Raw genomic sequence first — 57,671 nt, forward strand, 5'->3', positions numbered from 1 at the left:
CTGCGGCTCGTCACCGATGAGAGCGAGGACCTCCGGGGAGAGCTCCCCGTCGAGGTCGAGGAGGACGAAACGGTCCGGGTTCTCCGACTGCGCCGAACGCACCAGACCCCACACGGCGGCCTGTACGGGATCGACGTCCGCGTCACCGGCCACAGCCACCGCGCCCCGGGTCACCAGGGCGAGACGGGTGTCGGCGAACCGCTCATCGGCCGCCAGCCACTCCTGCACCAGAGCCAGCGCGCCATGGGCGTCGAGGTCCCGTGCGGCGACCAGGCCGGGTACGGGCGCGCCCGCCTCCACGGCCGTGTGCAGCGCCGCGAGATCCGCGTGGTCCACACCGAGGACGGTCATGGATGCGGTCACGGATGCGGATGCGGCGTCGGTGCGGGTCGCGACCGGCACCCACTCCAGACGGAACAGCGCGTCCCGCATGCCCGGGTCGCCCGCCTGGCGCAACTGGTCGGCGGCGACCGGCCGGACGACGAGCGACTCCACCGTCGCCACCGCCGTACCGCTCGGGTCCGCCAGCTCCAGCGTCACACCGCTGCCGTCGGGCGTCGCCCGCAGCGCGACGCGCAGCGCCGTGGCGCCACCGGCGTGCAGGGTCACTCCCGACCAGGCGAAGGGAAGCCGCGGGCCTGCGGCGTCCGCGCCCGCGCCGGCCGCGAGGTCGCCCAGCGCGATGGCGTGGAGCGCGGCGTCGAGCAGGGCGGGGTGCGCGCCGAAGGTGTCGGTGCCAGGGGTGTCCTCGGGCAGTGCGACCTCGGCGTAGACCGTGTCGCCCGCGCGCCAGGCGGCGGTCATGCCCTGGAAGACGGGACCGTACTCCAGCCCGGCCTCGGCCAGACCGGCGTAGAGACCATCGACGTCAAGGACCTCGGCACCGGCGGGCGGCCACTCGGTGAGGTCCGCGCCACCGGCAGCGGAGGAGGCGGACAGGAAACCGGACGCGTGACGCGTCCACGCCTCGTCCTCAGGCGCGTCTTCCGGCCGCGAGTACACGGCCAGGGCCCGGCGGTCCGAGTCGTCCAACTCACCGACCAGCACGCGCAGCTGAACGCTCCCGCGCTCGGTGAGCACGAGCGGCGCTTCAAGGGTGAGCTCGTCGACGGTGGCGCAGCCGACCTCGTCGCCCGCGCGGACCGCGAGCTCGACGAAGGCTGTACCCGGCAGCAGGACGCTCCCGGCGACGACGTGATCGGCCAGCCACGGGTGGGTACGGAGCGACAGCCTGCCGGTGAGCAGGTAGCCCTCGGGCAGCGCGACCACGGCACCCAGGATGGGGTGATCGGCCGAACCCTGCCCGACGGAGGCCACGTCGCTGCTGGTCGTAGCGGCTTCGAGCCAGTAGGACTGGCGCTGGAAGGGGTAGGTGGGGAGGTCGACACGGCGGGCGCCGGTGCCGGTGAAGAAGGCGGGCCAGTCGACGCGGGCGCCGGTGATGTGGAGACGGCCGAGGGCGGTGACCAGGGCGGCCGGCTCCGGACGGTCCTTACGCAGCGCTGGGACGAACGCGACGTCCTCGGCGTCGGCCAGGCACTCCTGGGCCATCGCGGAGAGAACGCCGTCGGGGCCCAGCTCCAGGAAGGTACGGACGCCTTCGGAATGGAGGGCCTGGATGCCGTCGGCGAAACGAACGGCCTCGCGGACGTGACGCACCCAGTACTCGGGGGACGTCAGATCCGTGGCCAGAGCGCCCGTGACGTTGGAGACGACCGGGATCGCCGGAACACTGTAGGTGAGGGATTCAGCGATCTCGCGGAAACCGGCCAGCATCCCGTCCATCAAGGACGAGTGGAACGCGTGCGAGACGTTCAGGCGACGGGCCTTCTCGAAACGACCGGCGACCTGCGCCACCGCGTGCTCGTCACCCGAGATCACCACGGACGACGGGCCGTTGATCGCCGCAATGTCGACACCCTCGACGAGGACCTCGCGCACCTCATCCTCAGTGGCACGCAGGGAGACCATCGCCCCACCGGCAGGCAGGGCCTGCATCAACGCGGCACGGGCCGCGACCAGCTTGCCCGCATCCTCCAGCGAGAACACACCCGCAACGTGAGCAGCCGCAATCTCACCAATGGAGTGACCCGCGACAAAGTCGGGCCGGACGCCGAAGGACTCGGCGAGACGGAACAGCGCGACCTCGACGGCGAAGAGGGCGGGCTGCGTGTTCTCCGTACGAGCCAGCAGCTCCGCATCGTCGAGAACAGCCGGGTCCAGACCCAGCGCGGCGCACGCGGCGTCGAACGCCTCCGCGAAGACGGGGAAGGCAGCGTGCAGCTCACGGCCCATACCGGCCCGCTGAGCACCCTGACCCGTGAACAGTGCGGCGACCTTGCCGCCCAGCACCCGGCCGAAGAGCGTGTGATCGTCCACCACGACAGCCCGGTGGTCGAACTGCGCCCGCGCCGTCGCCAGCGTGAAAGCGACGTCGACCGGATTGAGGTCGGCACCCGCCTCCCGCACCCGTGCGACCTGCGCCTCCAACGCCTCCGGCGACTTACCGGAGACCACCCACGGCACCACCGGCAGAACGACATCACCAGCGGTCACAGGGGCCGCAATCTCCGGCGCCTGCTCGATGATCACGTGGGCGTTCGTACCGCTGAAGCCGAAGGAGGAGATGCCCGCGCGACGCGGGCGGCCCTCGGCCGCCGCCCATTCCCGGGCCTCGGTGAGGAGTTCGACCGCACCTTCGGTCCACTCCACCTGATCCGTGGGCGTATCGGCGTGCAGCGTCTTCGGGAGCACCCCATGGCGCATCGCCATGAGCATCTTGATGATCCCGCCGACACCTGCGGCGGCCTGGCTGTGGCCGATGTTCGACTTCAGCGAGCCGAGCCACAACGGCTCGTCACCCGCGCGCTCCTGACCGTACGTGGCCAGCAGCGCCTGCGCCTCGATCGGGTCACCCAGCGTGGTGCCCGTGCCATGTGCCTCAACAGCGTCGACATCCGCCGCCGACAGACCAGCCGACGCCAGCGCCTGCCGGATCACCCGCTGCTGCGACGGACCGTTCGGAGCGGTCAGACCATTGCTCGCACCATCCTGGTTGATCGCCGAACCACGCACCACACCCAGCACCCGGTGGCCCTTACGACGGGCATCCGACAGCCGCTCCACGAGCAGCATGCCCACACCCTCGGCCCAACCCGTACCGTCCGCACCCGCACCGAACGCCTTGCAACGACCATCCGCCGCCAAGCCCCGCTGACGCGAGAACTCCACGAACGCACCCGGCGACGACATGACCGTCACACCACCGGCCAGCGCCATGTCGCACTCACCCGCGCGCAGGGCCTGGACGGCCATGTGCAGGGCGACCAGCGACGACGAGCACGCAGTGTCGACAGTGACCGCCGGACCTTCCAGCCCGAACACGTAGGACAGGCGGCCCGACACGACACTGCCGGAGGTACCCGTACCCAGGAAGCCGTCGACCTCCTTCACCGACCCCTCGGAGCCGACACCCTGCGCGTAGTCGTGGTACATCGCACCGGCGAAGACACCGGTCCGGCTGCCGCGCAGGGCGGACGGGTCGATGCCCGCCCGCTCGACGGCCTCCCAGGTGGTCTCCAGCAGCAGACGCTGCTGCGGGTCCATCGCGAGGGCCTCACGCGGCGAGATTCCGAAGAACCCCGGGTCGAACTCGGCCGCCTCGTGCAGGAAACCACCCTCCAGCGTGTACGAAGTCCCCGGGCGCTCGCCCGTCGGGTCGTACAGGGAGTCGAGGTCCCAGCCGCGGTCGACCGGGAAACCGGACACGCCGTCGCGGCCGTCGCGGACGAGGTTCCACAGGTCCTCGGGCGACGTCACGCCGCCGGGGTAGCGGCAGGCCATGCCGACGATCGCGATCGGGTCGTCGCTGGCGGACGCCCGTACCAGCGCGGGCCGAACATCCTGTGCCGCGCCGCCGGCCAGCTCCTCCAGAAGGTGGTCCTTGATCGCGGCGGCCGTCGGGTAGTCGAAGACGAGAGTCACGGGCAGCCGCAGGCCGCTCGCCGTGTTGAGGCGGTTCCGCAGCTCAACGGCGGTCAGGGAGTCGAACCCGAGCTCGGTGAACGCCCGGTCCGGCTCCACGGCCGCGTTCGAAGCGTGACCGAGGACCCCGGCCACCTCCGTACGGACCAGGTCGAGCAGCACACCCGCACGCTCGCCCTCGGGCAGCCCGAGGAGCCGACGACGCAGGGAATCCGCCTGCCGGGCGTCAGCGGTACGACGCACCCGGCCGCGTACGAGCCCGCGCAGCAGCGACGGCACGTCACCGCCACCACGGGCCATGGCCCGCAGATCGAGCGGGGCGGGTACGAGCACGGGTTCGCCCGACGCCACCGAGGCGTCGAAGAGAGCGAGCCCCTGGGCGGGGGTGAGGGCGATGACGCCTTCCTGCGCCATACGGGACGTATGGACGGTGTCCAGCTCGGCGCCCATGCCGTCCGTGTCCTCCCACAGGCCCCAGGCGAGGGATGTGGCGGGGAGACCGGCGGCGACACGCTGCTGAGCGAGAGCGTCGAGGTAGGCGTTGGCGGCCGCGTAGTTGCCCTGACCGGCGTTGCCGAACACACCGGCAGCCGAGGAGAACAGCACGAACGCGGACAGGTCCATGCCGGCGGTCAGCTCGTGCAGGTGACGAGCCGCATCCGCCTTCGGGCCGAAGACCGCGTCCAGGCGGGACGGCGTCAGCGAACCGATCACACCGTCATCGAGAACACCGGCCGTGTGAACCACGGCGGTGACAGGGTGGGCGGCGAGCAGGGCCGCCACGGCGTCACGGTCGGCTACGTCGCAGGCAGCGACGGCCACCTCCGCGCCAAGGGCCACAAGCTCATCCCGCAGCTCGACTGCCCCCGGGGCGTCCAGGCCACGACGGCTGGTCAGCACCAGACCGCGCACACCGTACTCAGCCACCAGGTGACGGGCCACGAGCGCACCGAGCGCACCCGTACCGCCCGTGATCAGAACCTTGCCCTCGACGTCCCACGTGGGCCGCGCTTCGGCAGCGACAGCCGCCCGCGCCAGACGCGGGGCGAAGACCGCACCTCCGCGCACCGCCACCTGCGGCTCGTCACCGACAAGAGCGAGAGCGCCGGCAGACAGCTCCTCGTCGAGGTCCAGGAGAACGAAACGGTCCGGGTTCTCCGACTGCGCCGAACGCACCAAGCCCCAGACGGCGGCCTGCACCGGGTCGAGGTCGGCGTCGCCGACCAGAGCCACCGCACCCCGGGTCACCAGGACGAGCCGCGAGTCGGCGAACCGCTCCCCCGCCAGCCACTCCTGCACCAGACCCAGCGCACCACGAACGTCGGAAGCCACAGCGGCGACCAGCGCCGGAACCTCCACGCTCCGGCCCAACGCCGCCAGATCCTCGTAGTCCCGGCCCAGCACCGCCACCGGAGCCTCCGAGGGCGACGCCGCGACCGGCACCCACTCCACCCGGAACAGCGAATCCCGCAGCACCCGGTCCGGTCCAGCCAGCTGGTCTGCGGCAACCGGCCGCACCACCAGCGACTGCACCGAGGCCACGGCGACACCGGCGGCATCCGCCAGCTCCAGCGCGAAGCCCTCCGCGCCCGGAACCAGCCGCACCCGCAGCCGGGACGCCCCGGCAGCGGCCAGCGACACTCCACGCCACACGAACGGCAGCTCGGGCCGACCCGAACCCGCGCCCATGTTCAGCGCGTTGACATGCAGCGCGGCGTCGAACAGCGCCGGGTGCAGGCCGTACGAAGCGACGTCCGTACCGTCCGGCAACGCGACCTCGGCGTAGACCGTGTCGCCCACGCGCCACGCGGCGGTCACGCCCTGGAAGACGGGACCGTACTCCAGCCCGGCCTCGGCCAGACCGGCGTAGAGACCATCGACATCGACGATCTCGGCACCGGCGGGCGGCCACTCGGTGAGGTCCGCGCCACCGGCAGCGGAGGAGGCGGACAGGAAACCGGACGCGTGACGCGTCCACGTGTCATCGCCTTCGGGACGCGAGTGGACGGCAACGCTCCGACGCCCCTCGGCGTCGGGCTCACCCACCGTGACCCGCAGCTGGACACCGCCCTGCTCGGCAAGCGCCAGCGGCGCCTCCAGCGTCAGTTCGTCGACCGCGGTGCAGCCGACCTCGTCACCCGCGCGGATCGCGAGATCGACGAACGCCGTGCCGGGGAGCAGAACCGTCCCCATGACCACGTGATCGGCGAGCCACGGGTGGCTCTTGAGCGACACCCGGCCGGTGAGGAGGAACTCCTCCGAGTCGGGCGTACCGACGACAGCGCCCAGCAGCGAGTGGCTGACCGGGTCCTGCCCCACAGAGCTGACGTCACCGCCGCTCACTGCCGCTTCGAGCCAGTAGGACTGGCGCTGGAAGGGATAGGTGGGGAGGTCGACACGGCGGGCGCCGGTACCGGAGAAGAAGGCGGACCAGTCGACGCTGGCACCCGTGATGTGCAGACGGCCGAGAGCGGCGACCAGGGCGGCCGGCTCCGGACGGTCCTTACGCAGCGCCGGGACGAACGCCACGTCCTCGGCGTCGGCAAAGCACTCCTGCGCCATCGCCGACAGGACACCGTCCGGGCCCAGCTCCAGGAAGGTACGAACACCCTGGGCGTGGAGGGTCTGGACACCGTCGGCGAAACGGACGGCCTCGCGGACGTGACGGACCCAGTACTCGGGGGAGGTCAGATCCGTGGCCAGTTCACCCGTGACGTTGGAGACGACCGGGATCGCCGGAACGCTGTAGGTGAGGGATTCTGCGATCTCGCGGAAACCGGCCAGCATCCCGTCCATCAAGGACGAATGGAACGCGTGCGAGACGTTCAGACGGCGCGCCTTCTCGAAACGACCGGCAACCTGCTCCACCGCGTGCTCGTCACCGGAAATGACCACAGAGGAAGGGCCGTTGATGGCGGCTATGTCGACGCCATCAACGAGGGCCTCGCGCACCTCGGCCTCGGTGGCGCGCAGGGAGACCATCGCCCCACCGGCCGGAAGCGCCTGCATGAGCGCGGCACGGGCGGCAACGAGCTTCGCCGCGTCCTCCAGCGAGAACACACCCGCAACGTGAGCAGCGGCAATCTCACCAATGGAGTGACCGGCCACGAAGTCGGGCCGGACGCCGAAGGACTCGGCGAGACGGAATAGCGCAACCTCGATGGCGAACAGCGCGGGCTGCGTGTTCTCCGTACGAGCCAGAGCCTCCGCATCGTCAAAGACGGCCGGGTCCAGACCCAGCGCCGCACAAGCAGCGTCGAACGCCTCCGCGAAGACGGGGAAGGCCGCGTGCAGCTCACGCCCCATACCGGCCCGCTGAGCACCCTGACCCGTGAACAGCGCAGCGACCTTGCCGCCCAGCACCCGGCCGGACACGACCCGCTCGCCATCCACCACCACAGCCCGGTGCTCGAACTGCGCCCGCGCCGTCGCCAACGTGAACCCGACATCCACCGGGCTCAGATCGGCAGCAGCACCCACAACCCGGGCGACCTGCGCGTCCAGCGCCTCCGGCGACTTACCCGAGATCACCCACGGCACCACCGGCGGAACGACATCGCCGGAGACCGTTGCGGACTCGACCGTCGGTGCCTGCTCAAGGACTACGTGGGCGTTCGTGCCGCTGAAGCCGAACGACGACACACCCGCACGACGCGGACGACCGGTCGCCGGCCACTCACGAGCATCACCAAGGAGCTCGACAGCACCCTCGGACCAGTCAATGTGCGGCGACGGCTCATCCACGTGCAGCGTCTTCGGCAGCACCCCATGACGCATCGCCATGACCATCTTGATCACACCGCCGACACCTGCGGCGGCCTGGCTGTGGCCGATGTTGGACTTCAGCGAACCGAGCCACAGCGGCTCGTCGCCCGCGCGCTCCTGACCGTAGGTGGCCAGCAGCGCCTGGGCCTCGATCGGGTCGCCCAGCGTGGTGCCCGTGCCATGTGCCTCGACGGCGTCGACATCCGCCGCCGACAGACCGGCCGTGGCCAGCGCCTGGCGGATCACCCGCTGCTGCGACGGACCGTTTGGTGCCGTCAGACCATTGCTCGCACCGTCCTGGTTGATCGCCGAACCCCGGACCACACCCAGCACCCGGTGGCCGTTGCGCCGCGCATCCGACAGCCGCTCCACGAGCAGCATGCCCACGCCCTCGGCCCAGCCCGTACCGTCCGCACCCGCACCGAACGCCTTGCAACGACCATCCGCCGCCAAGCCCCGCTGACGCGAGAAGTCGATAAACGCACCCGGAGTCGACATGACCGTCACACCACCGGCCAGCGCCATGTCGCACTCACCCGCGCGCAGGGCCTGGACGGCCAGGTGCAGCGCCACCAGCGACGACGAACACGCCGTGTCCACCGTCACCGCCGGGCCTTCGAGGCCGAATAGGTACGACACGCGGCCCGAGGCCACGCTGCCCGCCGTACCCGTGCCGACGAAGGCGTCGACGCCTTCGGGCTCCGCACCCGTGAGGCCGGTGGCGTAGTCGTGGTACATCACACCGGCGAAGACACCGGTCCGGCTGCCGCGCAGAGCGGACGGGTCGATCCCGGCCCGCTCGACGGCTTCCCAGGTGGTCTCCAGCAGCAGACGCTGCTGGGGGTCCATCGCGAGCGCCTCGCGCGGGCTGATCCCGAAGAACGCCGGGTCGAACTCGGCCGCCTCGTGCAGGAAACCACCCTCACGGGTGTAGCTCTTGCCCGGCAGGCCCGGCTCGGGGTCGTAGAGGTCCTCCAGGTCCCAGCCGCGGTTGTCCGGGAAGGCGGTGACGCCGTCGCGGTCGTTGATCACGAGGTCCCAGAGGTCCTCGGGCGAGGTCACGCCGCCGGGGTAGCGGCAGGCCATGCCGACGATCGCGATCGGGTCGTCCGCCGCGACCTGGGTGGTGGTGACCACGACATCGTCGTCGCCCGCGCCGAGGACCGTCTCACCGAGGTAGTGGGCGATGGCGGCGGCAGTGGGGTAGTCGAAGACGAGCGTCGCGGGCAGCCGGTGGCCGGTCGCCGTGTTGAGGCGGTTCCGCAGCTCGACGGCGGTCAGGGAGTCGAAGCCGAGCTCCGTGAACGCGCGCTCCGGCTCCACGGCCGCGTTCGAAGCGTGACCCAGAACCCCGGCCACCTCCGTACGAACCAGATCCAGCAGCACACCCGCGCGCTCACCCTCGGGCAGCCCGAGCAGTCGTCGACGCAGGGAATCCGCCTGGCGGGCGTCGACCGTACGGCGCACCGGCACCCGTACCAGACCCCGCAGCATCGACGGCAGGTCGCCGCCGCCACGAGCCATGGCCCGCAGGTCCATCGGAGCGGGTACGAGGACGGGTTCGCCCGACACCACCGCGGCGTCGAACAACGCGAGGCCGGCGTCGTGCGTCAGGGCCACCATGCCGTTGCCGTCCATGCGCGAGGTGTGCGCCGTGTCCAGCGCACCCCCCATGCCGTCGGCGCCCTCCCACAGGCCCCAGGCGAGGGACGTGGCGGGGAGACCGGAAGCGACACGCTGCTGGGCAAGGGCGTCCAGGTAGGCGTTGGCGGCCGCGTAGTTGCCCTGACCCGCGGCGCCGAGGGTCGCGGCGACGGAGGAGAAGAGGACGAACGCGGACAGGTCCATGCCGGCGGTGAGCTCATGCAGGTGACGGGCCGCGTCCGCCTTCGGAGCGAACACCGCGTCCAGACGCTCCTGCGACAGCGAACCGATCACACCGTCATCGAGAACACCGGCCGTGTGAACCACGGCGGTGACAGGGTGGGCGGCGAGCAGGGCCGCCACGGCGTCGCGGTCGGCTACGTCGCACGCGGCGACGGTCACCTCGGCACCGAGAGCGGTCAGTTCGTCACGGAGCTCGACTGCCCCAGGGGCGTCCAGGCCACGACGGCTGGTCAGCACCAGACCGCGTACGCCATGCTCGGCCACCAGGTGGCGGGCGACGAGGGCGCCCAGGGAACCCGTACCACCCGTGATCAGAACCGTGCCCTCAGCATCCCAGACGCCCTGGTCGGCAGTGGTGACCGAAGCGCGGGCGAGGCGCGGCGCGAAGACCGCGCCTCCGCGCACCGCCACCTGCGGCTCGTCACCGACAAGAGCGAGCGCGTCGGCAGACAGCTCCTCGTCGAGGTCGAGGAGGACGAAACGGTCCGGGTTCTCCGACTGCGCCGAACGCACCAAGCCCCAGACAGCGGCCTGCGCCGGGTCGAGGTCGGCGTCGCCAACCAGAGCCACCGCACCCCGGGTCACCAGGACGAGCCGCGAGTCGGCGAACCGCTCGTCGGCCGCCAACCACTCCTGCACCAGACCCAGCGCGCCCTGAGCATCAGAGACGACGGCGGCGACCAGCGCCGGAACCTCCGCACTCAGGCCCAAGGCCGCCAGGTCCTCATGGTCCCGGCCCAGCACCGCCACCGGAACGTCCGAGGCCGGTGCCGCGACCGGCACCCACTCCACCCGGAACAGCGAGTCCCGCAGCGCCCGGTCGGCCGCACGCAGCTGGTCCGTGCCCACCGCACGCACCACCAGGGAGCCGATCGAGGCCACGGCCGCACCCGCGTCGTCGGCCATCTCCAGCGCCACACCGCCACCACCGGCCGTGCCACGCATCCGCACCCGGAGCGCCGTAGCGCCACTGGCGTGCAGGTTCACGTCCGACCAGGCGAACGGAAGCTGCGGACCATCCTGGTCCGCGACGAAACCACCGAGGACGACGGAGTGCAGCGCGGCGTCGAACAGCGCCGGGTGCAGGCCGTACGAAGCGACGTCCGTACCGTCCGGCAGCGCGACCTCGGCGAAGACCTCATCACCCACGCGCCACGCGGCGGTCACGCCCTGGAAGACGGGACCGTACTCCAGCCCGGCCTCGGCCAGACCGGCGTAGAGACCATCGACGTCAAGGACCTCGGCACCGGCAGGCGGCCACTCAGTGAGGTCCGCGCCACCGGCAACGGCGGCAACGGACAGGAAACCGGACGCATGACGCGTCCACGCCTCATCCTCCGACGCGCCCTCCGGCCGCGAGTACACAGCCAGGGCCCGGCGGTCCGAGTCATCCAACTCACCGACCAGCACGCGCAGCTGAACACTCTCGCGCTCGGCGAGCACGAGCGGAACCTCAAGGGTCAGCTCGTCCACGACCGTGCAGCCGACCTCGTCACCCGCACGGATCGCCAGGTCCACGAACGCCGTGCCCGGCAGCACGACGCTGCCGGCCACCGCGTGGTCCGCGAGCCACGGATGCGTACGAAGCGACAGACGGCCCGCGAAGACGGAACCACCCGAGTCGGGCAGCGCCACGACGGCACCGAGCATCGCGTGCCCAGCGGCACCAAGACCGGCGGACTCGACATCGCCCTGACCGGGCCGGCCTTCGAGCCAGTAGGACTGGTGCTGGAAGGCGTACGTCGGCAGGTCGACACGGCGGGCGCCGGTGCCGGAGAAGAAGGCGGACCAGTCGACGCGGGCGCCGGTGATGTGGAGACGGCCGAGGGCGGTGACGAGGGAGGTCGGCTCGGGGCGGTCCTTGCGGAGGGCCGGGATGAAGGCGACGTCTTCGGCGTCGGGCAGGCATTCCTGCGCCATGGCAGAGAGAACGCCGTCGGGGCCCAGCTCCAGGAAGGTACGGACACCCTGGGCGTGGAGGGTCTGGATGCCGTCGGAGAAACGGACGGCCTCGCGGACGTGACGGACCCAGTACTCGGGGGAAGCGAGATCCGTGGCCAGAACGCCCGTGACGTTGGAGACTACCGGGATCGCCGGAACGCTGTAAGCCAGCGACTCGGCGACCGCACGGAACTCGTCCAGCATCCCGTCCATCAGCGACGAGTGGAACGCGTGCGAAACGTTGAGACGACGAGCCTTCTCGAAACGACCGGCCACCTCCTCAACAGCGGCCTCAACACCCGAAATGACCACGGACGACGGGCCGTTGATCGCGGCGATGTCGACACCGTCGACAAGCACGGCACGGACATCGGCCTCGGTGGCACGCAGGGAGACCATCGCACCACCGGCAGGCAGCGCCTGCATCAGGCGGGCACGGGCCGCGACCAGCTTCGCCGCGTCCCCCAGCGAGAACACACCCGCCACATGCGCAGCAGCAATCTCACCAATGGAGTGACCGGCGACGAAGTCCGGCCGGACGCCGAAGGACTCGGCGAGACGGAACAGCGCCACCTCGACCGCGAAGAGGGCAGGCTGCGTGTTCTCCGTACGAGCCAGAGCCTCCGCATCGTCAAAGACGGCCGGGTTCAGGCCCAGTGCGGCGCACGCGGCGTCGAAAGCCTCCGCGAAGACGGGGAAGGCCGCGTAGAGCTCACGGCCCATCCCCGCCCGCTGAGCACCCTGCCCCGTGAACAGTGCGGCAACCTTGCCGCCCAGCACCCGGCCGAAGAGCGTGTGATCGTCCACCACCACAGCACGGTGCTCGAAGTGCGCCCGCGCCGTCGCCAGCGTAAAACCAACATCCACCGGGTTGAGGTCGGCACCCGCCTCCCGCACCCGTGCAACCTGCGCGTCCAACGCCTCCGGCGACTTACCGGAGACGATCCACGGCACCACCGGCAGAACGACATCACCAACGGTCACAGGGGCCGCAATCTCCGGCGCCTGCTCCACGATCACATGCGCGTTCGTGCCACTGAAGCCGAACGACGACACACCCGCACGACGCGGACGACCGGTCGCCGGCCACTCACGAGCATCACCAAGGAGCTCGACAGCACCCTCGGACCAGTCGATGTGCGGCGACGGCTCATCCACATGCAGCGTCTTCGGCAGCACCCCATGACGCATCGCCATGACCATCTTGATGATCCCGCCGACACCGGCCGCCGCCTGCGCGTGACCGATGTTCGACTTCAGCGAACCGAGCCACAGCGGCTCGCCCTCACCACGCTCCTGACCGTAGGTGGCCAGCAGCGCCTGTGCCTCGATCGGGTCACCCAGCGTGGTGCCCGTGCCATGTGCCTCGACGGCGTCGACATCCGCCGCCGACAGACCAGCCACAGCGAGAGCCTGGCGAATCACCCGCTGCTGCGAGGGGCCATTCGGGGCGGTCAGACCATTGCTCGCACCATCCTGGTTGATCGCCGAACCACGCACGACACCGAGGACCTGGTGACCGTTACGACGGGCATCCGACAACCGCTCCACGAGCAGCATGCCCACACCCTCGGCCCAACCAGTCCCATCAGCCTCAGCACCGAACGCCTTGCAACGACCATCCGCCGACAGACCCCGCTGCCGCGAGAAGTCGACGAACGCCGCCGGAGTCGACATCACGGTCACGCCACCGGCGAGCGCCATGTCGCACTCACCCGCCCGCAGCGCCTGGATCGCCATGTGCAGCGCGACCAACGACGACGAACACGCAGTGTCCACCGTCACCGCCGGGCCTTCGAGGCCGAACAGGTACGACACGCGGCCGGACGCGATGCTGCCCGCCGTGCCCGTACCGATGAATCCGTCGATGCCCTCGGGAAGCGCGCCGGTGATGTCGGTGGCGTAGTCGTGGTACATCACGCCCGCGAAGACACCCGTTCGGCTGCCGCGCAGCGCACCCGGGTCGATGCCCGCCCGCTCGACGGTCTCCCAGGTGGTCTCCAGCAGCAGACGCTGCTGCGGGTCCATCGCCATGGCCTCGCGCGGGCTGATCCCGAAGAACGCCGGGTCGAACTCGCCCGCGTCGTGGAGGAATCCGCCCTCGCGCGTGTACGAGGAGCCGGACCGCTCACCCGTCGGGTCGTAGAGGTTCTCCAGATCCCAGCCACGGTTGACCGGGAACTCGGACACCCCGTCACGCCCGTTGACGACCAGGTTCCAGAGGTCCTCGGGCGAGCTCACCCCACCCGGGTAACGGCAGGCCATGCCCACGATCGCGATCGGGTCGTCGGAGGCGACGACGGACGCGGCGGCATCCTGCGCGCCGCCGTCCCCCGTACCGAGGACCGTCTCACCGAGGTATCCGGCGATGGCGGCGGCGGTGGGGTAGTCGAAGACGAGCGTCGCGGGCAGCCGGAGTCCGGTCGCCGTGTTGAGGCGGTTCCGCAGCTCGACGGCGGTCAGCGAGTCGAAGCCGAGCTCCGTGAACGCGCGCTCCGGTTCGATCGCCGCACCCGACGCGTGGCCCAGCACCTCCGCGACCTCGTCGCGCACCAGGTCCGACAGCGCCGCCGGACGCTCGTCGGCCGCGAGGCCGAGGAGCCGCCGGCGGAGGGAGTCCGCCTGCCGGGCGTCGACCGTACGGCGCACCGACACCCGCACCAGACCCCGCAGCATCGACGGCAGGTCGGCGGCCGAGGCGTTCGACCGCAGGGCCGCGAGGTCGAGGGGAGCCGGTACGAGCGCGGGCTCGCCCGAAGCCACGGTGACGTCGAGCAGGGCCAGGCCCTCTCGGGCGCCGAGGGCGCGGACGCCGTCCTTGGTCATGCGCGAGGTGTGAGTGGTGTCCAGGACACCGCCCATGCCGCTCGCCTCCGCCCACAGGCCCCAGGCGAGGGACGTGGCGGGCAGGCCCGCCAGGGTGCGCTGCTGGGCGAGGGCGTCCAGGTAGGCGTTGGCGGCCGCGTAGTTGCCCTGGCCGGTGTTGCCGAACACACCGGCGACGGAGGAGAAGAGGACGAACGCCGACAGGTCCATACCGGCGGTGAGCTCGTGCAGGTGACGGGCCGCATCCGCCTTCGGGGCGAACACCGCGTCCAGGCGGGACGGGGTCAGCGAACCGATCACGCCGTCGTCGAGGATGCCGGCGGTGTGGACGACGGCGGTGACGGGGTGGGCGGCGAGCAAGGCTGCCACGGCGTCACGGTCGGCTACGTCGCACGCGACGACGGCCACCTCCGCGCCAAGGGCCACAAGCTCATCCCGCAGCTCGACGGCGCCCGGGGCGTCCAGGCCACGACGGCTCGTCAGCACCAGACCGCGTACGCCGTGCTCGACCACCAAGTGCCGGGCCACAAGCGCACCGAGCGCACCCGTACCGCCCGTGATCAGAACCGTTCCCTCGGCATCCCAGACGCCCTGGCCGCCGACGGCGACCGAGGCACGGGCGAGGCGCGGCGCGAAGACCGCGCCTCCGCGTACCGCCACCTGCGGCTCGTCACCGACAAGAGCGAGAGCGCCGGCGGACGGCTCCTCGTCGAGGTCCAGAAGAACGAAACGGTCCGGGTTCTCCGACTGCGCCGAACGCACCAGACCCCACACAGCGGCCTGGTCCGGGTCCACAGCCGAGTCCCCGGCGACGACCACCGCGCCACGCGTCATCACGACGAGCCGGGAGTCGGCGAACCGCTCCCCCGTCAGCCACTCCTGCACCAGACCCAGCGCACCCTGAGCATCAGGGACGACAGCGGCGACCAGCGCCGGAACCTCCGTACCCAGGCCCAACGCCGCCAGATCCGCGAAGTCCCGGCCCAGCACCGCCACCGGAACGTCCGTGGCATGCGCCTGAACCGGCACCCACTCCACCCGGAACAGCGAGTCCCGCAGCGCCCGGTCGGCCGCACGCAGCTGGTCCGTGCCCACCGCACGCACCACCAGGGAGCCGATCGAGGCCACGGCCGCACCCGCGTCGTCGGCCATCTCCAGCGCCACACCGCCACCACCGGCCGTGCCACGCATCCGCACCCGGAGCGCCGTAGCGCCACTGGCGTGCAGGTTCACGTCCGACCAGGCGAACGGAAGCTGCGGACCATCCTGGTCCGCGACGAAACCACCGAGGACGATGGAGTGCAGCGCGGCGTCGAGCAGCGCCGGATGGACTCCGAACGTCTCGGCGTCGGCGCCCTCCGGCAACGCGACCTCGGCGAAGACCTCGGCGCCCTTGCGCCAGACGCCCGTGACACCACGGAAGACGGGCCCGTACTGCAAACCGCCGTCGGCGAGTTCGGCGTAGAAGCCCTCCGTGTCCACCGGGGTCGCACCGGCGGGCGGCCACTCGGTGAGGTCCGTACCACCGGCAGCGGCAGCCGCGGACAGGAAACCGGACGCGTGACGCGTCCACAGCTCGTCGTCCTCGGGGCGCGAGTGGACGGCCAGGGCACGCCGGCCCTCGCCATCGGGCTCACCCACGGTGACGCGCAGCTGGACACCGCCGTGCTCGGCGAGTACGAGGGGCGCTTCGAGGGTGAGCTCGTCGACGGTGCCGCAGCCGACCTCGTCGCCCGCGCGAATGGCGAGCTCGACGAAGGCCGTACCCGGCAGCAGGACGCTCCCGGCGACGACGTGATCGGCCAGCCACGGGTGCGTACGCAGCGACAGCCGCCCCGTGAACAGGAACCCTTCCGAATCCGGCAGCGCCACCGCCGCACCGAGCAGCGGGTGACCGGTCACACCGAGCCCGGCGGCGGTGACGTCACCGGGTATGGAACCCGAGGCGCTCAGCCAGAAGTGCTGGTGCTGGAAGGGGTAGGTGGGGAGGTCGGCGAGGCGGGCGCCGGTACCGGAGAAGAAGGCGGACCAGTCGACGCGGGCGCCGGTGATGTGGAGACGGCCGAGAGCGGTGACCAGGGAGGTCGGCTCCGGACGGTCCTTGCGGAGGGCCGGTACGAACGCGACGTCCTCGGCGTCCGGCAGGCACTCCTGCACCATGGCAGAGAGGACGCCGTCCGGGCCCAGCTCCAGGAAGGTACGAACGCCTTCGGAGTGGAGGGTCTGGATACCGTCGGCGAAACGGACCGCCTCACGGACGTGCCGCACCCAGTACTCGGGGGACGTCAGGTCCGTGGCCAGTTCACCCGTGACGTTGGAGACCACCGGGACCGCCGGAACGCTGTAAGCCAGCGACTCGGCAACCACACGGAACTCGTCCAACATCCCGTCCATCAGCGACGAGTGGAACGCGTGCGAAACGTTCAGGCGACGAGCCTTCTCGAAACGCCCGGCCACCTCCTCAACAGCAGCCTCAGCACCCGAGATCACCACAGAGGACGGGCCGTTGACCGCCGCGATGTCGACGCCATCGACGAGGGCTTCGCGCACCTCGGCCTCGGTAGCACGAAGGGAAACCATCGCCCCACCAGCCGGAAGCGCCTGCATGAGGCGCGCGCGGGCCGCGACCAGCTTGCCCGCGTCCTCCAGCGAGAAAACACCCGCAACGTGAGCAGCAGCAATCTCACCAATGGAGTGCCCCGCGACGAAGTCCGGCCGGACACCGAAGGACTCAGCGAGACGGAACAGCGCCACCTCGACCGCGAACAGCGCGGGCTGCGTGTTCTCCGTACGAGCCAGAGCCTCCGCATCATCGAAAACGGCCGGGTTCAGGCCCAGCGCGGCGCAAGCAGCGTCGAACGCCTCCGCGAAGACGGGGAAGGTCGCGTACAGCTCACGCCCCATCCCGGCCCGCTGAGCACCCTGACCCGTGAACAGGGCAGCGACCTTGCCACCCAGCACCCGGCCCTTGACCGTCTGCTCACCCACCACCACAGCCCGGTGCTCGAACTGCGCACGAGCCGTCGCCAGCGTGAAACCGACATCCACCGCATCAAGACCGGCAGCGGCCTCGACCACCTGGGCGACCTGCGCCTCCAGCGCCTCAGCCGTCTTACCCGAGAGCACCCACGGCACCACCGGCAGAACGACATCGCCGGAGACCTCGACGGCCTCCTCCGCCGGAGCCTGCTCCACGATCACATGCGCGTTCGTGCCACTGAACCCGAACGACGACACACCCGCGCGCCGGGGCTGATCGCCCTCCGGCCACTCGCGGGCCTCGGTGAGGAGCTCGACGGCCCCGTCCGCCCAGTCGATGTGCGGCGACGGCTCATCGGCGTGCAGCGTCTTCGGCAGCACGCCGGCCCGCATCGCCATGACCATCTTGATCACACCGCCGACTCCGGCGGCGGCCTGGCTGTGGCCGATGTTGGACTTCAGCGAACCGAGCCACAACGGCTCGCCCTCGCCGCGCTCCTGACCGTACGTGGCCAGCAACGCCTGCGCCTCGATCGGGTCACCCAGGACCGTACCCGTGCCATGCGCCTCGACCGCGTCGACATCCGCCGCCGACAGACCGGCCGTGGCCAGTGCCTGGCGGATCACCCGCTGCTGCGACGGACCGTTCGGCGCCGTCAGACCATTACTCGCACCATCCTGGTTGATCGCCGAACCACGCACGATTCCCAATACCTGGTGACCCTTACGACGGGCATCCGAGAGCCGCTCCACGAGCAGCATGCCGACGCCCTCGGCCCAACCGGTCCCATCCGCACCCGCACCGAACGCCTTGCAACGACCATCCGCCGCCAAGCCCCGCTGCCGCGAGAAGTCGATAAACGCACCCGGAGTCGACATGACCGTCACACCACCGGCCAGTGCCATCTCGCACTCGCCCTGCCGCAGCGCCTGCACCGCGAGGTGCAGGGCCACCAGTGACGACGAGCACGCCGTGTCCACCGTCACCGCCGGACCCTCCAGGCCCAGCGCATACGAGACACGGCCCGAAACCACGGCCGAGGACGTACCCGTACCGAGGAACGCCTCAACATCCTCCGGAACGTTCACCGTCTGCGTGCCGTAGTCGTGATAGCCGACACCCGCGTAAACACCGGTACGGCTGCCACGCAGGACAGTCGGGTCGATCCCGGCCCGCTCGATCGCCTCCCACGTGGTCTCCAGCAGCAGACGCTGCTGCGGGTCCATCGCCAACGCCTCACGCGGGCTGATCCCGAAGAACCCCGGGTCGAAGTCACCGGCCTCGTGCAGGAAACCGCCCTCGCGGGCGTAGATCTTGCCGGGCACACCCGGCTCCGGGTCGTAGAGGCCCTCGATGTCCCAGCCTCGGCCGGTCGGGAACCCGGTCACCCCGTCCCGCCCGTCGAGGACAAGATCCCACAGGCCCTCGGGGGAAGTGATCCCGCCCGGGTAACGGCAGGCCATGCCGACGATCGCGATCGGGTCGTCGTCGAGCGCCCGGACCGGCGCGGCGGAGGCCGCGGCCTGCGCGATGAGGCCACCGGCCAGTTCCTCGCCGACGAACTCCGTCAGCAGTCGCGGCGTCGGGTAGTCGAAAACGAGCGTGGCCGGCAGGCGGAGGCCGGTGGCGGTGTTGAGGCGGTTGCGGAGTTCGACGGCCGTGAGGGAGTCGAAGCCGATCTCCTTGAAGGAGCGCTCGGAGTCGACGGTCTCCGGCCCGGCGTATCCGAGGACCGCCGCCACGTTCGTACGGATCAGTTCCAGCAGGACGCGTTCGCGCTCGGACTCGCGCAGGGCGGCCAGGCGCTGCGTCAGAGCGTCGGCGACCGCGGTGCCGGCCGACGCGACGCGGCGGCGCGGTACGTGCACGAGGCCGCGCAGCAGGTGCGGCACCTCCTCGGCGACCGGGGCGAGCACCGACGGGTCGAAGTGCATGGGGAGGGCGTGGGCGTCCTCGGCGGCGTGGGCCGCGTCGAAGAGGGCCATGCCGTCCTCGGCCTGGAGCAGCGTGACGCCGTCGCGCGCCATGCGCTTGATGTCGACCTCGCTGAGCGTCCCGGTCATGCCGTCCGCCGCGGCCCAGGCGCCCCAGGCCATCGAGACGCCGGGCAGCCCGGCGGCGCGCCGGTTCTGCGCGAGCGCGTCGAGGCAGGCGTTGGCGGCGGCGTAGTTGCCCTGGCCCGGGCTGCCGTACGTGCCGGAGGCGGACGAGAAGAGGACGAACGCGGTCAGGTCCAGGTCCGCGGTCAGCTCGTGCAGGATCAGAGCGGCGTCCGTCTTCGGCCGGAACACGGCGTCGACACGGGCCGGGGTGAGCGCGTCGATGGTGCCGTCGTCGATGACGCCGGCGGTGTGGACGACGCCCTTGAGCGGGTGGGCGGCCGGTACGGACGCGAGCAACCCGGCCAGCGCGCCGCGGTCGGCGATGTCGCAGGCGGCTACGGTCACCTCGGCGCCGAGGCCGGTCAGTTCGTCGCGCAGCTCGGTGGCACCGGGGGCGTCCGGGCCACGGCGGCTGGTCAGCAGCAGGTGCCGCACACCGTGCGTGGTCACGAGGTGCCGGGCCACGAGCGTACCCAGTGCGCCCGTGCCACCGGTGATCAGGACCGTGCCGTCGGTGTCCCAACGGCCCGCAGGCTCGGTCTCGGGCACGGTCGCGCGGGCGATGCGCGGTACGTACACGGCGTCGCCGCGGACCGCTGTCTGCGGCTCGTCGGAGGCGATCGCGGCGACGGGCATGACGCCCGCCGACTCCGCGCCGAGGTCGACGATCGCGACGCGGTCGGGGTTCTCCGTCTGCGCGGAGCGGATCAGGCCCCAGACCGCGGCGTGACCCAGGTCGGCGACGGGTTCGCCGGAGGTGACCGGCATGCCTCCGCGCGTCACGATCACCAGGCGGGAGGCTACGAAGGCGGTTTCGGCCAGCCACTCCTGGACGAGTGCGAGCGCCCAGTGGGCAGCGGCGTGGACGTCGTCGGCGACGGCCGGGGCGGTGGCGAGCACGACGGCCGGGAGGTCGCCGGAGCCGGCGGCACCCGCGAGTGCGGAGAGGTCGGCGAACACGCCGGTCGCCGCGTTCGCGGCGCCCACCAGCTCGTACGGCACGTGGTCGCCGAGCACGGCCCAGGTGAGGTCGCCCGGTGCCTCGGCCGCGAGGGGGTTCCACTCCAGGCGGAACAGCGAGTCGACGTGGGCGGCGGACGTGGCGAGGTCCGCGGTGGTGAGCGTGCGCGGAGTGAGCGCGTCGACGGAGGCGACCGGGGCCCCGACGCCGTCGGCGATCAGGACGGACACGTCGCCCGTCGCGAAGGGGCGCACCCTCACCCGCAGCCGTGCGGCGCCGGAGGCGTGCAGCGTCACACCGCGCAGCACGTGCGCCACGACCGGGCCGCCGGAAGGCGCGGCACCGGTCAGGGCGACCGCCTGGAACGCCGCGTCGAGGACCGCCGGGTGGATGCCGTACGCACCGGTGTCCGCGCCCAGCTCCTCGGCCAGGGCGACCTCGGCGAAGACGTCGTCGCCGTCCCGCCAGACGCCCGTCAGGCCCTGGAACACGGGCCCGTACTCCAGCCCGGAGGCCGCCGCGCGCTCGTACACGCTCGCGACGTCGACCCGCTCGGCCGCGGCCGGCGGCCACGACTCCAGGCCGGTGGCCGCGGCCGGCGCTCCGGCGGCGACGGCGAGGACGCCCGTGGCGTGACGGGTCCACACCTGCTCGTCGGCGTCGTCCTCGGGCCGCGAGTAGACGCTCAGGCGGCGTCGGCCGTCCGCGTCCGGCGCCTCGACGGTGAGCTGCACATGGACGCCGCCGTGCTCGGGCAGGACGAGCGGGGTCTCCAGCGTCAGCTCGTCGAGTACGTCACAGCCGACCTGGTCACCGGCGCGAACGGCCAGCTCGACGAAGGCCGACTCCGCGACGGCCACCGCGCCGAGGACCGTACGGTCCGCCAGCCAAGGGTGCGAGAGCAGCGACAGCCGCCCGGTGAAGAGGAACTCGCCCGAACCCGCCAGCATCACCGAAGCGCCCAGCAGCGGGTGGTTGGCGGACCCGAGACCCAGCCCGGAGACGCCCTTGCCGTGGACCGAGCCCTGCGGCCAGTAGCGCTGGTGCTGGAAGGGGTAGGTGGGGAGGTCGGTGAGGGCGGCGCCGGTGCCGGAGAAGAAGGCGGACCAGTCGACGCGGGCGCCGGTCACGTGCAGACGGCCGAGGGCGGTGACCAGGGAGGTCGGCTCGGGGCGGTCCTTGCGGAGGGCCGGGATGAAGGCGACGTCTTCGGCGTCCGGCAGGCATTCCTGGGCCATCGCGGAGAGGACGCTGTCGGGGCCGAGCTCCAGGAAGGTGCGAACACCCTGGTCGTGGAGGGTCTGGATGCCGTCGGCGAAACGGACGGCCTCACGGACGTGACGCACCCAGTACTCGGGCGACGTCAGATCCGTGGCCAGCTGGCCCGTGACGTTGGAGACGACCGGGACGGAAGGGGCGGCGTACGTAAGGGACTCGGCGACCGTACGGAACTCGGCCAGCATCCCGTCCATCAAGGACGAGTGGAAGGCATGCGAGACGTTGAGACGACGGGCCTTCTCGAAACGACCGGCCATCGCCTCGACAGCGGCCTCAGCACCCGAAATGACCACGGAGGACGGGCCGTTGATCGCGGCGATATCGACACCGTCGACGAGCACGGCACGGACATCGGCCTCGGTGGCACGCAGGGAGACCATCGCGCCACCGGCCGGAAGCGCCTGCATCAGACGTGCACGAGCCGCGACCAGCTTGCCCGCGTCCGCCAGCGAGAACACACCCGCCACATGCGCAGCAGCAATCTCACCAATGGAGTGACCCGCGAGGAAATCAGGCCGGACACCGAAGGACTCGGCGAGACGGAACAGCGCGACCTCGACGGCGAACAGTGCGGGCTGCGTGTTCTCCGTACGCGCCAGAGCCTCCGCATCGTCCAGAACAGCCGGGTCCAGACCCAGCGCGGCACAAGCAGCGTCGAAAGCCCCCGCGAACACCGGGTAGGCCGCGTACAGCTCACGCCCCATCCCGGCCCGCTGAGCACCCTGCCCCGTGAACAGCGCGGCCAGCTTCCCCTCGGAGATCTGGCCCGAGGCCACCGGCTCGCCGTTCACCAGGACGGCCCGGTGCTCGAACCGCGCCCGTGCCGTCGCGAGCGTGAAGCCGACGCCCACCGGGTTCAGACCGGCTGCGGCGTCCACGACCTGGGCGATCTGCGCGTCCAGGGCCTCAGCCGTCTTGCCGGACAGCACCCACGGCACCGCCGGGAGTTCGAGGACGTCCCCGGCCTCGGTCTCCGCCTCCGGCGCCTGCTCCACGATGACGTGCGCGTTCGTACCGCTGAAGCCGAACGAGGACACGCCCGCGCGCCTCGGCCGGCCGTCGGCCACGGCCCATTCGCGCGGCTCGGTCAGCAGTTCCACCGCGCCCGCCGACCAGTCCACCTGGTCCGTGGGCCGGTCGACGTGCAGGGTCTTCGGCAGCACGCCATGGCGCATCGCCATGACCATCTTGATCACACCGCCGACACCGGCGGCGGCCTGCGCGTGGCCGATGTTCGACTTGAGGGAGCCGAGCCAGAGCGGGCGGCCGGCGGGCCGGTTCTGCCCGTACGTGGCGAGGAGGGCCTGGGCCTCGATCGGGTCGCCCAGGACGGTGGCCGTGCCGTGGGCCTCGACCGCGTCGATCTCGACGGCGGACAGCCCGGCGTCGGCCAGGGCCTGGCGGATCACCCGGCGCTGGGAGGGGCCGTTGGGGGCGGTGAGGCCGTTGCTGGCGCCGTCCTGGTTGATGGCCGAACCGCGCACCACGGCGAGGACCGGGTGGCCGTTGCGGCGGGCGTCCGAGAGGCGCTCGACGAGGAGCATGCCGACGCCCTCGCCCCAGCCCGTGCCGTCGGCGCCGGACGCGAACGAGCGGCAGCGCCCGTCCGCCGCGAGGCCGCCCTGACGCGAGAAGTCGACGAACGAACCGGGCGTCGCCATGACCGTGGCGCCACCGGCCAGCGCGAGGTCGCACTCGCCCGCACGCAGCGTCTGGATCGCGAGGTGGAGGCCCACCAGCGAGGACGAGCAGGCGGTGTCGATGGTGACCGCGGGGCCTTCGAGGCCGAAGACGTACGAGATGCGGCCGGAGGCGACGCTGCTGGACGTACCGGTGCCGAAGTAGCCGTCGATCCCCTCGGGTTCGGTGTTCTCCAGGACGGTGGCGTAGTCGTGGTAGGCGATGCCCGCGAAGACTCCGGTGCGGCTGCCGCGCAGCGACTCGACGTCGATACCGGCGCGCTCGACGGCCTCCCAGGACGCCTCCAGCAGCAGGCGCTGCTGGGGGTCCATGGCCAGCGCCTCACGGCGGTTGATGCCGAAGAAGTCGGGGTCGAAGTCGGCGGCCTCGTGCAGGAACCCGCCGTGCCGGGTGAAGGACGTGCCGGGCTTGGTGCCGGTGGGGTCGTACAGCGACTCGACGTCCCAGCCGCGGTTCTCGGGGAACGGCGAGATGCCGTCGGCGCCCTCCGCGACCAGCTTCCACAGGTCCTCCGGGGAGCCGACGCCGCCGGGGAAGCGGCAGGCCATGCCGACGATGGCGATGGGCTCGGACAGCGCGGCGGACTGCGCGGAGTGGGCGGCCTCGACGTCCTTCAGCCGCTGGCGCGTCTGGTGCAGGTCGGAGGTGACGCGCTTGAGGTAGTCGAGAAGCTTCTGTTGGTCGTTCATCGACTCAGCCTTCGAGGGGTCGCGGTGGTTCGTGTTCGTCATTCTGAGAGCCCCAACTCGTTGTCGATGAAGGCGAAGATCTCGTCGGCCGTCGCGGCTTCGAGCTTGTCCGCGACGACCTCCTCGTGCTGGTCGTCGATGGTCGTGGTGGTGGATGAGGCCGCGTCGGGCGCGGTCGGCACGGCCGGTGCGGCCGCATGGAAGGAAGCGGGCGCGCCGGTCGCGGCCGCGCAGCGCGCGAGGAGCGCGCGCAGGCGGTCGGCGGTCCGGGCTCCCGCCAGGTCGGCGGCGTCCATGGCCGAGATCACGGCTTCGAGCCGGTCGAGGTCGGCCAGCAGCCGCTCCGTGCCCATGGCGTCGGGCACGAGCTCCGAGCGGAGCAGTGCGACGACGGCGTCGGGCGTCGGGTGGTCGAAGACGAGCGTCGCGGGGAGCCGGAGCCCCGTGGCCCGCTGGAGCCGTGTGCGCAGTTCCACCGCGGTGAGCGAGTCGAAACCGAGGTCCCGGAAGGGACGTCCGGATTCGATGTCGCCCGGTACGGCGAGGCCGAGCACTCCCGAGACCTGGATGCGTACGAGGTCGAGCAGCACGTCGTACTGTTCGGCGTCCGGCAGCTCCGCCAGCCGTCCGACCAGCGCCTCGGCGCCCGCCGCGGCGGCTTCGGCGCGCTCGGCCTCGATCCGCCGGATCTCGGGCAGCTCGCGGTAGAGCGGGTGGGCCCCGGCCGCCGACACGCCCTTGAGGAGCTCGGGCCAGTCGAAGTCGACCACGGAGACGGCGGCTTCGGCGGTCGCCGCCGGGGCCCGGGTGAGGACCGTCCCGAGCGCGGAGTCGGGGAGGCCGCGCAGTACGCCCGCGTCCTCGTCCTCGCCGACCCAGGGGCCCCAGCCGATGGCCGTCGCCGGGAGGCCCGCCGCCCGGCGCCGCCGGGCGAGCGCGTCGAACACGGCGCTCGGCGCGGCCGCTCCGGCCTGACCCGGCCCGCCGATCGTGCCGGCGGCGGAGCCGAACAGCACGAACGCCGAGAGGTCCAGCCCACGGGTCAGCTCGTCCAGCATGAGGACGGCGTCGATCCGCGCACGCGACTCGGCCTCGAACCCGGCCGGGTCGAGGGCCGTCAGACGGCCGTCGGCGGGCAGGGCCGGTACGTGCACCACGGCGGTGAGGGCGGACACCTCGGGCCCGCCGGTCAGCTCCTCCAGCAACGCGGCGAGCGCCGGCCGGCCGCCGGTACGGGTGTCGGCGACCACGACGCGCTCGGCACCGCGGTCGGTCAGCAGGCGTACGGTACGCGCCCGCAGCTCGGAGTCGTCGCCGGTGACCAGGACGGTGCCCCGGGGGGTCCAGTCCTCGCCCTGAGCGGAGGCCAGGAGGTTCTGGAGGCGGGGGGCGAACACACCGGTGTCGCGCACCGCCACCTGGTCCTCGTCGACCGATCCGGCGAGCACGGCGAGCAGACGCGCGACGGTCCGTTCGTCCACGGCGACCGGCACGTCGACGACGCCGCCCCAGCGCTCCCCCAGCTCGAACCCGGCCACCCGGCCGAGCCCCCACGCCGCGGCCCCCACGGGGTCGGCGATCGTGTCCGTGCCGCTCGTGGCCACCGCGCCCCGCGTGGCGAACCACAGCCTGCCCCCGACACCGGCCTCGTCCAGCGCCCGCAGGAGTGCCACGGAGGGCTCCCAGGCCAGGACGCCCGTCACGGAGGCGGGATCCACACCGGCGCCGGACAGGACACCGGTCACAGGCGGCAGGCGGTGGGCGTCGGTGTCGGCGTCGAGTACGAGCTCCACGACCTGGGCACCGGCCTTGCGGAGCGCGTCGGCGGAGGCATCGGCCCAGGGGTGGCGGTCACCGCCGGAGGGGACCACGACGAGGTACGTACCGCCCGGTGCCCGCACCGAGGTCTCGACCACCCGCTGCCAGACCGTGCGGTACCGCAAGGGGTCCGGCCCGGCCTCGGCTCCGGACGCGGCGTCGCGGCCGGTGCCCGGGGCGGAGGACAGCAGCCAGAAGTGCTGGTGCTGGAAGGGGTAGGTGGGGAGGTCGGTGAGGCGGGCGCCGGTGCCGGAGAAGAAGGCGGACCAGTCGACGCGGGTGCCGGTGATGTGGAGACGGCCGAGAGCGGTGACGAGAGAGGTCGGCTCGGGGCGGTCCTTGCGGAGGGCCGGGATGAAGGCGACGTCCTCGACGTCGGCAAGGCACTCCTGGGCCATCGCGGAGAGGACGCCGTCCGGGCCCAGCTCCAGGAAGGTACGGACGCCTTCGGAGTGGAGGGTCTGGATGCCGTCGGCGAAACGGACGGCCTCGCGGACGTGGCGGACCCAGTACTCGGGAGAGGTGAGATCCGTGGCCAGTTCACCCGTGACGTTGGAGACGACCGGGATCGCCGGAACGCTGTAGGTGAGGGATTCTGCGATCTCGCGGAAACCAGCCAGCATCCCGTCCATCAAGGACGAATGGAAGGCGTGCGAGACATTCAGACGACGGGCCTTCTCGAAACGACCGGCGACCTGCGCCACCGCGTGCTCGTCACCCGAGATCACCACGGACGACGGACCGTTGATCGCCGCAATGTCGACGCCATCGACGAGCACGGCACGGACCTCGGCCTCAGTGGCACGCAGGGAGACCATCGCCCCACCAGCCGGAAGCGCCTGCATCAGACGCGCACGAGCCGCGACCAGCTTGCCCGCGTCCTCCAGCGAGAACACACCCGCGACGTGAGCCGCCGCAATCTCACCAATGGAGTGACCCGCGACAAAGTCGGGCCGGATACCAAAGGACTCGGCGAGACGGAACAGCGCCACCTCGACCGCGAACAGCGCGGGCTGCGTGTTCTCCGTACGAGCCAGAGCCTCCGCATCATCGAAGACGGCCGGGTCCAGACCCAGCGCGGCACAAGCAGCGTCGAACGCCCCCGCGAACACCGGATAGGCCGCGTACAGCTCACGCCCCATACCGGCCCGCTGCGCCCCCTGACCCGTGAACAGCGCGGCAACCTTGCCACCCAACACCCGGCCCGGAACGACCTGGTCGCCCACCACTACAGCCCGGTGCTCGAACTGCGCACGAGCCGTCGCCAGCGTGAAACCGGCGTCCAGCGCCTCGCGTCCTGCCACGGCCTCGCGGACGCGGGACACCTGGGCGGCCAGGGCCTGTTCGCTCTTCGCGCTCACGAGGAGCGGTACGGCGGGAAGCTTCCGGTCGGCAACGGACTCGGAGGCCGCCACCGCAGGTGCCTGCTCAAGGACCACGTGCGCGTTCGTGCCACTGAAGCCGAACGACGACACACCCGCACGGCGCGGACGACCCGCCTCCGGCCAGTCACGGGCCTCGGCGAGGAGTTCGATCGCGCCTTCCGACCAGTCCACCCGGTCCGTGGGAGCGTCAACGTGCAGCGTCTTGGGCAGGACGCCGTGGCGCATGGCCATGACCATCTTGATGATCCCGCCGACACCGGCCGCCGCCTGCGCATGCCCGATGTTCGACTTCAGCGAACCGAGCCACAGCGGCTCGCCCTCGCCACGCTCCTGACCGTACGTGGCCAGCAGCGCCTGCGCCTCGATCGGGTCGCCCAGGACCGTACCCGTGCCATGCGCCTCAACGGCATCGACATCCGCCGGAGACAGACCCGCCACAGCGAGAGCCTGACGGATCACGCGCTGCTGCGAGGGGCCGTTCGGAGCGGTCAGACCATTGCTGGCGCCGTCCTGGTTGATCGCCGTACCACGCACGACGCCGAGGACCTGGTGGCCGTTGCGCCGCGCGTCCGACAGCCGCTCCACGAGCAGCATGCCGACACCCTCGGCCCAACCGGTCCCATCCGCACCCGCACCGAACGCCTTGCACCGGCCATCCGCCGACAGCCCCCGCTGCCGCGAGAAGTCGATAAACGCACCCGGAGTCGACATCACGGTCACACCGCCGGCCAGCGCCATGTCGCACTCACCGCCGCGCAGGGCCTGGACGGCCATGTGCAGCGCGACCAGCGACGACGAACACGCCGTGTCCACCGTCACCGCCGGACCCTCAAGCCCCAGGGCATAGGAGACACGACCCGAAACGACCGCCGAGGACGTACCCGTACCGAGGAACGCCTCAACATCCTCCGGAACGTTCACCGTCTGCGTACCGTAGTCGTGATAGCCGACACCCGCGTAAACACCAGTACGGCTGCCACGCAGCGTGGACGGGTCGATCCCGGCCCGCTCGATGGTCTCCCAGGTCGTCTCCAGCAGCAGACGCTGCTGCGGGTCCATCGCCAGCGCCTCACGCGGGCTGATCCCGAAGAAGCCGGGGTCAAAATCGCCGGCCTCGTGCAGGAAGCCGCCCTGACGGACGTAGCTCTTGCCCGGGAGGCCCGGCTCGGGGTCGTAGAGGCCCTCGATGTCCCAGCCACGGTCGGTCGGGAACCCGGTCACCCCGTCCCGCCCGTCGAGAACGAGATCCCACAGGCCCTCGGGCGACGTCACCCCACCCGGGTAACGGCAGGCCATACCGACGATCGCGATCGGGTCGTCGTCGAGCGCCCGGACCGGCGCGGCGGCAGCGGCGGTGAGCCCGCCGGCCAGCTCGTCACGCACGTACTCCATCAGCACGCGCGGCGTCGGGTAGTCGAAGACCAGCGTCACGGGAAGTCGCAGACCCGTACCGGCATTGAGCCGGTTACGGAGTTCCACAGCCGTCAGGGAGTCGAACCCGCTCTCCTTGAACGACCGTTCCGGATCCACCGCCTCAGCACCCGCGTGACCGAGGACGGCCGCCACATCGGCCCGGATCAGATCCAGGATCGCGTCCTCGCGCTCGGTCTCGCTCAGCCCCGCGAGCCGCTGCCGCAGCCCCTCGGCCGCGGCCGACGAACGCGCCGCGGTACGCCGCGTACGCGCCCGCACCAGCCCGCTCAGCAACGGCGAGACCGGGGCGGCCGACGACGCGGCCAGCGCGGCCGTGTCGAGCCGGAAGGCCACGAGCAGACCGTCGTCCAGGGTCTGCGCCGTGTCGAAGAGGGCCAGGCCCTCCTCGGTGGACAGCGGCGGCATCCCCGAGCGGTTCATCCGCTCCACGTCGGCCGCCGACAGCTCGGCGCCCATGCCGCTCGCCCCGGCCCACAGGCCCCACGCCAGCGACAGACCCGGCAGACCCGCCGCCCGGCGCCGCTCGGCCAGGGCGTCCAGGAGGGAGTTGGCGGAGGCGTAATTGCCCTGGCCGGGGTATCCCATGACGCCGGCGACGGACGAGAAGAGGACGAACGCGGAGAGGTCGAGGCCCTCCGTCAGCTCGTGGAGGTTGACGGCGGCATCGGCCTTGGGGCCGAATACCGTGTCGACGTCCTCGGGCGACAGCGCGCTGATCAAGCCGTTGGCGTGGACCCCGGCGGTGTGGACGACGCCCTTGAGCGGGTGGGCGGCCGGTACGGACGCGAGCAGCCCGGCCAGCGCGGCACGGTCGGCGACGTCGCACGCGGCTATGGTCACTTCGGCACCGAGGGCGGTCAGTTCGTCGCGCAGCTCGGCGGCACCGGGCGCGCCGAGACCACGGCGGCTGGTCAGCAGCAGGTGACGCACACCGTGCTCGGTGACCAGATGACGGGCGAAGAGGGCACCCAGCGCACCCGTACCACCCGTGATCAGAACCGTGCCGTCGGCGTCCCAGCGCCCCTGGGCTCCGGAGGTTGCCGAAGCTCGCGTCAGGCGCGGCGCCCACAGGGCGTCGTCGCGGACCGCGAGCTCCGCCTCGTCGCAGGTCAGCGCGGAGGCGGGCAGCCCCTTCAGGTCGGCGGGGACATCGACGAGGACGATCCGGCCGGGGTTCTCCGACTGCGCGGACTTCACCAGGCCCCGGGCGGCGGCCTGCGCCAGGTCCTGGACCTCTCCGGCGGCGACGGACACACCGCCCCGCGTGACCAGCACGAGACGGGAGTCGGCGAACCGCTCCTCCGCCAGCCACTCCTGCACCAGTCCGAGAACCCGGTGGGTCACGTCACGCACCGCGCCGGCAACCGGCCCGGCCGGGCCTGCCGGGCAGACGGCGATCACGTACTCGGGAATCTCCTCCGCCTGACGGAGCTCGGCCAGACCGGCGAACGCACCGGTGGCCTCGACCGCGCCGCCCAGACGGCAGAGCCCGTCGGCGTCCTCGGCGCCGAGCATGGCCCAGGAGACGGCCGGGTCCGGCGCGGCGGACGCGGGGAGCTGCTTCCACTCGACGCGGAAGAGGGCGTCGGACGACTGCGGAAGGGCTCCGAGTTCGGCGTGGGAGAGCTCGCGCAGGACGAGCGACTCGACGGACGCCACAGGAGCACCGGCCGTGTCAGTGACCGTCACCGACACGCCTTCCGTCTCCGAGGGGCGCACCAGTACACGGAGCCGCACCGCCCCGGAGGCGTGCAGCGTCATGCCACGCAGCGCGTACGCCGTGGCCGGGCCGCCGGACGGAGACGTACCCCCCAGGCCGGCGACGCGGAAGGCGGCGTCGAGCAGCGCCGGGTGGAGGCCGTACGACGCTACGTCCGCGTCCTCGGGCAGCGCCACCTCGGCGTGGACGTCGTCGCCCGCGCGCCAGGCGGCGACGATGCCGGCGAACCCGTCCATGGGCAGCTCATCGATGCCGCCGGCGCCTGCGGGCGGCCACACGGCCGTATCGGCGATCCGGACGGTGGTCGCGCTGAGCGAAAGGAAGCCGTCCGCGTGCCGGGTCCAGCGCTGCTCGGCGTCCTCCTCGCGTCGCGAGTGGATGGCGAGGGCGCGCCGGCCCGCGCTGTCGGGCTCGCCGACGGTGACGCGGAGCTGGACGCCACCGCGCTCGGTGAGCAGGAGCGGGGCGTGCAGGGTGAGTTCGTCGACGGTGACGCAGCCGACCTCGTCGCCCGCGCGGACCGCGAGCTCGACGAAGGCCGTGCCCGGCAGCAGGACGCTCCCGGCGACGACGTGATCGGCCAGCCACGGGTGCGTACGCAGCGACAGCCTGCCGGTGAGGACGTAACCGTCGGGGAGTGCCACGACGGCGCCCAGGATGGCGTGACCGGCCGACCCCTGGCCCAAGGAGCTCGCGTCGTTGCCGAGCGGCGCGGACTCCAGCCAGTAGGACTGGTGCTGGAAGGCGTACGTCGGCAGGTCGACACGGCGGGCGCCGGTGCCGGAGAAGAAGGCGGACCAGTCGACGCTGGCGCCGGTGATGTGGAGACGGCCGAGGGCGGTGACGAGGGCGGTCGGCTCGGGGCGGTCCTTGCGAAGGGCCGGGATGAAGGCGACGTCCTCGGCGTCGGCCAGGCACTCCTGAGCCATCGCGGAGAGAACGCCATCCGGGCCCAGCTCCAGGAAGGTGCGAACGCCTTCGGAGTGGAGGGTCTGGATGCCGTCGGCGAAACGGACGGCCTCACGGACGTGCCGCACCCAGTACTCGGGGGAAGCGAGATCCGTGGCCAGCTCACCGGTCACGTTGGAGACGACCGGGACAGAAGGGGCGGCGTAGGTGAGGGATTCAGCGACCTCGCGGAAACCGGCCAGCATTCCATCCATCAAGGACGAATGGAACGCGTGCGAGACGTTCAGGCGACGGGCCTTCTCGAAACGACCGGCGACCTGCGCCACCGCGTGCTCGTCACCCGAGATCACCACGGAAGACGGGCCGTTGACCGCCGCAATGTCGACGCCATCGACGAGAGCCTCGCGCACCTCGGCCTCGGTGGCACGCAGGGAGACCATCGCCCCACCGGCAGGCAGCGCCTGCATCAGCGCGGCACGGGCCGCGACCAGCTTGCCCGCATCCTCCAGCGAAAACACACCCGCCACATGCGCAGCAGCAATCTCACCGATCGAGTGACCGGCCAGGAAGTCCGGCCGGACACCCAAGGACTCGGCGAGACGGAACAGCGCCACCTCAACAGCGAACAGCGCGGGCTGCGTGTTCTCCGTACGAGCCAGCAACTCCACATCGTCGAAAACGGCCGGGTCCAGACCCAGCGCGGCGCACGCGGCGTCGAAAGCCTCCGCGAAGACGGGGAAGGCCACGTACAGCTCACGGCCCATCCCGGGCCGCTGAGCGCCCTGGCCCGTGAACAGTGCGGCGACCTTGCCGCCCAGCACCCGGCCGAAGAGCGTGTGATCGTCCACCACGACAGCCCGGTGGTCGAACTGCGCCCGCGCCGTCGCCAGCGTGAAACCAACATCCACCGGGTCGAGGTCGGCACCCGCCTCCCGCACCCGTACGACCTGCGCCTCCAACGCCTCCGGCGACTTACCCGAAACCACCCACGGCACCACCGGCAGAACAGCATCACCAGCGGTCACAGAGGCCGTAACCTCCGGCGCCTGCTCGATGATCACGTGGGCGTTCGTGCCGCTGAAGCCGAACGACGACACACCCGCACGACGCGGACGACCCGCCTCCGGCCAGTCACGGGCCTCCGTCAGCAACTGGACAGCGCCGTCGGCCCAATCCACCTGGTCCGTAGGCGTGTCGGCGTGCAGCGTCCTCGGCAGCACCCCATGACGCATCGCCATGAGCATCTTGATGATCCCGCCGACACCGGCCGCCGCCTGCGCATGCCCGATGTTCGACTTCAGCGAGCCCAGCCACAGCGGCTCGCCCTCACCACGCTCCTGACCGTACGTGGCCAGCAACGCCTGTGCCTCGATCGGGTCACCCAGCGTGGTGCCCGTGCCATGCGCCTCAACAGCATCGACATCCGCAGCCGACAGACCAGCCGACGCCAGCGCCTGCCGGATCACCCGCTGCTGCGACGGACCGTTCGGGGCGGTCAGACCATTGCTCGCACCATCCTGGTTGATCGCCGAACCACGCACGACGCCGAGCACCTGGTGGCCGTTACGCCGCGCGTCCGACAGCCGCTCCACGAGCAGCATGCCCACACCCTCGGCCCAACCCGTACCGTCCGCACCCGCACCGAACGCCTTGCAACGACCATCCGCCGACAGCCCCCGCTGCCGCGAGAAGTCGATAAACGCACCCGGAGTCGACATGACCGTCACACCACCGGCCAGCGCCATGTCGCACTCACCCGCCCGCAGCGCCTGGATCGCCATGTGCAGGGCCACCAGCGACGACGAACACGCCGTGTCCACCGTCACCGCCGGACCCTCCAGCCCGAACAGGTACGAGACCCGGCCCGAGGCCACGCTGCCCGCCGTACCCGTCCCCAGGAAGCCGTCCACGCCCTCCGGTGCGATGGCGTCCATGCCCAGCGCGTAGTCGTGGTACATCACACCGGCGAAGACACCCGTCCGGCTGCCGCGCAGAGCGGACGGCTCGATGCCCGCCCGCTCGATCGTCTCCCACGTGGTCTCCAGCAGCAGGCGCTGCTGCGGGTCCATCGCCATGGCCTCACGCGGGCTGATCCCGAAGAACGCCGGATCGAACTCAGCGGCCTCGTGAAGGAAACCACCCTGACGCGTGTACGAGGAGCCGGACCGCTCGCCCGTCGGGTCGTAGAGGTTCTCCAGGTCCCAGCCACGGTCGGTCGGGAAGGACGTCACCCCGTCACGCCCGTTGACGACCAGGTCCCACAGACCCTCGGGCGAGCTCACCCCACCCGGGTAGCGGCAGGCCATGCCCACGATCGCGATCGGGTCGTCGGAGGCGACGACGGTCGCGGCGGCCTCCTGCGCGACAGCGACGGCGGAGGCCGCGACGTCGAGGTCGCCCAGCAGTTCGGCCGTGAGGTGGCCGGTGATGGCGACGGCCGTCGGGTGGTCGAAGACGAGGGTCGCCGACAGCTTCAGGCCCGTGGCCGTGTTGAGGCGGTTGCGCAGTTCGACGGCGGTCAGGGAGTCGAAGCCGAGCTCCGTGAACGCCCGCTCCGGCTCGATCGCCGCACCCGACGCATGGCCGAGGACCCCCGCGACCTCCTCCCGCACCAGGTCCAGCAGCAGCTTCGTACGCTCGTCCTCCGCCAGCCGCAGAAGGCGGCCGCGGAGCGAATCGGCCGCCCGCCCGGCGAGGGCCCGCCGAGCCGGTACGCGCACCAAGGCCCGTAGCAGAGAGGGGAGTTCGCTCGCCGTCGCACTCACGCGCAGAGCCGCGAGGTCCAGTCGCATCGGTACGAGCGCGGGCTCGCCCGAGGCCACGGCGGCGTCGAACAGCCCGAGGCCCTCCCCCGGCGTGAGGGCCGGGAAGCCGTCCTGCGCCGCGCCGGCCTGACCGTGCCCCATGCCGTCGGCGCTCTCCCACAGGCCCCACGCGAGGGACGTCGCGGGCAGACCGGCGGCGACACGCTGCTGCGCGAGAGCGTCCAGATAAGCGTTGGCGGCCGCGTAGTTGCCCTGACCCGCATTGCCGAACACACCGGCAGCGGACGAGAACAGCACGAACGCCGACAGATCCATACCGGCGGTCAGCTCATGCAGATGACGGGCCGCGTCCGCCTTCGGAGCGAACACCGCCTCCAGCCTCTCCGCCGACAGCGAGTCGATCACACCGTCGTCGAGAACACCGGCCGTGTGCACGACCGCGGTGACCGGGTGGGCGGCCAGCAGCTCGGCCACAGCCTCGCGGTCGGCGACGTCGCACGCGGCGACGGTCACCTCGGCACCAAGGGCCATGAGCTCATCCCGCAGCTCGACGGCGCCCGGGGCGTCCAGGCCACGACGGCTCGTCAGCACCAGACCGCGCACACCGTGCTCGGCCACCAGGTGCCGGGCCACGAGCGCACCCAGGGAACCCGTACCGCCCGTCACCAGCACCGCGCCCTCGGCATCCCACGCGGGCCGGGATCCGGCCGCGACGGCCGCGACGGCCGCCCGCACCAGGCGCGGGGCGAAGACCGCTCCCCCGCGTACCGCCACCTGCGGCTCGTCACCGACAAGGGCGAGAGCACCGGCTGACAGCTCTCCGTCGAGGTCCAGGAGGACGAAACGCTCCGGGTTCTCCGACTGCGCCGAACGCACCAGACCCCACACGGCCGCCTGCACCGGGTCGACGTCCACATCCCCGGCGACGACCACCGCACGACGCGTCACCAGCACCAGGCGTGACCCCGCGAACCGCTCGTCCGCCAGCCACTCCCGCACCAGGCCCAGCGCGTCCCGCGCGTCGCCCGCAGGAGCCGCGACCAGGCCGGGCACCTCTGAGGTCCCGCCCAGCGCCGCCAGATCCACGAAGTCCCGGCCCAGCACCGCCACCGGAACGCCCGAGGCCGGTGCCGCGACCGGCACCCACTCCACCCGGAACAGCGCGTCCCGCAGCGCCTGGCCGGTCGCACGGAGCTCGTCGGCGGCCACCGGTCGTACCACCAGCGACTCCACCGACGCCACGGCGGCACCGTCGGCGTCCGTCAGCTCGATCGCGGTCCCCTGGCCGGAGGCCGAGACCTTGACCCGCAGCACGCTCGCGCCCGCCGCCCTCAGCGTCATTCCGCGCCATACGAAGGGGAGTTCGGCGCCGGACCCGCCGCGTCCCGCGCCCGCCGCCGCGCTCACGTGCAGTGCCGCGTCGAAGAGTGCCGGGTGCAGCCCGTACGACGTCACGTCCGTGCCGTCCGGCAGGGCCACCTCGGCGAAGAGGTCCTCGCCCTTGCGCCACGCGGCGCGTACGCCACGGAAGGCCGGCCCGTACGCGAGACCCGATTCGGCCAGCCCGGCGTACATGTCCTCGACGTCGACGGCCTCGGCCCCGGCCGGCGGCCAGGCGGCCGTGCCGGGGGCCGCTTCGTCCCGCCGCGCGGAGGAGGCGGACAGGAAGCCGGACGCGTGCCGCGTCCAGAGCCCGTCGCCCTCGGGGCGCGAGTGGACGGACAGCCCGCGCCGGCCCGCGGCGTCGGGCTCGCCCACGGTGACGCGGAGCTGGACGGCGCCCTGCTCGTCGAGTACGAGCGGTGCCTCCAGGGTCAGTTCGTCGACGACGGCGCAACCGGCCTCGTCGCCCGCGCGAACGGCGAGTTCCACGAAGGCGGTGCCCGGCAGCAGGACGCTGCCCATCACGACGTGGTCCGCCAGCCACGGGTGGCTCCGCAGGGACACCCGGCCGGTCAGGAGCACGCTGTCCGAGTCGGGCAGGGACACGGCCGCGCCCAGCAGCGCGTGTCCGGCCGCGCCCAGGCCGAGGCCGGAGGCGTCCAGGGCCGGGCGGCCGCCGTGCGGCCAGTAGTCGAGGTGCTGGAAGGCGTACGTCGGCAGGTCGACACGGCGGGCGCCCGTACCGGCGAAGAACGCCGCCCAGTCCACCGCGCAGCCCGCGACGTGCAGCCGGCCGAGGGCCGTGACCAGCGAGGCCGGCTCGGGGCGCGCCTTGCTCAGCGTCGGGACGAACGTCACGCCCTCGGCGTCGGCCAGGCACTCCTCCGCCATCGCGGAAAGGACGCCGTCCGGGCCGAGTTCCAGGAAGGTGCGTACGCCCTCCGTGTGCAGCGTCCGCACGCCGTCGGCGAAACGGACCGCCTCACGGACGTGCCGCACCCAGTACTCGGGCGAGGTGAGATCCGTGGCCGGCTCACCCGTCACGTTGGAGACGACCGGGATCACCGGGGCGTCGTACGTCAGCGACCCGGCGACCGCGCGGAACTCCGCCAGCATCCCGTCCATCAGCGACGAGTGGAACGCGTGCGAGACGTTCAGGCGGCGCGCCTTCTCGAAACGACCAGCCACCGCCTCAACAACGGCCTCAGCACCCGAAATAACCACGGACGACGGGCCGTTGATCGCCGCTATGTCGACACCGTCGACGAGCACGGCACGAACATCGGCCTCCGTCGCCCGCAGTGACACCATCGCGCCACCGGCGGGCAGGGCCTGCATCAGCCGGGCGCGCGCCGCGACCAGCTTCGCCGCGTCCTCCAGCGAGAACACTCCCGCCACATGCGCGGCGGCGATCTCGCCCACGGAGTGGCCGGCCACGAAGTCCGGCAGCACGCCGTACGACTCGGCCAGCCGGAACAGCGCCACCTCGACCGCGAACAGGGCGGGCTGGGTGTGCTCCGTACGGGCCAGGGCCTCCGCGTCGTCGAGGACCGCCGCGTCCAGGCCCAGCGCCGCGCACGCCGCGTCGAAGGCGGCGGCGAACACCGGGTACGCCGCGTACAGCTCACGCCCCATGCCCGCCCGCTGCGCGCCCTGGCCCGTGAAGAGGACGGCCAGCCTGCCTTCGGAGGCCCGGCCCGAGGCCGCCGGTTCGCCGTCCAGGAGGACGGCCCGGTGCTCGAAGCGCGCCCGCGCCGTCGCCAGCGTGAAGGCGACGTCCACCGCGTCCAGTCCGGCGGCGGCCTCCACCACCTGGGCGGTCTGCGCGTCGAGCGCCTCCGCCGTGTGGCCCGAGACCAGCCACGGCACCACCGGCAGCGCGCGCCCGGCGGCGGCCTCCGCGGTCTCCTCCGCCGGAGCCTGCTCGATGATCACGTGCGCGTTCGTGCCGCTGATGCCGAACGACGACACACCGGCCCGGCGCGGCCGCCCCTCGGCCGTCGTCCACTCGCGGGCCTCGGTGAGGAGCTCGACCGCGCCGGCCGTCCAGTCGATGTGCGGCGACGGCTCGTCGGCGTGCAGGGTCTTCGGCAGGACGCCGTGGCGCATGGCCATGACCATCTTGATGATTCCGCCGACACCGGCCGCCGCCTGCGCGTGCCCGATGTTGGACTTCAGCGAGCCGAGCCACAGCGGCCGGTCGGCCGCGTGCTCCTGGCCGTAGGTGGCCAGCAGCGCCTGGGCCTCGATCGGGTCGCCCAGCACCGTGCCGGTGCCGTGCGCCTCGACCGCGTCGATCTGCTCGGCGGACAGGCGGGCACCGGCCAGGGCCTGGCGGATGACGCGCTGCTGCGACGGGCCGTTCGGCGCCGTCAGGCCGTTGCTGGCGCCGTCCTGGTTGATCGCCGAACCGCGGACCACGGCCAGCACCCGGTGGCCCTTGCGGCGGGCGTCCGAGAGCCGCTCGACGAGCAGCATGCCGACGCCCTCGCCCCAGCCCGTGCCGTCGGCGCCCGCGCCGAACGCCTTGCACCGGCCGTCCTCGGCCAGGCCCCGCTGCCGCGAGAAGTCGACGAAGGTCTCCGGGGTGGCCATGACGGTGACGCCGCCGGCGAGCGCCATGTCGCACTCGCCCCGGCGCAGCGCCTGGACGGCCCAGTGCAGGGCGACCAGCGAGGACGAGCACGCGGTGTCGACCGTGACCGCCGGGCCCTCCAGGCCGAAGGTGTAGGCGACCCGGCCGGAGGCGATGCTGCCGCCGGTGCCCATGAAGCCCTCGACCTGCTCGGAGGTCTGCTCCAGTACGGAGATGTAGTCGTGGTACATCACGCCCGCGAAGACGCCGGTACGGCTGCCCCGGGCGTCGTCCGGGCTGATACCGGCCCGCTCGAACGCCTCCCAGGTCGCTTCGAGGAGCAGCCGGTGCTGGGGGTCCATGGCCAGCGCCTCGCGGGGCGAGATGCCGAAGAGGGCGGGGTCGAAGGCCGTGGCGTCGGCGAGGAAGCCGCCGGAGCGCGTGTAGGTGGTGCCCTGGTGGTCGGGGTCGGGGTGGTAGAGCCCGTCGAGGTCCCAGCCGCGGTCGGTGGGGAAGCCGCCGATCGCGTCGCCGCCCGTGGCGACGAGGTCCCACAGGTCCTCGGGAGAGCGGACGCCGCCGGGGAAGCGGCAGCTCATGCCCACGATCGCGATCGGCTCGTGAGCCTCCGCGGTGAGCTTCCGGTTCTGCTCGCGCAGGCGCTCGGTCTCCTTCATGGAGGCGCGGAGCGCCTCGATGATGCGTGCGTCGGAAGAACTCATTTGGGCTGTTACCTCTCGCGGTTTCTCGCGGTTCTCGCGGGTTCTCGCTTGTGCGCGGGTTCTCGCTCGTGTCGTGGGGCCGGACCGGCCCCGGGTCTCACCGGGGCCGGTCACCGAGCCGGTTTCAGAGGTCGGACGGTCCCGACTGCTCCGGCGTCTCCCAGGGCTCCCCCGACTGGCCGAGCGCCATCCGCACCAGTGCTTCGGCGTCCATGGAGTCGATCGACCCGGCGGGCTCCCCCGTGTCGTCGGCGTCCCGCGCGGCCGGGTCGTCGGCGGCGGCGGGGGAGCCGGACAGGAGCCCGGCCGCTCCGGCGAGTTCCAGCAGGCTGTCGAGCAGCCCGGCCTCCCTCAGCCGCGTCAGCGGGACGGACGCCAGGGCCTCCCGGATCGCGGCTTCGCCGGTGCCGTCGCCGTCGGCCGGTACCGTGACGAGTTCGGCGCGCAGGTGTCCGGCGAGGGCGCGCGGTGTGGCGTAGTCGAAGATGAGCGTCGCGGGGAGCCGCAGGCCGGTCGCGTTCTGCAGTCCGTTGCGGAACTCTACGGCGGTCAGCGAGTCGAAGCCGAGCTCGTTGAACTCCCTGTTCGCGCCGATGCCTTCCGTCCCGTCGTGGCCGAGGACGGCGGCCGCCCGCTCCCGTACGAGGTCGACGAGCATCCGTGTGCCGGCGGCCTCGGGGAGGGTGCGCAGCCGGTCCGCCAGGTCCACGGCCGGCGGGGTGGTTCCCGTGCCCGGGGCGGGGCGGGGGCGCCGTGCCGGGGTGCGGACGAGTCCGGTGAGCAGCGCGGGCACCGGGCCGTCGCCCGCGGCGGCGCGGAGGTCGAGGCGGACGGGTACGCGGAGCCCGGGGGTGCCCGCGGCGCGGTCGAACAGCGCCCGGCCCTCGTCGGCGGTCAGCGGCCGGAAGCCGTCGCGGGCCATGCGCCGCACGTCCGCGTCGTCGAGGGTGCCGGTCATGCCGCCGCCGGTGGACTCCCAGGGGCCCCAGGCGAGCGAGGCGCCGGGGAGGCCGAGGTGGCGGCGGTGGACGGCGAGCGCGTCGAGGAACGCGTTGGCGGCCGCGTAGTTGCCCTGCCCGGACGCGTCGAAGACTCCCGCCACCGAGGAGAACAGCACGAAGGCGGAGAGACCTTCCATGCCCGCGGTCAGCTCGTGCAGGTGCCAGGCCGCGTCGACCTTCGGACGGAAGACGGCGTCCAGACGCCCGGGGGTGAGGGAACTGATCACACCGTCGTCGAGGACACCGGCGGTGTGCACCACCGCCGACAGCTCGACGCCCGCCAGCAACCCTTCCAGTGCCTGACGGTCCGACACATCACACGCCACGACGGTCACTTCGGCGCCGAGAGCCGTGAGTTCTTCGCGCAGCTCGGCCGCGCCCGGGGCCTCAGGGCCACGACGGCTCGTCAGCAACAGCTCACGCACACCGTGCTCGACCACCAAGTGCCGGGCCACGAGCGCACCCAGACCACCCGTACCACCCGTGACCAGCACGGTTCCGTCGCCGTACCGGCCGGGGGCGGCCTCGGTGGTGCGGGCCAGGCGCGGTGCCCGGGCCTGGCCGGCGCGCAGGGCGAGGCGCGGTTCCCCGGTGGCGGCCGCGGCGGGCAGGGCGCGGTCGGAGGCTTCCGTGCCGTCGGTGTCGACGACGGCGAAGCGGCCGGGGTGCTCGGCCCGCGCCGAGGCGACGAGGCCCCGGACGACGGCCTGTGCCGGATCCACGGCGTCGGCGTCGCCCGTGGCCTCCGCCCCGCGGGTCACGAGGACCAGGCGCGAACCGGCGAGCGCGTCCTCGGCGAGCCACTGCTGTACGAGCGTGAGGGTGCGGGCGGCCAGGGTGTGGGCGCGGTCGGCGGCCGTGCCGTCCTGGGCCGCCGGGCCGGGCACGAGCACGTACGCGGGGGTCGTGCCGCTCGCGGCGAGCTCGGCGGCGTCCGCGTGGGCGCGGGCGCCCAGCAGGCCCGCGAGGCGGTCGTCGCCGAGGACGGCGCAGTCGGCGGGCGGTGTGGCCGGGAGCTCCACCGCGTTCCAGTCGAGGTGGAACAGGGCGTCCGCGCCCAGCTGGTCGGGGGTGAAGGGGCGCAGGGTGAGCCGGTCGACGGTGGCGACGGGCTTGCCGTCAGCGTCGGCGAGGGTCAGGGCCACGGCGTCGCCGCGCGGCGTCACGCGGACGCGGAGCGCGGTGGCGCCGGTCGCGTGGAGGGTGACGCCCGACCAGGAGAAGGGGAGTTCGGCGCGGCTTTCGGAGGTCCCCAGCCCGATGGTGTGCAGGGCCGCGTCCAGCAGCGCCGGGTGGAGCCCGTACGCGGTGGTGTCCGTGCCTTCCGGCAGGGCCACCTCGGCGAGGATCCCGCCGTCGTGCGACCAGGCCGCCGTCACGCCCTGGAACAGGGGGCCGTAGCCCAGGCCGGCGTCGGCGAGCCGGTCGTACAAGTCCGTCACGGGCAGGGGACGGGCGCCGGCCGACGGCCACTGCGTCCCGAGGGCGGCCGTCGGCTCGCCCGCGGCGGTGGCCAGGGTGCCGGAGGCGTGGCGGGTCCATTCGCCGGACGCGTCCCCGTCCTCCGTGCGGGAGTGGATGCCGAGGGCCCGCCGGCCGGTGTCGTCCGGGTCGGCGACGACGACGCGGAGGCGGACCGCGCCGCGCTCGGGGAGGACGAGGGGTGCTTCCAGGGTGAGTTCGTCGAGGAGGGCGCTGCCGAGGCGGTCGCCGGCGGTCAGCGCGAGGTCGACGAGGGCCGCGCCGGGGAGCATCACGAGGCCGGCGACCGTGTGGTCGGCGAGCCAGCCGTGGGTGCGCAGGGAGAGGCGGCCCGTGAAGAGGTGCCCGTCGGGGAGTTCGGCGGCCGCGCCGAGCAGCGGGTGGCCGGGGGCGTCGAGGCCGGCGGCGGAGAGGTCGCCGAGGCCGTCGGCGCCGTCCTCGAGCCAGAAGTGGCGGCGCTGGAAGGCGTAGGTCGGCAGGTCGACGCGGCGGGCGCCGGTGCCCTCGTAGAACGCGGTCCAGTCGACGGTGTGGCCGCTGACGTGCAGGCGGCCCAGCGCGGCGGCCAGGGTGGCGGTCTCGGGGCGGCTGCGGCGCAGGGCGGGCACGAGCACCGCGCCGTCGCCGTCGGCGCCCGTGGCGGGCAGGCAGTCCTGGGCCAGTCCGGTGAGCACGGCGTCCGGGCCGAGTTCGAGGTACGTGCGGACGCCCTGGCCGTGGAGGGTCCGGATGCCGTCGGCGAAGCGGACCGCGTCGCGGACGTGGCGGACCCAGTACTCGGGGGACGTCAGGTCCGTGGCCAGTTCGCCTGTGACGTTGGAGACGACCGGGATGGCAGGGGCGGCGTACGTGAGGGACTCGGCGACCGTACGGAACTCGGCCAGCATGCCGTCCATGCGGTGGGAGTGGAACGCGTGCGAGACCTTGAGGCGCTTGGTCTTGCGGCCCAGGCCCCGGAAGTGCTCGGCGGTCCGCTCGGCCGCGTCCTCGTCGCCCGAGATCACCACGGACTCGGGGCCGTTGACGGCCGCGATGTCGGCGCCGTCGGCGAGCGCGGCCAGGACCTCCGGCTCGGTGGCCTGGAGCGAGATCATCGCGCCGCCGGCCGGCAGCGCCTGCATCAGACGGGCGCGGGCGGCGACCAGCTTGCCCGCGTCCGCCAGCGAGAACACCCCGGCGACGTGCGCGGCGGCGATCTCACCGATGGAGTGACCGGCGAGGAAGTCGGGGCGGACGCCCCAGGATTCGACGAGCCGGTGGAGGGCGACCTCGACGGCGAACAGCGCGGGCTGGGTGTGCTCCGTACGGGCCAGGGCCTCCGCGTCGTCGAGGACGGCCGGGTCCAGGCCCAGTGCCGCGCACGCCGCGTCGAAGGCCGCGGCGAAGGCGGGGAACGTGGTGCGGAGTTCGCGGGCCATTCCGGCGCGCTGGGCGCCCTGGCCGGTGAACAGGACGGCCAGGCGGCCGCCTTCGCCCGCGGTGCCCTGTGCGGTGCCGAGGACGGTGGTGCCCTTGGCGAGGGCGGCCAGGCCGCGCTGGAAGTCCTTGGGGGTGGCGCCGGTCAGCACGGCGCGGTGGTCGAGGGCGGCGCGGCCGGTGGCCAGGGAGTAGGCGACGTCCAGCGGTGCCTGCCCGTCCACCGCCTCGCTCAGCCGCGCGGCCTGGGCGCGCAGGGCGTCGGCGGTCCTGGCGGACAGCAGCCACGGGACGGCGGGCAGGGCCACGGGGGTCCCGGCCTCGTCGGCGGGCGGGTCGGCCGGGGCCTCTTCCAGGATGACGTGGGCGTTGGTGCCGCTGATGCCGAACGAGGAGACGCCGGCCCGGCGCGGCCGGTCCCCGGTGGCCGGCCATTCGCGGGCCTCGGTGAGCAGTTCCACGGCTCCGGCCGACCAGTCGACCTGGTCGGTGGGCTCGTCGACGTGGAGGGTCTTGGGCAGCACGCCGTTGCGCATCGCCATGACCATCTTGATCACGCCGCCGACGCCGGCGGCGGCCTGCGCGTGGCCGATGTTCGACTTGAGGGAGCCGAGCCACAGCGGCTCGTCGCCCGCGCGCTCCTGGCCGTAGGTGGCGAGGAGCGCCTGTGCCTCGATGGGGTCGCCCAGGCGGGTGCCGGTGCCGTGTCCCTCGACGGCGTCGATGTCGGTGGCGGAGACGCGGGCGTCCGCCAGGGCCTGCCGGATGACGCGCTGCTGGGAGGGGCCGTTGGGGGCGGTGAGCGCGGAGCTGGCGCCGTCCTGGTTGACGGCGGAGCCCCGGATGACGCCGAGGATCCGGTGACCGTTGCGCCGCGCGTCGGAGAGCCGCTCGACAAGGAGCATGCCCACGCCTTCGGCCCAGCCGGTGCCGTCCGCGCCCGCCGCGAACGCCTTGCACCGGCCGTCCGCCGCGAGTCCTCGCTGACGGGAGAAGTCCACGAACGTGTCCGGAGTCGTCATCACGGTCACGCCACCGGCCAGCGCGAGCGAGCACTCGCCCGTACGCAGCGCCTGGATCGCCCAGTGGAGCGCGACCAGCGACGACGAACACGCGGTGTCGACGGTGACGGCGGGGCCTTCGAGGCCGAAGGTGTACGCCACCCGGCCCGAGACGACGCTTCCGAGGCCGCCGTTGCCGAGGAATCCTTCAAGGCCCTCGGGAATCACCCGGAGTCGCGAGGCGAAATCGTGGTACATCACGCCGGCGAAAACGCCCGTACGTGAACCGCGCAGCCAAGACGGCTGAATGCCCGCGCGCTCGAACGCCTCCCACGACGCCTCCAGCAGCAATCGCTGCTGCGGGTCCATCGCGAGGGCCTCACGCGGTGAGATGCCAAAGAAGTCGGGGTCGAAGTCCCCCGCGTCGTGCAGGAATCCGCCCTCGTCCGTGTAGGTGCGTCCCACCGCGTCCGGGTCGGGGTCGAAGAGGCCCTCGACGTCCCAGCCGCGGTTCTCCGGGAACCGGCTCACTCCGTCCCGGCCACCCGCGACGAGGTCCCACAGACCCTCGGGCGAGGTGACCCCGCCCGGGTATCGGCAGCTCATCCCCACGATGGCGATGGGCTCGCGCCGGCGGTCCTCGGATTCCCGCAGGCGGCGCTTGGCCTCACGCAGATCGGCCGTCGCCCGCTTGAGATAGCCGAGGAGCTTCTCTTCGCCCTCCATCTGCCGCCACGCCCCCACAAATCGCCGTTCGGGATGCCATGAAGGCATCGGCCCGAGCCGGCCGGGATGAATTCACCCGTTGAATTCTTCACATTGCATACATGGCACTACACATAGAAGGGTAGACGTGGCACAGGATCTCACCAACCCCTAACCCGCCCCTGACGTTTCCCCCTAGTGGGCGTCATCACCTGGCACCGGTTCCACCCAATTCGCAAGACCTCGGGGCGAATATAGGGGTGGGTAGGGGGCCCCTAGGGGTTTCTCGGCGGATCACCGGCTTCATACCCTTGACGCGATTATTGACCGAAGTCGCGTGCCCTTAATTACGGTGCCCATATTTTCCGGCGCCATGCGGCCCGACGTCGGCGGACCGGCTGCCGGACGGAACCGGCGCCCAGCGAACCAAAGGGGGAATTCGTGCACGATCTCGACGGATGGCGAGTGCACAGGACCGGCACCTCGGGTGAGGTCGTGCTGGCCGTCGACTTCCCGATGACGGGGCGGTCGGAGGCGGGGTTCGCCGAGCTCGCGCAGCTGCTGGACCCGGCGCTCGCCGTGTGGGAGACGCTGCCGCCGCCGGTCGGTGAGGGCACCCCCGCCACGGGCGCCGAGTTCGTGGCGCGGTGGCTCGCCGACGTCCGCGCGAGCGGCCTCGTCGTGCGCGGCATGCTGAGCTTCTGCGCGGGCGCCGCCTATCTGGGCGCGCTGTCCGACGGCATCGCGCAGTGGCAGGACGAGGCGCCCGCGATCGTCATGATCGACCCCGAGGTGCCGGCGTCGCTCACGCTGAAGGCGCACTTCCTGCGGGCGCTGGAGCAGTTCGCCGTGATGTACCCGGAGGAGCGGGCGACGCGGATGCGCGAGGACGCCCGCGCGCTCTGCGACGAGCTGGGGCACGACATCGACCTGCTGCTGCCCGCGGTCACCGGGATGTTCCGCGAGGTGGGCATGGAGTCCTTCGCGCACATCAACATCGACCCCCGGCACGGTTCGGGTCTGCTGGACGTGTTCGACGCGTTCGCCAAGTACGTCGTCGGGGGTTCGCAGCTGGACGCGACGCGCGGCTGGGACCGGGGCGTCGCCCTGTCCTCGCACACCCCGACCAACGGGCTGAACCTCCTGCCGCCGGAGGCCGACCGGGCCGATGCGGTCGGCGAGGAGATCCGCTTCGACATCGCGCACGCCGAGATGCTGGGCCATGCCGTGATCGCCGCGAAGGTGGACGAGCTGCTGTCCCGCCCCGCGCGCGCCTGAACCGGGCCGCGCCGCAAACAAGTCGGGCCGAGTGGGGCCGGGAAGCCGAGTGAGAGGAACCGGGATGCAATACGTGGCCGAGAACGCCGGGAACGAGGGGCGCTCCGCGGCGAACGGGCCGGCGACCGTCCCCGCGAGCCGTAAGGAAGAGGCCCTGTGGCTGCTGGAGCGTTTCGTTCCGGGCACCGGTGTCAACAACCTCTCGCTCGCCTTCCGGGTGACGGGCCGGCTGCGGCCGGAGCTTCTCCAGGAGACGCTGGCCTTCCTGATCCGCCGGCACGAGGTGCTGCGGACGACGTTCGTCGCGGGCGACGTCACCCTTGCCCGGCGAGTGCTGGCCGCCGATGACGCGAAGGTCCTGGTGACCGAGGAGGACCTGCCGGCCGGGGCCTTCGCCGACGGCGACGGTGCCGCGGCCGCCGACGACGTCCTGGACGGGATCCTCACCCGGTACGTGGGCGCCGGCTTCGTCATGGACGGCGGCCCGCTGGTGCGCGCCCGGCTGTTCCACGGCCCGCGGGAGGACGTGTTCTGCGTCGCCCTGCACCACCTGGTCTTCGACACCATCTCCGCGACCACGCTGCTCGGCGAATTCGCCGTCGTCTACAGCACGTTGGCGGCCGGCGGCCGGCCGGAGGAGGTACTGGGCGGCGTCGTACCGGCCGCTCAGGACATCGAGCCGACCGACCGCAGCCGCCGCTTCTGGCGCAAGCAGCTGCGCGACTTCGGTTCCGTGCAGCCGCGGCTGTGGCTGGGGGCCGACGCGGGTGACGAGCCGGACCTGGTCGGTGCGACGATCACGCGTCCGCTGCCGGACGAGGCCGTCGCCGTCGTACGCCGGCTGCAGGAGGAACTGCGCGCGCCCGAGGCCGTGGTGCTCCTCGCCGTCTACTACCTGCTGCTCACCCAGCACGGCGCCGGTCCGGACCTGGTCGTCGGTTCGCCGGTGAACAGCCGGCGGCCCGAGGACGCCGCCGCCATCGGCTACCACGTCAACGTGGTGCCGCTGCGCCTGCGGGTCGACCCGGAGCAGGGCTTCACGGAGCTCGTGCGCAAGGCCCGCAGCGTGTTCATCAACTCGATCTCGCACGCCGACGTGCCGGTGGACTCCCTGCTGCTGGAGGTCGACCGCGCGGACTCGGCGGGCTGGCGCAACACCCTCTTTCAGCACGTCTTCAACTATGTGCCGGGCGTGGGCACGGACGAGTTCACCCTCGACGGCATGCCGGCCCGCTTCCAGCCCGTCGAGAACGGCTTCAGCAAGTTCGACCTGGAGTTCTTCGTCCTCCCCTCGGACGACGGCATCCGGCTGCGGACGGCGTACCACACGGGTGCCTTCGCGCGGGACGAGGTCGAGGCCCTGATCGGGCGGTACGAGGCGCTGCTCATCGCGGTGGGCGCCGATGTGGAGCGTCCCGTCGGCGAGCTGTCCGCGTGGAGCCCCACCGACCACGAGGTCGTCGGGGCCGCGCACCGCGCGGGTCCGGTGGGCGCGGTGCCGAGCGTGCCGGAGGCCGTGGCCGAGCGGGTGCGCAGCACGCCGGACGCGGTCGCGGTCGTCGACGGCGGACGCGAGCTGACGTACGGGCAGCTGTGGGCGGCGGCGGTGCGCAACCGCGAGCGGCTCGCGGCCGCCGGGCTCGGCCGGGGCGACGTGGTCGCGGTGGCCGCGTCGCGCGGTGCGGAGCTGGCGGCGGCGACGCTGGGCGTCTGGCTGGCGGGTGCGGCGTATCTGCCGATCGACCCGGACCACCCCGAGCGGCGGATCGCCCATCAGCTGTCGGACTCGGGCGCGCGGGCGGTGCTGCTGGGGCCGGGCGTCGAACTGGCGGCGGGGCCGGGCGTCTTCGCAGCGCCGATGGCTCCCGTCGGAGAGGCCGGCGGGGCCGGGGAGGTGCCGGCGGAGCCGGTGGCCGCGGTCGGCGGTTCCGACCTGGCCTATCTGATCTACACCTCGGGTTCCACGGGCCTGCCCAAGGGCACCCTGCTCACCCATGGGAACCTCGCCAATCTCGTGGAGCACTTCCGCGAGGAACTCGGCGCGGCCGCGGGTGAGAGCACCCTGTGGCTGACGACGTTCACGTTCGACATCTCGGCGCTGGAACTGTTCCTGCCGCTGGTGACGGGCGGCCGGCTGGTGGTCGCGCCGGACGAGGCGCGTACCGACGGAGCGGTGCTGGCGGGGCTGCTGACCTCGTACGACGTGGGCATCGTGCAGGCCACGCCCACGACGTGGCGGCTGGTCGTGGAGGCGGCGGCTCCGGTGCTGGCCGGGCGGCGGGTGCTGTGCGGCGGTGAGCCGCTGCCGGTGGCGCTCGCCCGCGCGCTGGCGGCCACGGGCTGTGTGCTGCGGAACGTCTACGGGCCGACGGAGACCACGATCTGGTCGACGTCCGGGCTGGTCGGGCCGGATGTCGAGCGGGTGGCCGCGGGCCGGCCGGTGCGGGACACCCGGGTGTTCGTCGCGGACCCGGCGGGCCGGGAGCTCCCCGTGCTGGTGCCGGGCGAGCTGTGCGTGGCCGGTGGCGGTGTGGCCGCCGGGTACCACGGGCGCCCCGAGCTGACGGCGGAGCGGTTCGGCGAGCACGCGTCGTACGGGCGGTTCTACCGCACCGGCGACCGGGCGCGCTGGCTCGCCGACGGCACGGTGGAGGTCCTCGGCCGGGTGGACCGGCAGATCAAGCTGCGGGGCGTGCGCATCGAGCTGGGCGAGCTGGAGGCCGTGCTGGCCGGGCACCCGGACGTGCGGGCGTGCGCGGTGGTCGTCGCGGGCGACGCCGGCGGTGACGGTGTGCTGGTCGCGTTCGCCGAGTCCGCGGCGGGCGAGGAGTTGGTGGAGGAGCTGTGGCGGCAGGCGTCGGCCAGGCTGCCGCGCGCCTCGGTGCCCCAGGAGTTCGTGGTGGTGGAGTCGTTGCCGACCAATGCCAGTCAGAAGGTCGACTATCCGGCGCTGACGCGTGCCGCCTCGGAGCGGCTGGCCCGCGCGGCCGCCGACGCCGATGGCGCGGAGGGCGCGGCGCCCGCGGACGGCGGTTCCCCGGCCGCCCATGAGGACGAGCTGGTGGCGACCCTGATGGGGCTGTGGGGCGAGGTGCTCGGCCGGGACGGCATCACGCCGGACACCAACTTCTTCACCCATGGTGGCCATTCGCTGCTGGGCGTGCGGTTGGTGCAGCGTCTGGAAGAAACGGTGCAGGTCACCCTGAAATTGGCGCAAATCTTCTCTTACCCGACACCTTCGACGCTCGCGGATTTCGTCCGCGCGAGCATGGTCCGGACCAATAGCGGAAGCTGACCCTGATTCAAGATTGAAACGTGAAGTAAATAGCGGCCCAAACCTGGATTGACATCATGGATCAATTCAGGCCAGGTGCGACATCGGCCCCCGAGACCCGTCCGGTCCTGGGGGCCGACGCCGTCACCAGGGCCTCACACCTTGCGACACACGCCCGGCGTCGGGCCGCCGACGCCCCGTCACCCACCGTTCGGCACACCGGAAGTAGAGCTTCCACTTACCCGCCCCGACCGATCGCCGCCCCGGTAAGGCATGGGGTAGATTGAGCCGCAATTGGGAATGAGTGCTTTTCAGACACTGCATGGGTAAAGGGATTCCCAAGAGATTGCAAATGAATTCCTCATGCGGTGCCGGGAGACACTCCCGAACGGGGGAAAGAACTGCATGGCATTTGTCGAGCGGTGTACGGAGATGGCGCGCCTGCGGGAGCTGTTCGCGCAAGCGGAACAGGGCAGGGCACAGACGGTCGTCATCAGCGGAGCCGTCGCCAGCGGCAAGACCGAACTGCTGCACACCTTCGCCGAGGAGACGGCCCGTTCGGGCGCCCTCGTCCTGACGGCGACCGGAGCGCGCGCCGAACGCGGGCTCGCGCTCGGCGTCATCTGCCAGCTCGTCCACACCGGCGATCTGCCGCCGGACCTGGTCGAGCAGGCCGACTCCCTGCTCAACCAGGGCATCCAGCACCCGGACGACCCCGAGCGGGAACCGGCCGCGCTCCAGCAGACCTCGGCGAAGGTGGCCAGCGGGCTGAGCACCATGCTGCTCGAACTCGCCGCCGAGCGCAGCGTCGCCCTCGTCATCGACGACATCCACCACGCCGACGGCCCGTCCCTGCAGTTCCTGCTCTATCTGATGCGCCGGCTGACCCACGGCCGTCTCATGGTCGTGCTCAGCGAGTGCGCCGCCGCACGCCCCGCGCACCCCGCCTTCCACGCCGAGCTGCTGCGGCAGCGCAACTGCCACCGCGTCCGGCTCCAGCTGCTCTCACCGCAGGGTGTGCGGGAACTGCTCACCGAGGTCACCGACGAGGACACCGCCGGCCGGCTCGCCCCCGCGTACCACCAGGTCAGCGGCGGAAACCCGCTCCTGCTGCGGGGGCTGGTCGAGGACGGCATGGTCCGCCTGGCGGGCGGCACCGAGGCGCTGTCGACCAGGCCGATCACTGAAGAATCGTTCCAGCAGGCCGTGCTCGCCTGTCTGTACCGCTGGGACGCCGAGACCATCCGGATCGCCCACGGCCTCGCCGTGCTCGGCGAGTGGGCCACGCCCGCGCTCGTCGCCGCGCTCGTCGGCGTCAAGGCCGAACGCGTGGAGGAGGGCGGCGCCGACCTCTGCCGCTCGGGCTTCCTGGCCGACGGCCGGATCGGCCACCCCGCCGTGGGCGCCGCCGTCCTCGGCACCGTGGGCCTCGACGAGCGGACCCGGATGCACGCCCGCGCCGCCGAGCTCCTGCACGACAGCGGCGTCCGGGAGACCGACGTCGCCGCGCACCTCGTCGCCGCCGGCCAGATCCACGACCGGTCCGGCATCGCCATCCTGCGCAACGCCGCCGTCCAGGCCCTCGCCGAGGACCGCGTCGACTTCGCCGTGGAGTGCCTCACCCTCGCCTGCGCCACCTGCACCGACGAACGCCAGCGCGCCGCCCTCACCCTCACCCTGACCCGCCTGGAATGGCGCAGCCGGCCCTCCGCCGCCGCCCGCCACCTCACCCCGCTCACCGAGGCCCTCGACGCCGGCCACCTGGAGCGGGACGACGCCGTCACCATCGCCGACTACCTCTTCTGGCACGGCCGGGCCGACGAGGCGCGCACCGTCCTGGGGCTGCTCGACACCGACGGCGGCACCTCGGGCCCGTGGTCCGTCACCGACCCCTACCACCCCGGCCACCTCCAGCCGTGGATGCACCTGAGCCGCCCCGGCACCCCGCAGAACCTGGCCAGGGACGGGCGCCACGGCATACCCGGCCATGTGGGCCTCACCGCCTCCGCCGCGCTGACCTCCGCCCTCATCGAGGGCCCCGGCGAGAAGGCCATCGGCTGGGCCGAGCAGGTCCTGGCCGACTGCACGCTCTCCGACAGCACCGTCGCGGCCGTGCAGTCCGCGTTGTACGCGCTGATCCACTGCGACCGGGCCGCCAAGGCCGCGCCGTGGTGCCACGTCTTCATCGCCGAGGCCCGGGCCCGGCAGGCCACCACCTGGGAGGCCCTGCTCAAGGGCGTACGGGCGGAGATCGCGCTGCGCCAGGGCGATCTGCCGACCGCCGCCCGGTGGGCCGAGGAGGCGCTGTCCCTGATCTCGCCGCGCTGCTGGGGCGTCGCCGTCGGCGAGCCGCTGTCGGTGCTGCTGCTGGCGCGGACCGCGATGGGCCGCCACGAGGAGGCCGCCCAGCTGCTGCGGCACGTGGTGCCGGACGCGATGTTCGAGACCCGGTGGGGCCTGAAGTATCTGCACGCCCGTGGCCATCACCACCTCGCCGTCGGCCGGCTCCAGGCCGCGCTCGCCGACTTCCGGCGGTGCGGCGAGCTGATGCGGGAGTGGGCCCTGGACCTCCCGGCCCTGGTGCCCTGGCGCAGCGACGTCGCCCGGGTCCACCTGGCCCTGAACCAGCGCGAGGCCGCCCGCGAGCTGGTCACCGAGGAGCTGGCGCTGCCCGGTGCGACCGGTGCCCGCTCCCGTGGTGTGGCGCTGCGCGTGCTCGCCGCCGCCCGTGACGTCAAGCAGCGGCCGCTGCTGCTGCGCGAGGCCGTCGACCTGCTCCAGGCCGCCGGCGACCGGGTGGAGCTGGTCCGCGCCCTGGCCGAGCTGAGCCGGGCGCACCACGGTCTCGGCGAGTTCAACCGGGCCCGGATGATGGGGCGCCGGGCCATGCAGGTCGCCAAGGACTGCGGGGCCGAGGAGCTGTGCCGGCAGCTGCTGGCCGACCAGGACGTGGTGGACGGCGCCGAGGGCGCGGAGGCGCACGGCGCCGAGAGCGCCGAGGCCCTGAGCGACGCCGAGCGGCGGGTGGCGGCGCTGGCCGCGATGGGGCACACCAACCGGGAGATCGGCAGCCGGCTGTACATCACGGTCAGTACGGTGGAGCAGCATCTGACGCGGGTGTACCGGAAGCTGGACGTGACCCGGCGGACGGATCTGCCCCTGCGGCTCAAGGACGGCGACTACAGCCTTCCGCAGCAGGTGACGGCCGAGCGGTGGCCGGTGGGCGCGGAGGCGTAGGCGGCCGGTCAGTCGGTGGTCAGCAGCCCGTACTGCATCGCCCGGGTGACGGCGGCCGTGCGGTCGGATACCCCGAGCTTGTTGAAGCTCCGGAGCAGATGGGTCTTGACGGTGCTCTCGCCGACGAAGAGGCGGCGGCCGATCTCGGAGTTGGTGCAGCCCTCGGCGACCAGCCGCAGCACCTCCAGTTCGCGCTGTGAGAGCTGCGGCCGGTCGGGCTCGCCGCCGCGCAGCCGGGAGACCAGGGCGGCCGCCACCGTGGGGGCGAGCACGGTCTCGCCGCGCGCGGCCGCCCGTACGGAGTCGGCGAGGTCGCCGCTGGAGGCGTCCTTGAGGAGGTAGCCGGCGGCGCCGGCCTCGACGGCCCGCAGGATGTCGCGGTCGGTCTCGTAGGTGGTCAGCACGACGACGCGGGTGCCGGGGTGGGCGGCGCGGATCTTCCGGGTGGCCTCCACCCCGTCCCCGCCGGGCATCCGCAGGTCCATCAGGACGATGTCGGGCTCCAGCCGGGCGCACAGCGCGACGCCCTCGGGCCCGGAGGAGGCGCCGCCGACGACCTCCAGGTCGGGCTGTACGTCGAGCATGCCGCGCAGTCCCTCCCGTACGACGGGGTGGTCGTCGACGAGCAGGATCCGGATCATCGGGGGGCCTCCTGGTGCGGTGCGGTCGGGGCGTGCGCGTCGGGGGGACAGGCCGCGGCGGTCAGCCGTACGGTCAGCCGGGTGCCCTCGCCGGGGGCGCTGGTCAGCTCCGTGGTGCCGCCGACCTCCGAGACGCGGGCGCGCATGCCGGGGAGACCGTAGCCCTTGCCGGCGCGCCGGGCGGTGGGGACGAAGCCGCGGCCGTCGTCCCGTACGGTCAGCTCCAGGCCCTGGGGGGTGTAGGTCAGGGAGAGCTCGACGCGGGTGGCGTGCGCGTGCTTGCGGATGTTGGACAGCGCCTCCTGGGAGGCGCGCAGGGCCACCACCTCGACGGCGGGCGGCAGCTCGCAGGGGGTGCCGGAGACCTGCACGGCCACCTCGATGCCGAGCTCCTCGGCGAGCCGGTCGCCGAGGCGTCGTACGGCCTCGTCGAGCGAGCTGTCGTCGAGCTGGGCGGGGCTGAGCGAGGCGACGAGGGAACGGGACTCGGCGAGGTTCTCGCGGGCGGTGCGCTGCATCAGGTCGAGGTAGCGGCGGGCCTGCTCGGGGTTCTTCTCCAGCTCGCCCTCCAGCACCTGGCAGAGCATGACGAGGCTGGTGAAGCCCTGGGCGAGGGTGTCGTGGATCTCCCGGGCGAGGCGCTCGCGCTCCAGGATGGCGCCGTGGGCGACCGAGAGGCGGGCCAGCTCGTCACGGCTCTCGTCGAGGCGGCGGATCAGCTCGGCGCGCTCGCTGCTCTGTACGACGATGCTCTCGACCCAGCCGCCGATGCCCAGTGAGGAGCCGGTGACGACGACGGCGATCAGCGTCGTACGGAGCAGGTGGCCGGGGGCGTCCCACATCAGGAGGGTCCAGCCCACGAGCGGGACGAGGTTGTAGACCAGCAGGGCGGCCATGGCCCGGAGCCGGTCGAGCAGCATGTACGCCAGCGGCGCCAGGGCGACCATGGCGACGGACGCCTCCTGGGCGAGGATCGCCGCCGGGGTGTAGAGCACGGCCATGCCGGCGCAGAAGGCGACGGCCCGCCGGGAGTTCTCCGGGTCGCCCTGGAGCGCCGGGCGGCCGACGGCGACGTACAGCGGCACGGACAGCAGCAGCCAGCCGTTCATCAGCCAGACCCACAGGCCGGGCCCGTGCGAGAAGGCGACGAACAGCTCGGCGGCCACCAGCGCCGTACCGCAGTGGAAATCCCACAGCCGGGCGTGCCGCTGCCACGCATGCGTGACGCGTACGCCCGGCTGTGGTGCCGCGGAGGGCGCGGTCATCCGTCGCGCCGGCCCTTCCAGCGGAATGTCGTCAAGCACAGAACCAATCCTCCGATGCACCAAGCGCCCAGGACGAGGGCGACCCGGCCGAGCTCCCAGTCTCCGGCCTGCTCCAGCATCTTCGCCTGGTCAGGAAGGAAGACCGAACGGAAACCTTGGCACATCCACTTCAGCGGGAAGAAGGCGCCCACGTTCTGCATCCATCCGGACATCGAGTTGATGGGGATGTAGACGCCGGAAATGAACTGGATCACGAGGAAGGGGAGGGTCACGATCGGCGTCGCGCTCTTGGCGTCGCGCGGCACGCTGCTCATCGCGATGCCCAGCAGCGAGCAGGCGATCAGGCCGAGGATCAGCACCCAGGCGAAGGTGAACCACTTGGCCGGGTCGGACGGCAGCTCCAGACCGAAGAAGGAGACACCGAAGGCGAGCAGCAGCGCCGTCTCGGCGATGCCGGTCGTCAGGACCAGCCACAGCTTGCCGAAGAAGAACGAGCTGCGCGGGATGGGCATGGCCGCCAGGCGGCGCAGGTTGCCCTCCTCGCGCTCGGTGGCGATGCCGATGGCGATGGCCTGGAAGCTGGTCGACATCAGACCGGCGCCGAGCATCGCGGCCACGTAGAGCTGGGAGACGGTGACCCCGGCGCCCTCGACCTTGTCGTGGAAGATCGACGCGAACATCGTCATCATCATGATCGGCAGGGCGAAGGTGAAGACCACGGCGCCCGGGTTGCGGAAGAACCCCTTGATCTCCAGGCCGCCGCGGAGCAGGCCGAGACGGAAGGCGCCGGGGAGCTTGCCCGACCCGCCGGCGTGCAGGCCGGATGCGGTGGGACCACCCGCGAGAGTCTGGGTCATGCCACTGTCTCCTGCTCCTTGATGAGGCCGAGGTAGATGTCTTCGAGGGACGGCCGGGTGACCGTGAGCTCGGGGATCTCGCCCTTGAAGTACGCCGCGAGCTCGCTGACGACCGTGGTCGGCGAGTCGGTGCGGTGCGTCATGGGCCCGTCGGCGCCGAGCCAGGAGACCTGGGCCTGCGCGGAGGCCCGTCCGCCGAGGGTGGCCGGGTCGCCTTCGGCGACGACCTTGCCCTTGACGACGACGGCCAGCCGGTCGGCGAGCGCCTCGACCTCGTCCAGGTAGTGCGACGTGAGCACGATGGAGGTGCCGCCGTCGGCGAGGGAGCGGATCAGGTCCCAGAACTGCCGCCGGGCCGCGGGGTCGAACCCGGTGGTCGGCTCGTCCAGGAACAGCAGCTCGGGCCGGCCGATGACCCCGATGGCGACGTCGACGCGGCGCCGCTGCCCACCGGAGAGACCGCCCACTCGGGCGTTGGCCTTCTCGGTGAGCCCGACGAGCTCGATGATCTCCTCGGGGTCGCGCGGGTTCGGGAAGTAGCTGGCGAAGTGCCGCACGGCCTCGGCGACCTTCAGATCGCCGATGACGATCTCGTTCTGCCAGACGATCCCGATCCGCGACTTCCACCGCCGCGACGCCTTGCCCGGGTCCTCCCCGAGCACGTCCACCTCACCGGCGTCCCGCTTGCGGTGACCCTCCAGGATCTCCACGGTGGTGCTCTTGCCCGCGCCGTTCGGCCCGAGGATGCCGAATATCTCGCCCCGCCGGATATCGAGGTCCAGACCGTCGACGGCGACGTGGTCCCCGTAGACCTTCCGCAATCCGCGGACCCGTACTGCTGTTTCTGCCATGGCTCCAGCATGGCGGGACGGAGAAACCGGCGGGACGACCGGTAGGTCGGAGTGGTGTCCACCGTTCGGTGGACACGCCCGGCGCGGCGACGGCCCACGGGAAGCGGGAACGCCGAGAAGCCGGCCGGATCGGTCCGGGGAGGGCGGGGAGCGGTACACAGTCGCGATTCGCGAAGCTCCGGCGGTCGCCTCCCGTGCCCGGCGCCCGGCGGCGGCCGCGGAACTCCACGGCCAGCGCCTCCCGCTGTTCCGCGGTCAGCCGGCTGACCCGGTGCATGGAGTCCACGAGGAACTGGTCGAGATCCCGCTGCGCGTGCCGGGACGGGTCGGTGAGCCGGAACGCCAGGAAACGCAGGACCATCTCCCGGTCGGCCATGCGTTCGTTGGACACGCTGTTGCCCGTGGTATCGCCGAAGGCCGGGTCCTCCGCGAGGTCGGCGAGGTAGCCGCGGACCGGACCCTCGATCATGGCCTGCCGGATCTCCTGCGGAGTGAGCGGCAGCCCGCCCGTATTGATCCGCGAGAAGACGTGGAACTTCACCGCCTCCGGGGGTGCCCTGCTGGATGATGTGCACCACGAGCTGGGTCTCACGCAGCCTGATCCGCAGCCGACCGGTCAGGTCCCGGTATCCCTTGCCGTGAAAGTCACTCAGGTAGTCGAGCCCGTACAGGGCGAGCGGCGGCATGCCGACGGCTTCGGGCGCGATGAACCGGGCGATCGCCGTCAGCCGCTGGATACCATCGACGACAGCCCAGTTGTCCTCCTCGTCCTGCGCCATGTGGAAGGACGAGATGGGGATGCGCAGCAGCAGCGACTCGATGAGGCGGCTCTGCTGCACGTCGGTCCAGATGCCGGCCCGGCGCTGGAAGTCCGGCGCCAGGTCGATCATCCCCTCCCGCAGCCGAGACAGGAGGAGGTCGACCGTGGTGTCCTGCGTCTCGATCTTGATGCTCTCGGGCCGGAAGGGCGCGGAGATCCCATCGGCGTCGGCCGCGCCGTCGGCGCCTTCGGCGCCTTCGATTCCCTCCGCGCCCTCCTCGTCGGCGGGCTGCTCCAGCTCCACACCGGGGAGCCCGTCGGCTCCGACCTCGACGGGACTGTTCAGCGAAGGGAAGAGTCCGGATTGCAGCAGCTCTGTGTCCTCCGCCGGCAGCTGATACCGCTGGAATCCCACGGCCCGCCCGCGCGCGTCCGCTACCGCTGTCCTCAAGCCCTGCCATGGCTCCCCGTCACCTTTGCTCCGCTCGCCGCCGCGTGTGGTTTTGGCCTGTGGGCCAGCCTATAGAGGACGGGCGATCAGGTCAGGGTGGCGGGAGGCCGGATTCGGCCCGGGCGTCGGGGCGGGGAGCAGTCGCGCGAGGCCGGCTGACGGTCGGTGCGTCAGCCACGGCCGGAGGTTCGCACCAGGGCTGTTCATGGTCGCGCCGGGCTTAACCGGCGGCGGCCGGGAAGCCTCCGGCCTTGATTCCGTCCACGAATGCCGACCAGGCGTCGGAGTCGAGAACGACCACGGGCCCGCCTGGGGCCTTGCTGTCACGGATGGGAACGATGCCGGGGTACCCATCGGCAACCTCAACGCAATCGTTCTCCAAACCGCTATAACTGGACTTTCGCCATCCGGCTATGCCCAGGCCGGGTATCTCAATCACTGGTATCCCTCCAAGTACTTACGGATGAGCTCCAGCGATTCGCACTCCGGTAGCGCCAACCCGCGCACCGCATCGAATCGTTGCGAGAGCTCCACAACCCTCTTCGGGGACCCTACCAACTCGCCGGATCCGAACGATTCGACATAGGCGAGCGTCGCACCATTGGGCGCCGTGAGGAGCGTCAGGCT

At 72.2% G+C, this 57,671-nt stretch carries 12 protein-coding genes and 1 pseudogene (2 of these 13 running past the window's edge); 3 read left to right on the forward strand and 10 right to left on the reverse strand.

What is annotated here, in order from left to right; all coding sequences use genetic code 11:
• From AF335_RS16335 to AF335_RS16345, 3 genes are all read right to left on the reverse strand, one after another.
• Positions 1-24,114: the 5' portion of a type I polyketide synthase gene (locus AF335_RS16335; protein WP_102919264.1), read on the reverse strand. It extends 6,690 nt beyond the left edge of the window; the window shows 24,114 of its 30,804 coding nt (coding positions 1-24,114); its start codon is at positions 24,112-24,114; the stop codon falls past the left edge of the window.
• A 38-nt stretch (positions 24,115-24,152) separates the two neighbouring features.
• Entirely contained in the window at positions 24,153-38,825 is a 14,673-nt protein-coding gene (locus AF335_RS16340; RefSeq protein WP_102919107.1) for a type I polyketide synthase, read from the reverse strand.
• 124 nt (positions 38,826-38,949) lie between these two features.
• Positions 38,950-44,451 carry a type I polyketide synthase gene (locus tag AF335_RS16345; protein WP_102919108.1) on the reverse strand — a complete coding sequence of 1,834 codons (5,502 nt, stop codon included), beginning with the start codon at positions 44,449-44,451 and terminating at the stop codon, positions 38,950-38,952.
• A 420-nt stretch (positions 44,452-44,871) separates the two neighbouring features.
• Here AF335_RS16345 and AF335_RS16350 point away from each other — a divergent pair, with 420 nt between their 5' ends.
• The 3 genes from AF335_RS16350 (at position 44,872) to AF335_RS16360 (ending at position 52,219) form a co-directional block, all read left to right on the forward strand.
• Complete coding sequence (locus AF335_RS16350; RefSeq protein ID WP_146045537.1) at positions 44,872-45,708, forward strand: hypothetical protein; 837 nt, start codon at positions 44,872-44,874, stop codon at positions 45,706-45,708.
• Between the two features lie 64 nt (positions 45,709-45,772).
• On the forward strand, positions 45,773-49,003 hold the full coding sequence (locus AF335_RS16355) for a non-ribosomal peptide synthetase (RefSeq protein ID WP_102919110.1): 3,231 nt from the start codon (positions 45,773-45,775) through the stop codon (positions 49,001-49,003).
• A gap of 384 nt (positions 49,004-49,387) precedes the next feature.
• Positions 49,388-52,219: an AAA family ATPase gene (locus AF335_RS16360; protein ID WP_170127714.1), complete on the forward strand. Its 2,832-nt coding sequence runs from the start codon at positions 49,388-49,390 to the stop codon at positions 52,217-52,219.
• Between the two features lie 8 nt (positions 52,220-52,227).
• Here AF335_RS16360 and AF335_RS16365 read toward each other — a convergent pair whose 3' ends face one another.
• From AF335_RS16365 to AF335_RS16395, 7 genes and pseudogenes are all read right to left on the reverse strand, one after another.
• On the reverse strand, positions 52,228-52,860 hold the full coding sequence (locus AF335_RS16365) for a response regulator (protein ID WP_102919112.1): 633 nt from the start codon (positions 52,858-52,860) through the stop codon (positions 52,228-52,230).
• The gene (locus tag AF335_RS16370; RefSeq protein WP_102919113.1) at positions 52,857-54,125 is read right to left on the reverse strand and encodes a sensor histidine kinase; all 1,269 of its coding nucleotides are present in this window, start codon (positions 54,123-54,125) and stop codon (positions 52,857-52,859) included. Before AF335_RS16370 ends, AF335_RS16365 begins: the two co-directional genes overlap by 4 nt.
• The gene (locus AF335_RS16375; RefSeq protein ID WP_102919114.1) at positions 54,122-54,982 is read right to left on the reverse strand and encodes an ABC transporter permease; all 861 of its coding nucleotides are present in this window, start codon (positions 54,980-54,982) and stop codon (positions 54,122-54,124) included. The genes AF335_RS16370 and AF335_RS16375 overlap by 4 nt, the downstream gene beginning before the upstream one ends.
• The gene (locus tag AF335_RS16380; RefSeq protein WP_102919115.1) at positions 54,979-55,833 is read right to left on the reverse strand and encodes an ABC transporter ATP-binding protein; all 855 of its coding nucleotides are present in this window, start codon (positions 55,831-55,833) and stop codon (positions 54,979-54,981) included. Before AF335_RS16380 ends, AF335_RS16375 begins: the two co-directional genes overlap by 4 nt.
• Before the next feature lie 758 nt (positions 55,834-56,591).
• Positions 56,592-56,723: pseudogene (locus AF335_RS35645) on the reverse strand (DUF262 domain-containing protein); the annotation flags it as partial.
• 541 nt (positions 56,724-57,264) lie between these two features.
• A complete protein-coding gene (locus tag AF335_RS16390) occupies positions 57,265-57,483 on the reverse strand; it encodes a DUF397 domain-containing protein (protein WP_311775578.1) in 219 nt (72 codons plus the stop codon).
• Positions 57,480-57,671, reverse strand: partial view of a helix-turn-helix domain-containing protein gene (locus AF335_RS16395; protein ID WP_244927049.1) — the end only. The gene runs 651 nt beyond the window's last position; only the last 192 of its 843 coding nucleotides appear in the window; its start codon lies off the right edge, out of view; the stop codon is at positions 57,480-57,482. Before AF335_RS16395 ends, AF335_RS16390 begins: the two co-directional genes overlap by 4 nt.

The organism is Streptomyces eurocidicus, from assembly GCF_002891295.1.
GTDB classification, from domain to species: Bacteria; Actinomycetota; Actinomycetes; order Streptomycetales; family Streptomycetaceae; genus Streptomyces; species Streptomyces eurocidicus.

What these genes read in the sequence shown, in the direction of transcription:
- AF335_RS16340 (WP_102919107.1), bottom strand. Translation starts at nt 38,825, where the DNA reads ATGAGTTCTTCCGACGCACGCATCATCGAGGCGCTCCGCGCCTCCATG.
- AF335_RS16345 (WP_102919108.1), bottom strand. Translation starts at nt 44,451, where the DNA reads ATGGAGGGCGAAGAGAAGCTCCTCGGCTATCTCAAGCGGGCGACGGCC.
- AF335_RS16355 (WP_102919110.1), top strand. Translation starts at nt 45,773, where the DNA reads ATGCAATACGTGGCCGAGAACGCCGGGAACGAGGGGCGCTCCGCGGCG.
- AF335_RS16360 (WP_170127714.1), top strand. Translation starts at nt 49,388, where the DNA reads ATGGCATTTGTCGAGCGGTGTACGGAGATGGCGCGCCTGCGGGAGCTG.
- AF335_RS16365 (WP_102919112.1), bottom strand. Translation starts at nt 52,860, where the DNA reads ATGATCCGGATCCTGCTCGTCGACGACCACCCCGTCGTACGGGAGGGA.
- AF335_RS16370 (WP_102919113.1), bottom strand. Translation starts at nt 54,125, where the DNA reads ATGACCGCGCCCTCCGCGGCACCACAGCCGGGCGTACGCGTCACGCAT.
- AF335_RS16375 (WP_102919114.1), bottom strand. Translation starts at nt 54,982, where the DNA reads ATGACCCAGACTCTCGCGGGTGGTCCCACCGCATCCGGCCTGCACGCC.
- AF335_RS16380 (WP_102919115.1), bottom strand. Translation starts at nt 55,833, where the DNA reads ATGGCAGAAACAGCAGTACGGGTCCGCGGATTGCGGAAGGTCTACGGG.